This window comes from Neisseria sp. P0007.S010 (genome assembly GCF_051962875.1).
Lineage (GTDB): Bacteria > Pseudomonadota > Gammaproteobacteria > Burkholderiales > Neisseriaceae > Neisseria > Neisseria subflava_A.
Genome location: NZ_JBQCUX010000009.1, coordinates 1 through 55,905 on the forward strand (window position 1 = coordinate 1; position 55,905 = coordinate 55,905).

The window sequence follows — 55,905 nt, forward strand, 5'->3', positions numbered from 1 at the left end:
CTTCCCTGTTTTAACAGGGTTTTTATTTTATAAAAAATACAATCAAACTTCCTACACAATCCATACATACAAAAAAAACACAAAACAAAGGCCGTCTGAATTGCTCTTTCAGACGGCCTTTTTTATGTTTTCTATTTATCCAATACGTTGAAGGACAATTTCTAGGACAAATTTACTGCCCACATAGGCAAAAATCAGACTGACAAATCCGACAATAGTCCAAACGGCGGCTTTTTTGCCGCGCCATGCGGTCATGCTGTGTTTCAACAATAATGCGCCATAAATCAGCCACGACATAATACTGAAGATGGTTTTATGCGTGAAGGTCATCGGCTTGCCGAAAATAGTTTCTGCAAAAAACGTACCGCTGATTACAGAATAGGTCAATAAAACGAAACCTGCCCACATACCTTGAAACATAAGTTTTTCCAAACTCAATAATGGCGGCAAGAAGCTAACCAATGCGGAAAAACGGCGTTTGTGCAGATTGCGGTCGAGCAAAAGGATCAGGATGGCAAATAAGGTAACGATGCCAAATAGTCCGTATGCTAGCAATGATGATGCGATGTGCGACAGCGGCAATAAGTCTACGATTTGACGACCTGAAAAATCCCCTGGGAAGAGGAAACCCAATAATAAGGTCAATGCGGCGCAGGGATACAATAAGAGTTGCACTCCGCGCAGACAATAAAAGAAGCTGCCCAAGCAGTACATCATCAGCATCAGCCAGACTATCAGACTGAGCGAATAGCCGAAACCGGTAATCAATACCCTATCCTGCAATACTGGGAACATCAATGCTGCGCCATGTACCAATAATGCGCCGCTCAAAATCAGCAGCTCGGTTTTCAGCGGGTAAGACTTATTATTGTGCTTTTTATGTTGCAACCAGGAAAATGCGCCCAATCCGGCATACACCAGCATAAGGCAGATTAAGACAATCGGCATAAATATCTTTCTCAATAGACATGTGAACACTAGACGGACAGCCGGCAGGGTTTCAGACGGCCTTGGTGTGCGTGTTTGTGTTCTTGAAGCATAACTTCGGACTATCGTGTAAAATAATCCGAATTTTATTTTAACAAAGAATGCCCTGTATTGGGCAGCTATTCTCATTATCAAGGATAAGTATGTTAGACAACCTGACCAACCGCTTCAGCAAGGTACTTAAAAATATTCGCGGCCAATCAACGCTGACCGAAGACAATATTAAAGAAGCCTTGCGCGAGGTTCGTCTTGCCCTGCTGGAAGCCGACGTTGCATTGCCCGTCGTTAAAGAATTCGTCAACACAGTCAAAGAACAGGCCCTTGGCCAAGAAGTCGTCGGCAGCCTAACGCCTGACCAAGCCTTTATCGGCGTGGTCAACCAAGCCTTAGTCGAACTGATGGGCAAGGAAAACAAAACACTGGATTTGTCGGTTTCACCGCCTGCCATCGTTTTAATGGCCGGTTTGCAGGGTGCCGGTAAGACAACAACCGTCGGCAAACTCGCCCGCCTGCTGAAAAACGATCAGAAGAAAAAAGTTTTGGTGGTATCCGCCGACGTTTACCGCCCTGCCGCGATTGAACAGCTGCGCCTGTTGGCCGAACAGGTCGGCGTGGACTTTTTCCCATCCGATACCAACCAAAAACCGGTTGAGATTGCAACTGCCGCCGTCGATTACGCCAAAAAACATTTTTACGATGTCTTGATGGTCGATACCGCCGGCCGTTTGGCAATCGATGAAGAGATGATGAACGAAATCAAAGCGCTTCATACGGCGGTCAACCCGGTTGAAACTTTGTTCGTTATCGATGCCATGTTGGGTCAGGATGCGGTGAACACTGCTCAGGCATTTAATGAAGCCCTGCCGCTGACCGGTGTCGTATTGACCAAGATGGACGGCGACTCGCGCGGCGGTGCGGCATTGTCCGTACGCCATGTAACCGGCAAACCGATTAAATTTATCGGTGTCGGCGAAAAAATCAACGGCCTCGAACCTTTCCACCCCGACCGTCTTGCCAGCCGTATCCTCGGCATGGGCGACGTATTGACCCTGATTGAAGACGTTCAAAAAGGTATTGATGAAGAAGCCGCCGCCAAAATGGCGAAAAAGCTGCAAAAAGGCAAAGGCTTCGACCTCAACGACTTTAAAGAGCAAATCCAACAGATGCGCAATATGGGCGGCTTGGAAAACCTAATGTCAAAAATGCCTGGCGAACTGGGTCAAATATCGAAACAAATCCCCGAAGGCACGGCTGAAAAAGCGATGGGCAAAGTAGAAGCCATCATCAACTCGATGACTCCAAAAGAACGCGCCAACCCTGCCCTGCTCAAAGCCAGCCGCAAACGCCGTATTGCAATGGGCGCGGGTACGACCGTGCAGGAAGTGAATAAATTGCTCAAACAGTTTGAACAAATGCAACAAATGATGAAGATGTTCAGTGGCAACGGTTTGGGCAAACTGATGCGTTTGGCCAAAGGCATGAAGGGAATGAAAGGCATGTTCCCAGGTTTGTAAGCTAATTTTACAGAAAACGCCGTCTGAAAAGTTTCAGACGGCGTTTTTATTTTTACTCTAGCAAGAATTACTATTCACATATAACTATGAAATCTATTCCTTTTAAGGATTTTCATAGCGTACCGATGCCTCTTCCAACATTTCCCATTGGCCACCACTACCATGGTAGGTTTCGGCACCAAGACTGAAAACGGCATTGCAGTGCGTACATTGAAAATAATGTACCACGAAATCGTTCCAACCATATATGTCACGATTACCCTGAGAATCAGTATGGGTAATGTAACCGCTATTGGCAATGGTTTTAGCAAAATCAAGGCTGGGACCATAAACTTTGGCGTAGGCTGGGGTAATGTCGATGAGCGTGCCGTCTGCTAAACGATCAGAGGCTCGCAGTAACATTTGCGATAATTCTTTCGGAACCCTGATACGAACGGTAGGTCGCAGGTCAGAACAGTAATCACACATTGTTTGGATCTTTCAGCATAGTAAAGGAAAACGAAGTGGAAGGAGCGCGAAATCCTTGCTTATTCAATCCTCAACTTATTGCGGCTTTTTCTGCTCTTCGCGTACTTTGTCCACTAACTGGTCAATCGTGGTCATGCCGGACTGCCAGTCTTTAAATTCAACTTGGTATTTGCCGCCGACGATAACGGTTGGTGTACCGCTGATTTGGAATTTATTGGTCAACTCTTCCATTTGAGCCGCACGCGCTTGGCTTTCGGGCGCTTCAAATGCAGCCAATACTTTTTTACCGTCAAACGCGGTTTGCTCGGACAACCATTTTTTCAGGGTATCGGTATCGGCCAAGTTAATTTTTTGGTTAACCATCGCATCGAAAATATGGCTGTTGGCTTTATCTGATTCACCGGCCATTTCCACTGCGGCCGCCAAACGTGCCAAAGGTTTCATTTCATCACCCCACACGACATGCTCCCGGCGCATATAGGTATCGTCTTTAAACGTTTTGATGTGCTCGCTCAAAACCGGCTCAAGATGGGCGCAATGCGGGCAGAAGTAGCCGAAGAATTCCAATACTTCGATTTTGCCGGCCTGCTGTTGCGGAATCGGATTGGACAATACGGTGTAATTGACACCTTCGGTCAATGCGGCAGGGGCTGCCGGAGCGGATGTGTTGCTTTGGGCGCTGTCTGCCGGAACGCTGGTTTCCGCCTGTTTGCCGCAAGCGGCCAATGCCAACAGGGTCAATGAAGTCAAAGCTAAGGTTTTCAGTTTCATAGGTATCTCTTTACATTCAAATCAATGGGCGGATTTTATGGCATTTTGTTGGAGGTGTGTTCGATTTGAGTGAAAAAATGTGTTTAGTTTTATTTCAACCTTTATAAAAGGCCGTCTGAAATATGGCTTAGATCATAGCCTTATTTTCAGACGGCCTTTGCCTGATTTCATCAGAAACGGTAATTTACCCGGGAAGTATAGCCGCGCGGATTACCCGGCATGGCATCCGAACGCCAATATTTTTGATTGAACAGATTGCCGACGGCGAAAGTGAGGTTCAGGTTTTTGCGGTTCCAGCCGAGCATGGCGTCGGTTCGGACGAAGCCGGGAAGCGTGGTGACTTCTTTGTTTCTTGAATCGTAGCCGTAGCGTTTGCCCGTACCGGTTACGCCGATTTCGCCGTAGAGGTTTTCGGTCGGCGTGTAACGGAAGAACAGGTTGCCAGTAACGTTGCTGGTGTTGTCCAAATGGATGCCCAAGCGGTCGGGATTTTCTTTGTCTTCAACGACTTTCGCCTGCATCACGCCCAACGAACCGCGCAGGTAGAGTTTTTTGGGGATGATTTGTCCGATGGCGGACAGTTCCACACCGCGCGAACGGTGTTTGCCGCCGACAGCCCAAGTGTAGGGATCATTTTGCGCGTCGGGACGGTAGCGGATATTGAAGCGTTCGATTTGGTAGGCGGACAATGTGGTGCTGAGGCGGTCGTCCAGCCAACTGCTTTTCACGCCGGTTTCGTATTGGCGGGTGTATTCGGGATCGGCGTTGAACACGGCGGAAGACGAAGTGTCGATGCTCAAATAGCCGTCGCGTCCGCCATAAGGTGCGAAGCCTTTGTTATACGAGGCGTAGAGCGTGTGGGCAGGCGTTACGTTCCACACTGCGCCGATGTTGGGGCTGAACGAATGGCCGCTGTATTGACGGCTGCTGCCGGTGAGTTTGTTTTCGGAATTAAAGGTGTATTTGTCGTAACGGCCGCCGAGGACGAATTTCAAGTCGGGCGTGGCGGAGAAGATGTTTTGCACAAAGATGCCGTAGGAGTCGGCTTTGTGGCGGTTTTGGGTGAGGACGGGTTGCAGCCTGCCCGAAGCCGGCCAGCTTGCGCGGTCGTAGGGGTTGATGGAGGCTGTAAAGGCGCGGCTGAAACCCAATGTCGGGTTGCGGTGTTCGCGGCTGTAGTCCATGCCTACGGTCAGGTGGTTTTCAAAACGCCCAATGTGGTAGTCGCCATTGAGCGTGAAGTTGGACGACAGGGTTTTGTTTCGGTCTGCTGCCAGGCGTAGTTGCGCTTGATGCGGATGCCGTTTTCGCTGCCTGCATAGAAATGGTCGAAATCCTGCGCCGCCGTACGGTGGGCGAGCTGCCATTGGGCACGCCATTTGTCGTTGAAGGCGTATTCAAGATCGGAACGCCAGACTTGCAGCTTGTCTTTGACAAAATCGTTCGGGTGAGCAAAACCCATGCGATAAGGCAGTCCGAAGCGGTCGTACACGGACTTGGTCGGGCTGCGGTCGGGTGTGCGCTCCACATTGTCATAGGTGTATTGCCCCGTCCATTTCAAGCCGTTGTCGAGTTTGACGGTAATGCTGGGCGAAACCATGACGTTTTTGCTGTCTATGCCGCTGCGGAACGAATTGGCGCGCCCGACTTCGCCGGTGAGGCGGATGGCGACGTTTTTGTTCAGCACTTCGTTGATGTCCATATTCAAGCTGCGGTTTGCCCACGAGCCGTAAACCGCTCCGATGTTGCGGCTTTGTTTGAAGTTGGCGTATTTGCTGACCATGTTGATGACACCGCCGCCGTTGGTACGCCCGTAAAGCACGGAGGACGGGCCTTTCAGGATTTCCACGCGCTCGATGTTGGCGGTGCTGCGGCGCACTTGTCCGCTTTCGCGCACGCCGTCGCGGTAAATATCGGATGCATCGGCTTGGAAGCCGCGCAGGAAAATGCTTTCGCCGCGCATATCGTAGGCAGCGTCAATACCGGCGTTGCCTTCGAGGATGGAACTCAAATCGTTCGTGCCGTAATTTTTGTTTTTCTGGATATTGAGCGTATCAACGGTTTGCGGCGTTTCTTTGATGAGCTGTCCGTTGCGGGTAACGGCGGCTTCGTCGTAATTGATGTAGCCTTTGAGTACGCTGGTGTCGGACTATCCGACCACGGTAACGGTGGGTAGGGTGGCGGTGTAATGTTCACCATTGTCCTGCGTATCGGCGGCAGCGACAGGGAAGGAAGCAATAATCAACGTGGGTAATAAAGCTAAATGAAATGGTATTTGCATTTTTATACTCAATTTAACGAAACAACCGAATTATATTGCCTCATAAAAGAAATGAGAATAGTTTCTTTTAATTATATTTAACATGATATTTGCAAACAAAGGCCGTCTGAAATACATATAGGTTTCAGACGGCCTTCGTTTATTAATATTAATAGATACTGCTACACTACTTACTCAACAACATTTCCTGCATCAGCTTCATGCCCCATTGCCAGCCGCCGAGTGCGCCGTTTAACTGGCCGGAATGCGGCGATTGAAGCAGACGAGCGTTCCACCGGTCGGCCTGCTCTTGCGCCCAATCGCGTGGCGTGCCGTTTGTTTCGGCGATAACCAACGCTGTGCGGCAAGGGCAGCGGACACGTTGGAACGTATGGATTTCGTCCTCGGGAAAAGCTTCTGGGCACGGCGAGACCAAAATAATATTGGTCAGGCGTTTTTGCGTCATGATGTCGGCTTGGTACAACCATGCCAAAAATGCGGACACGCCTGCACCATGAGCCACGACGGCAATATTTTTGCTGACGATATGGTTGAAGGCCGTCTGAATGGCGTGTTGCCATTCGGAAATGGTTTGCTGACTATCGGCTTCGGCGGTTTGAACAATCGGATAGCTGACCGCCCAGCGGTCTATCCACATTTCCGCTTCATCCGCATCACGTATCAGAAATAGTGCCATTTCTTCGAGTTCGAAGCTCTGCATTTCAGACGGCCTATTTGAGCAAGTCGTTAAGTGTAAATGCAATCAGCAATGCAGCAGGCACGCTGAGGATGGCACAAGTTGCCAGGCAAAGTACGATGTTAGCCACCAGCCGCCAGCCCTTCCAAGCAAAGCATTTGGCCGCAATCAGCAGGCAAGGCAGGGAAAACAGCAGCCATACCAACGCCCAAGTCGGATTGGCCTTGGTCGGGGCAACCCAGCCGGACATCCGCGCCAACATAAACACCGCCCACACCAGCATAGGCAATACAAATGCCGCCACGACCCACGCCGCGCCTACGCCGGTTTTGCCGTTTATATTCCAATCATATTTACCAAAAACCTTATTCGGCAACATAGTCATACTCCACAACTAAAGGGGCGTGATCCGAGAATTTCTCGTCTTTATAAACATGTGCGGAAACGGCTTTGGCGGCCAACTCCGGCGTCACCATCTGATAATCGATACGCCACCCGACATCTTTCGCATACGCTTGTCCGCGGTTGCTCCACCAGGTATAGCCCGGAACATCCGGATAAAGTGTGCGCCACATATCCGTCCAACCGAGCTTGTGGATGACTTTGCCTATCCATTCGCGTTCTTCAGGCAAGAAGCCCGAATTTTTCTGATTGCCCTTCCAGTTTTTCAAGTCGATGTTTTGGTGGGCAATGTTCCAGTCGCCGCAGACGACGATGTCGCGTCCTTCGTTTTTCATGGCTTCGAGCATGGGATAGAACGCGTCCAAAAAGCGGTATTTCACTTGTTGGCGCTCTTCCGCGCTGCTGCCGCTGGGCAGATACAGCGAAATCACCGATAACTTGCCGAAATCGCAACGGACAAAACGGCCTTCTCTGTCAAATTCTTCAATGCCCATGCCGATTTGCACATTGTCGGGTTTGCGTTTGCTGTATACCGCCACGCCGCTGTAACCGCGCTTTTCGGCGCAATGCCAGTAGCCGTACATACCGTGCGGATTTTTCATATCGTCTGACAGATCAGCCTCTTGTGCTTTCAGTTCCTGCACGCAGACGATGTCGGCACCGGAAGCGGCGATGTATTCATAAAAACCTTTTTTATAGGCGGAGCGGATGCCGTTAACATTGGCAGAGATGATTTTCAACATAAGATTTGAGTAATTTTTAAAAACGGATAATAGGATTGAAGTTTTTCAGACGGCCTGCAAGTCATAAACGAATACTTTGGAATTGCGGCCGTTGGCATTGTATTCCTGCCGGCGTTCGGCAGGCAGGTCATCGGCTGAGGCCGTCTGAAAGCCCCGTTCGACAAACCATTCGCCCGTGTGCGTGGATAAGGCAAAAAGCGTTTTGATATTTAAGGCGCGCGCTTTTTGGAACAGATGTTCCAACAGCAATTCACCGTAGCCGCCATCGCGCGCTTCGGGCGACACCACCAGACAGGCCAATTCGCCGCAGTCTGGTTCGGAAAAGGTTTTCAACGCCACGCAGCCGTAAATGTTTTGATCGTGTTCCAATACGGAAAAGCTGGAAATATGGTTTTCCAAATACTCGCGGCTGCGGTGTAACAAGATGCCTTGTTCCGCCAAAGGACGGATTAAGGCGATGATGTGCGGAATGTCGTCGCTGCGTGCCTGACGGATGGAAACAAACGGCTCACGGGCAATAGATGTACCACTGCCCTCGCGGGTAAACAGCTCGCGCAACAGGCTGCCGTCTTCACGGCCGTTGAGAATCTGCACCCGTGATACGCCGTTTTCCAACGCGCCTACCGCCGCATGCAGCAAATCGGCCGGCGCATCGGGATTGTCGTGTATCAATTCCTGCACTTCGCCGACAGACAACGTATTGGCCAACGAACCATCGGCACGGCGGATACCGGCTTCTTCGGTCAAGAAAACCAGCTTCTCTGCCTGCAAAGCCATGGCCACTTCCTGCGCGGTTTCACACATGCTCAGATTGAAGGTTTTGCCGCTGTACGAATGTCCCAAAGGACTGATAAGCACCACCGCGCCACTGTCCAAGCGCAAACGGATTTCTTCCGCGTCGATTTTGCGGACGGTACCGGTATAGCCCATGTCCACGCCGTCGATAACGCCCAACGGACGGGCGGTAATAAAGTTGCCACACGCGATAACCGGCGGCTTGCTCCGTTGTTGTGCAGATACGCTGCTGAACAAGGCGGCTTCGATATCGCTGCGGATAATTCCCGCCACCTGCTTCACTTCCATCAGGGTCGCTTCATCGGTAATCCGTCGGCTGCCGCTGTATTTCGGAACAAAATTCCGACCCGAAGCCAATTTGTCGAGCAAATGCCGCGAACCGTGTACCAAGACCAAACGCAAGCCCAAGCTGGCCAACAGATTCAAATCTGCGGCCAAACGAATCAAGGTTTCGCCTTCCAACAGGCTGTCGGTTACGCCGACCACCATGGTTTTGCCGCGCAAATATTGGATATAGGGCGCGGCTTCACGAAAGCTGGCGACAAAATGGGCGATGGCACTCATAGCAGGGCAAGATAAAAGAGTTGCATAATCAAAACCGTCAGCGCAATCAGCGATGCCAACGTCCAGTTGAAACCGTCCTTGCGCGTTTTGACCGCCGCCTGCTCTTCCGCCTTAGGCTCTTCCTTGATCGCGCTGTTGAGCAAATTGGAAATTTCTTTGCGCGAGAGTTTGGAATGCTTGAGGATTTGCGCGCCGATGTTATGCACGAGGCGCACATCCGTTACCGCCACAGGCAGATGAGCCGGATCGGCCGGCAGGTTGCCCGACAGATAATCCTTGGCCTTAAACATCCCCGAACAACGCGTGCAGACCACAAAACCCTGCGCTACATTCAACTGGGCATCTTTCACCCAATGCGGTGTTTTACAATGAGGACAAGAACAAGCAGGCATGAGTATTTCCGTAAGTGTATTGAATCAAAAATATATATTTTAGCTAATGTTTCAGGCCGTCTGAAACAGTTTTCAGACGACCTGAGCATAATGTTATGGTTTAAACCGCGCCGTAACGTTCGCGATAGGCTTTGACCGGCTCGAAGAAGCTGCCAAATTCGGCATTATTTTGCAAGAGCGTGAACAAGTCGTTCAGGTTGGCAATCGAAACCACCGGCAGGCCGTATTGTTTTTCGACTTCCTGCACCGCCGACAATTCGCCCGTGCCTTTTTCCATGCGGTCGAGCGCAATGGCCACTGCGGCAGGCGTTGCGCCTTCGGCCTCAATCAGTTTGACCGACTCGCGCACGGATGTACCGGCGGAAATCACATCATCGATAATCAGCACGCGGCCTTTCAAAGGCGCGCCCACCAACACACCGCCCTCGCCGTGGTCTTTGGCTTCTTTGCGGTTGTAGGCAAACGGTACGTTTACGCCTTTTTCTGCCAACATCATCGCTGTTGCCGCCGCCAAAATAATGCCTTTATAGGCTGGGCCGAACAGCATATCGAACTTCACGCCGCTGGCAATAATGGCTTCGGCGTAAAACTTCGCCAGTTGCAAAGTCGATGCGCCGTCATTGAACAAACCGGCATTGAAAAAATAAGGCGACTGACGGCCGGCCTTGGTCGTAAATTCGCCGAATTTCAACACGTTTTGTGCCAAAGCGAATTTGAGGAAGTCTTGACGGAAATCGGACATTTGGGTTCTCCCGAAAGATGTTGATTTATCAAAGAAACGATTATAAAGGATTCATGCGGAAAAATCAGGCCGTCTGAAAACAGGTTCAACCCCGCTTTTAACCGACTTGCCCTATTCCCTTTCAAACCGACAAGACGGCATTGCCTTCTTATCCCTGCACTCAAAGCGGATTATTCCCGATGATACGGATGGTTGTGCAAAATCGAAACGGCACGATAAAGCTGTTCGGTCAATAAAACGCGCACCATGCCGTGCGGCAAGGTCAGGCTGGAAAGGCGTATCATCATGTTTGCCTGCTGTTTCAAACGGTCGGTCATGCCGTCTGCGCCGCCAATAATAAAGCAGACGTGTTCGCCGTTTTGCTGCCAGCTTTTCAAGTGTTGCGCCAATTCGACCGAAGTCGGCGCTTTGCCGCGCTCGTCCAATACCACCAAAAACGCGCCTTGCGGGATGGCTTCCAGCAGGCGTTTTTCTTCAGCCGCCATGCCCTGAGCCGCATTCACACCCGCACCGCGTTTTTCCGGCTTGATTTCTTTCAGCGCATAATTGACATCGCGCCCGAAGCGTTTGGCGTACTCGCCGACGGCTTCATCGACCCAACGCGGCATTTTCGTGCCGACAGCCAAGACGGTGATATTCATGGGGTATCCTTTTGTATCGTTGTCGGTTGGATATTATGGTCAAGCAAGCCCTTAACCTGTTCAAGCGATGGGAACTGCCCACGCAACCAACTGAAAATAAAAGGCCGTCTGAAAGCCGAATGTATCCCGTTCGGCTGTTTCAGACGGCCTTTCAATGATTAGCAGTGAACCAGTGTGCCTTCGTTTTCACCGGTTACTACGCGTTTGAGCGAGCCTTCTTTAGCAATGCCGAATACCACGATATTGAGTTTGCGTTCACGGCAGAGGGCGAAAGCGGTGGCATCCATCACTTTGAGGTTTTTCAACAAGGCTTCGTCAAAAGTAATGGTTTCGTAGCGTGTTGCAGATGGGTCTTTTTTCGGGTCTGCGGTGTACACGCCGTCAACGTTGGTCGCTTTGAGCATCACGTCGCAGTTCATTTCCGCACCGCGCAATGCGGCGGCAGTGTCGGTCGTGAAGAATGGGTTACCGGTACCGGCGGCGAAAATCACGACTTTGCCTTCTTCCAAATATTGAATGGCTTTAGGACGGGCGTAAGTTTCAGCGATTTGCTGCATAGACAGTGCGGATTGTACGCGCGCTTTGATGCCCAAGGTTTCAAATGCATCTTTGAGTGCCAACGCGTTCATGACGGTTGCCATCATGCCCATGTAGTCGGCAGTGGCGCGGTCCATGCTACCCGCTTGTGCAGATACGCCGCGGAAAATGTTACCGCCGCCGACAACGATACCGACTTGCACGCCCATTCTCACGATTTCGGCAATTTCGCCGACGGTTTGAACGATGGTATCGTGATTGATGCCGAATGGATCAGAGCCCATCAGGGATTCGCCGGAGAGTTTCAGTAATACGCGTTTGTATTTGATTTGCTGTGTCATGGGATACCTTGCTTTCTTGAATGTCGTCGGTCGGAGTTCGGGCCGTCTGAATTTTCAAACGGTCGGAATATTAATGATAGGGTGTGTCGGTTTATTATTGTTTTGTTTTCAGACGGCCTTTATATTCGGTCGTCTTAAAATAGGTACCGTAAACGGTTTTCTCAAAAAAAAGCACCCTGATTCGTTTGGAATCTAGGTGCTTTCTTTTTCATAAGTGCCTTACACTTTAGCAGCGGCAGCAACTTCGGCTGCGTAGTCAACAACGGCTTTCTCGATACCGTCGCCTACTTTGTAGCGTACGAAGCTAACCACTTCAGTGCCGTTTTCTTTAGCGAATTGGGCAACAGTTTGGTCAGGGTTCATCACGAACGCTTGGCCGTTCAGAGTGATTTCAGCCAAGAATTTGCGGATACGGCCTTCAACCATTTTAGCGGCGATGTCGGCAGGTTTGCCGGAAGCGATAGCTTGTTCAGTGTAGATGTGGCGTTCTTTTTCAACGGTTTCAGCATCTACTTCGGCTTCGCTTACGCATTGTGGTTTAGCGGCAACGATGTGCATACCGATTTTGCGTGCTACGTCTTCAGAGCCTTTGTACTCAACCAATACGCCTTCAGTAGCCAAAGCACCGTGGATGTAGGCAACCAGTTGGTTGGCAGTGTCGATCACTTGGAAGCGGCGAACAGACATGTTCTCGCCCAATTTAGCGATGATGGCTTTGCGTTCTGCTTCAACCAATTCACTCAGTTCTTCAACAGAAGCCGGTTTTTTCTCGGCAGCAGTTTTAGCAACGAAGTTGGCAAATTCTACGAAGCCGGCGTCTTTAGCAACGAAGTCGGTTTCGCAGTTTACTTCAACCAATGCGCCGACATTGCCGTTGATCGCATAAGCCAATACGCCTTCGGCAGCAGTACGGCCAGCCAGTTTACCGGCTTTCGCACCAGATTTAATACGCAGGATTTCTTCGGCTTTGTCGAAGTTGCCTTCAGCTTCAACCAAGGCTTTTTTGCATTCCATCATGCCCAGGCCGGTAGCGGCGCGCAGGTCGGCAACCATTTTTGCAGTAATTTCTGCCATTTTGAATCTCCTAGATTTTTGGGAACACGGCCATTGCCGTGTTTGGAAATAGTGGCCGTCTGAAACGGATTTCAGAACGGGATTTGAGAAAAGGGGCATAACGCCCCTCTTCCGTGTACCGAATTACTCGGCAGCAGCTTCTTGGGCAGCGGCTACAGTTTCTTGCAGCGCTTGGTTTTTGCCTTCCAAAACTGCGTCAGCGATGCCGCGGCAGTACAGGCGGATAGCTTTAGCGGAGTCATCGTTACCAGGGATAACGTATTTCACGCCATCAGGGCTGTTGTTGGTATCGACTACGGCGATAACAGGGATGCCCAATTTTTCAGCTTCAACCAGAGTACCTTTTTGGTAGCCGGTATCAATAACGAAAATCGCGTCAGGCAGGCCTTTCATGTTTTTGATACCGCCCAAAGAACGTTCCAGTTTTTCAACGTCGCGTTGCATTTCCAGAATTTCTTTTTTGTTGAAACCGCCTTCAGCAGCGTTTTCCAGGGCAGCAGTTTTTTCTTCCAGGCGTTTGATGGATTGCTTAACGGTTTTGTAGTTAGTCAGCATACCACCCAACCAGCGGTAATCAACGAAAGGCATACCGGCACGGGTAGCTTCTTCGCGGATGATATCGCGGGCTTGGCGTTTGGTACCTACGAACAATACTGTACCTTTGTTGGCAACCAGACGACGTACGGCTTCTTGCGCCTCTTGGAACATCGGCAGGGTTTTTTCCAAGTTTACGATATGGATTTTGTTGCGCGCACCGAAAATGTATTGAGCCATTTTCGGGTTCCAGAAACGGGTTTGGTGACCGAAGTGAACACCGGCTTCAATCATCTGACGCATAGTAATTTGAGACATGTTATTTCCTTGAAAGGGTTAAAGAGCACACATTCAATCGCATAGAACTTGATAGGCAGAGCCTATTGTCAAGCACCCTTCGGCGAAAGTGGGCATAAGTTTTAAAAAATAAAAGAGTGTTTCCGAAATCGGAAACTGACGGATTATAGCGGATAAGGGGCCGTCTGAAAAGGGATTTTATACCTTTCCGTCCTGTTTTTCATCCGTCTGTACCGCCTTTTGGCGGGCCGCTTCAAACTCCGCCTGCTCCTGCCGTTTCATCAGACGGTTACGGCGGCGGATGGTCACGACGAAGACCGTAAACACAGTGGGCAACACTGCCCAAAAAACCAAATAAATCAACGCGCGCGCAATACTCGGCTGCGCGGCGGAAAACATCACGGCAACAAAAAGATAGCCGATGGCGACAATGTGCCACATCGTGTGCGTCCTGTTTGAATGTTAACAAAATCGTTATAATCGCAACATTCTACCGCAATCCCGAAAGGCCGTCTGAAAATGAGGAATCCCGAAAAATCGGCATTACGCAAACAGTTCCGCCGCGCACGCGCCCAAATGAGCGCCGACGAGCGGAACGCCGCCACCGAAACCATCAACTGCCTGCTCAAGCCCTACATCAAAAAAGGACGGAAAATCGGCGTGTATTGGCCGATGGGCAAGGAATTGCGATTGGACGGCTTTGTCCGTGCCGCACAAAAACGCGGCGCAAAACTCTACCTGCCCTATATCGAACCGAACACGCGGCGGATGTGGTTCACTCCCTACCCTGCCGACGGCGCCAAACAAGAACGCAAACGCGGCCGCGCCAAATTGCATGTCCCCCAATTCACCGGCAAAAAAATCCGCGTCCACCAACTCAACCTATTGCTGGTCCCCATCGTCGGCATCGACAAACGCGGCTACCGCCTCGGACAGGCCGGTGGCTATTACGACGCCACCCTCTCCGCCATGAAATACCGCCTGCAAACCCAAACCCTGGGCGTAGGCTTCGGCTGCCAACTGACCGACACCCTGCCGACCGAACCCCACGACATCCCCCTCAACGGCTTTGTCTCCGAGCTTGGTATATTGAAATTCAGACGGCCTCGATAGGACAATTATCGGTTTATTAAAATGATAAAAGGCCGTCTGAAAACTTGGTATTGGGTTTTCAGACGACCTTTGCGTTTATTGGGGCGTTTGTTCAAGGCTGAGAACTCGGAAGGTATCTTTTAGAATAGTAAGAATTCCATCCATTCCATGCGGATAAATTTCGTCATGCTCGAGAAAATTTTTATTTATACGCTCTTGCCATGATCTTCTATCATAAAGGGTACTAACGTCAAAATGTATATTTGCAGCGCCATGTAGAATGAGCATCATAGCAATTACATTTGTATTTGTATAAACCACACCAAAACTATTTTCTGGAATATTCTCCAAAGACTGAATATTAAACAATCGAGCAAAATCTTTGCTATCAGTACGATTCTTATTAATATCGTCCATTAAACTCGGATAGAAGCAGAAGATAAATACACCTGTAATGCGAAGCAAGGCATATTGCCAGATTACCTCATTAAGTCCACCACCACTTAAAGAATGATATATCTCTAAAAATCGGACTAATCGTTCCGTTTCTCTAAGCGATATATTGTTCCGTTCTATCATATCGCTGATAAAACCTATTATTGTTGGGGAACGTTCATCAATTAAAGCCTGAAGTTCACTAGCCATACGACTTTTTCGTATCAACTGTTTGAAATGTTCAACTGCAACCAAAGCCCGTTCTTCCTCAAACCGAGCCACAACTTTATCTGGTAAGGCAAAGCTATACTTCAAGAACTTATCCAAATATTTGTGCGCATCCACTTCCATCCCATACCGATGATTAATTGCTGCGCGCAGTTGTTTGGTGTTCGTCACCAGCACGACTTTGACGTTTTCGACATCAAAGACATGCTTGATAACCTCCAGCATATCGACGGCGTAATCTGGGCGGCAGCGGTCGAGTTCGTCGATAAACAGAATAATCGGTTTTTCCTCTGCAAATTCTTTTAGGCAGGCTTTGAGCGTTTCCAGATTTTTTTCTGCTTCAATTTGCTCTTTCAATAAGGCTTCGACGGTTGCATCGATAGTGTAGTCAGTAATTTTGGCAGCAACATCGGTTACGGTTTCTGCTACATTTTTTGCTTCTTGTTCATCACTTGTAATCTGTTGAAATTCTTCTGCCAAATCATCCACACTTTGTTTTAGAAAATAGTGGGATAGCGCATTAGCCCCTGTTTTTATTCCGAATTTTACTAATTTCGATATTTCTCTTGTGAGACGTTTGCGTTCAGACTGCTGTCCATCAGTATCTTCAAGCGTACAGGATTTAATGATTTCGGCAAGCAATGCCAGTAAAGGCTCTCCGCTGTGGTCCGAAAGGAAGGCGTCGATATAGATAGGCAGGTAATCGGGATGTTGCTGCTGCATGAGCCGAATCAGCTTTTGGCAAAATTCAGTTTTGCCTGTTCCCCAGCCGCCATCGATGACCATAGGAGAAAGGTCGATGGGCGATATCAACAGCCTGATGATGTTCTCGGCTATCGGCTTACGGTTAAATTCATCATGTGTAGCAAAAGTTTTTTCTAAAGATTGAGTTTCCATATTATCCCTTTGTCTGTCATAGGTTTTGTGTAACGTATTTTACTCTGTCATCAGTTTTTATGTTTTTGTTCTTTTAAATTCAAAAAGGCCGTCTAAAACTTTCAGACGGCCTTTATTCAAATTAAACCTTACTTGGCATCTTTAAACCCGCGTTTCAAATGCACCATCAACAATGCGACGGCGGCAGGCGTGACGCCGGAAATACGGCTGGCTTGGCCGACGGTTTCAGGCTTGTGCTGATTCAGTTTTTGCTGTACTTCGGCGGACAAACCTTTAACTTTACTGTAATCGATATCCTCAGGCAGCTTTAAGGTTTCGATATCGCGGCGGCTGTCGATTTCTTCGTTTTGGCGGTCGATATAGCCTTGGTATTTGACTTGAATTTCTACTTGTTCGACCACGCTGTCGGCAAGTGCGGTTTCAGGTTGTGCGTCGGGCAGGGTCATCAGCGCGGCATAGTCGAGGTTCGGGCGGCGCAGGAGGTCGTGCAGGTTGGCTTCGCGGCTGAGTTTTTGGCCGAATACGCGCAGCTGCTCTTCTTCGGCGAGTTTTTGCGGCGTGTACCACGTTGTTTTCAAACGTTGGATTTCGCGTTCGATGGCTTCGCGTTTTTCGTTGAACATGCGCCATTGTTCTTCACCCACCAAGCCGATTTTGTAGCCGTCTTCGGTCAGGCGCATATCGGCGTTGTCTTCCCTGAGTTGCAGGCGGTATTCGGCGCGGCTGGTGAACATGCGGTAGGGCTCGTTCACGCCTTTGGTGATGAGGTCGTCCACCAATACGCCGAGATAGGCTTGTTCGCGGCGCAGCAGGAGCGGGTCTTGTTCACGGACGTATTGCACGGCGTTTGCGCCTGCGAGCAGGCCTTGCGCGGCGGCTTCTTCGTAGCCGGTTGTGCCGTTGATTTGTCCGGCGAAAAAGAGGCCTTGGATGGTTTTGGTTTCGAGGCTGGCTTTGAGGTTGCGCGGATCGAAATAGTCGTATTCGATGGCGTAGCCGGGGCGCAGGATATGGGCGTTTTCGAGGCCTTTCATGCTGCGTACGAGGGCGATTTGAATGTCAAACGGCAGGCTGGTGGAGATACCGTTAGGGTAGTATTCGTGCGTGGTCAAGCCTTCAGGTTCAAGGAAAATCTGGTGGCTGTCTTTGTCGGCGAAGCGGTTGATTTTGTCTTCGATAGACGGACAATAACGCGGACCGACGCCTTCGATTTTGCCGGTAAACATCGGGCTGCGGTCGAAGCCTGAACGGATGATGTCGTGGGTTTGCGTGTTGGTATGCGTAATCCAGCAGGACACTTGGCGTGGGTGCATATCGGCGTTGCCGCGTACGGACATTACGGGAACGGGTGTGTCGCCGGGCTGTTCGGTCAGTTGGGAAAAATCAATCGTGCGTCCGTCAATACGCGGTGGCGTGCCGGTTTTCAGACGGCCTTGCGGCAGGTTCAATTCGCGCAAACGGCCGCCTAATGATTTGGCGGCGGGGTCGCCGGCGCGGCCGCCTTCGTAGTTTTCCAAACCAATGTGAATTTTGCCGGACAAAAACGTGCCGGCAGTTAACACGACGGCGCGTGCTTTAAACTCCACACCCATCGCGGTAACCACGCCGCTGATGCGTTCTCCGTCAAGTGTGACGTCTTCGACGGCTTGTTGGAAAAGGTCGAGGTTTTCTTGGTTTTCCAACATTTCGCGGATGGCGGCTTTATATAGGATACGGTCAGCCTGTGCGCGCGTGGCTCGCACTGCCGCACCTTTGCTGGCATTCAATCGGCGGAACTGGATACCGGATTTGTCGGTGGCCAACGCCATTGCGCCGCCCAATGCGTCGAGTTCGCGTACAAGGTGGCCTTTGCCGATACCGCCGATGGAGGGGTTGCACGACATTTGGCCGAGGGTTTCGATGTTGTGTGAGAGCAGCAGGGTTTGCGCACCCATGCGTGCGGCGGCAAGTGCGGCTTCGGTACCGGCATGGCCGCCACCGACGACAATCACGTCGTAGGTTTTGGGGTAAATCATGTAAGTCATGTTTATGTGTTCTGTAAAGGTTTCAGACGGCCTTTTGTTGATCAGGCCGTCTGAAAAGTGGAATCAAATCTTAAAAAACCAAGCTTAGAAGGTATAGCCTGTTTCCAATTCGTCATCGCCGACCAATTCGACAAGCAACGCATAGAGCGGCGCCAAATCGTTGTAACGGCGCGATACGCGGCGCAAATAGTTCAAGAAGCGCGGGATTTCAGGACGGTATTTGTCTTTGCCGTCGCGGTAGTACAGGCGGGCAAAAATACCGGCCACTTTCAAATGGCGTTGTACGCCCATCCATTCAAACCAGCGGTAGAACTCGTCAAACTCGGCAGGCACAGGCAGCTGGGCAGCGCGTGCTTTTTCCCAGTAACGGATGACCAAGTCCAATACAAATTCTTCTTCCCATTCGATAAACGCATCGCGCAACAGCGACACCAAATCATAAGAAATTGGGCCGTAAAGCGCGTCTTGGAAGTCCAACACGCCCGGGCGGCCTTTTGCCAGCATCAGATTGCGGACGATAAAGTCGCGGTGGACATACACTTTGGGCTGCGCCAACAGGGGCGGCAGCAAAGTATCAACGGTTTGTTGCCACAGCTGACGTTGCTTGAAGGTCAGCTCGCGGCCCAATTCTTTAGCTACAAACCATTCGGGGAACAAGTTAATCTCGCGCAGCATGACTTCGCGGTCGTATTCCGGCAGTTTGCCGGGTTGGCTGGCTTTTTGCAGTTCGATCAGTTCGTCGATGGCTTCGAGCAGCAGGGCTTTGTGGGCGGTTTCACTGTTTTCCTGATTCATGGCGGTCAGGAATGTGGTATTGCCCAAATCGTTCAACACCATAAAGCCCAACGCTTCATCCACATGAAGCACTTGCGGCACATTGACCATGTTAAACAGTTTTTGCACTTTCAAATACGGCGCAACACTCATCTTCTCAGGAGGCGCGTCCATACAGATGACGGTCTGGCCGTCTGAAAACGTCGCACGGAAATAACGGCGGAAGTCGGCATCGGCTGCCGCAAAACTCAATTCGAACGGCTGGTTCGGGTAGACAGACTCCAGCCAGTTTTGTAATTCGGTTTGTCGTTGCATAGCGGTATCGCAGAATTTCAGGTTACAATAACCGCTATTCTAACTGGCAAACCGATTTAAGGGGCGATTTTGGCTCGTTTATTTTCACTCAAACCCTTGGTACTCGCCTTAATTATGGGCTTTGGCGCAACAGCCGTGCGCGCGGAAGATGCTTCTGTTCCGCAGGCGGAAGACTATACCCCTGCCCACACCGCCGCGTCCAAACCGGCACAAACCAGCCAAAGCGAAGCCGATCCGCTTTCCTTAGGCAGCACTTGCCTGTTTTGCGACCACGAAGATGCCAAGCCTGCCGAAACCGCCGAAATCAAACGCAGCGGCGAGCCTGCCCTGCCTGCCGATTACACCCGCGTCAACGCCGATAAAATAGAAGGTCAGACCCAAGTCGGCGTCCGTGCCGAAGGCGATGTCATTGTCGAGCGCAATGCCGATGTTCTTAACGCCGATTGGGCGCAATACGACCAAGCCACCGATACCGTTACCGCCGGCGACCGCTTCACCCTGTATCAAAACGGTTCGACCGTATCCGGCGATCAATTGGTTTACAACCTCAAAGATCAAACCGGTTCCGGCACCGCCGTGCGCCTCAATACCGAACAAGGCGGCCGCCGCCTTCAAAGTGTCAGTGAAAAAGCCGAACTCAAAGGCAAAGGCCTCTACAAGCTCATCAATACCAAATTCAACACCTGTTCGCCCGGCGACGCCAGCTGGTATATCCAAGCGCAAAGCATTGAAGCCGATGAGTCGACAGGTATCGGCGTGGCCAAACACGCTTCGCTCGTATTCGGCGGCGTCCCCGTCCTCTACACGCCTTGGGCGGACTTTCCCATCAACGGCAACCGCAAAAGCGGCCTGCTCGTTCCGACCATTGCTACAGGTTCAGACGGCCTTGAGCTGAGCCTGCCCTACTACTTCAACCTTGCGCCGAATTTGGATGCCACCATCCGTCCGGGCATCATCAGCAAACGAGGTGTGCAACTGGGCGGCCAAGTCCGTTATCTGCAACCGAATTACAGCGGCGAAGTCGATGGCGACTGGATGCCGAACGACCAAAAAAGCGTCCACAACAACCGCTACCAGTTCAAATGGAAACACCAGCAGCAGCTGAACAGCAAAATCAGCGGCGGCATCAACTACAACCAAGTCTCCGACGACGATTACTACCGCGACTTCTACGGCCGCGAAGACATCGCGCGCAACGTCAATCTCGACCGTCAGGCATGGCTCAATTACAGCGACAAACTGCTAGGCGGCAGCTTCGACGGCTCGTTGCGCGTACAAAAATATCAAACGCTGGCCAACCAAGACGGCTATAAAGACGAGCCTTATGCCATCATGCCCCGTCTGACCGGCCGTTGGCAAAGCCATCTCGGCAAAGCGCAACTCAACGTGTTCGGCCAATTCACCCGTTTTGATCACGATACCAAGCAAGACGGCAGCCGCGTGGTACTCTACCCGAGCGTCAAATGGGACTTCCACAACCAATGGGGCTACATCCGACCTAAAGTCGGCGTACATGCCACTTATTACAGCCTCAACAGCTTCAACGGTCAAAGCGGTCGCAATGTCAGCCGCATCCTGCCGATTATCAACGTCGACAGCGGCCTGACTTTCGAGCGCAGGGCCCGGCTCTTCGGCGGAGAATACCTGCAAACGCTTGAACCGCGCCTGTTTTACAACTACATTCCGACCAAGTCCCAAAACGACCTGCCTAATTTCGACAGTTCCGAAAATAGCTTTACCTATTCGCAGCTGTTCCGCGAAAACCTGTATTCAGGCAACGACCGCATCAATTCGGCCAACAGCCTGACGCTGGCCACACAAAGCCGTATCCTCAACCCCAACACCGGTGCGGAACTCTTCCGTGCAGGTATCGGCCAGAAATTTTATTTCAAAAAAGACAACGTCCTGCCTGACGGCAACGTCAGCAATTATCCGCGCAGCCAATCCGACTGGGTAGCCTTTGCACACGGCAACATTACCCCGAGCATCCGCATCGACTTGGACATCCACTACAACCAAAACCAAAGCCGTGCCGAAAGCTACGCCGCAGGGATTGCCTACAACCCCGAACCCGGCAAAGTCTTAAGCGCGCGCTACAAATACGGACGAAACGAGCGCATCTATCTGCAAGCTAACGGCGACTATTTCTACGACAGGCTCAGCCAAGTCGACCTTGCCGCCCAATGGCCGTTGAGTAAAAACCTGTACGCCGTTGCCCGTTACAACTACGAAATCGAAGCCAAAAAACCGCTGGAAATGCTCATCGGTGCAGAATACAAAAGCAACTGCGGCTGCTGGAGCGCGAGCTTGGTCGGCCAACGCTATATTACCGGCGAAAACAGCCACAAAAACGCCGTATTCTTCAACCTCCAACTCAAAGACTTGAGCAATATCAGCAACAACCCATTCGAAAAACTCCGCTTAGCCATCCCCGGTTACAGCAAAACCAACGAGGTAGTCAAACAATGAACTTCAAACCCCTGATTCTCGTCGCCGCACTCACTCTCGCAGCAGGCGTACACGCCGCTCCTAAAGCCAAAGCGACCAAAGCGCGTGCCAATAAAACTCCAGTCGTCAGCGCCACCACCATGCCTGCCGTACAAAGCGGCGTACATCTTTCAGACGGCATTGCCGCGGTTGTCGACAACGAAGTCATTACCCACCGTCAAGTAGAACAAGCCGTGGCACAAGCGCGTCAAACCATGCCGAAAGGCACACAAATGGACGCCAACGAACTGCGCCAACAGGTTTTGGCACAAATGATCAACCAGTCCCTGATCCTCCAAGCAGGCAAACGCCGCAACATCCAAGCGACCGATAGCGAAATCGAAGCCGTTATCGCGCACAACCCCAACATCAAAAACCCGTCTGCCGCCGTCCGCCAAGACATCGCCGACAGCATTATTGTTGAAAAAGTGCGCCAACAGGCCATCATGCAAAACAGCCGTGTCAGCGACTCCGAAGTGGCACGCTACATCGAGCAGGCCAAACAACAAGGCGTAACCCTGCCTGAAGCAGACCCTGTGCGCCAATACCATGCCCAACACATCCTCATTAAAGCCGACAACGACAATGCCGCCGTCGGCGCAGAAAGCACCATCCGCAAAATCTACTCACAGGCCCGCAGCGGCGCAGATTTCGGCGGTTTGGCACGCCAATACTCGCAAGACAGCAGCGCCGGCAATGGCGGCGATTTGGGCTGGTTTGCCGACGGCATGATGGTTGCCCCATTTGAAGAAGCCGTCCACAAACTCAAACCCGGCCAAATCAGCGCCCCTGTCCGCACCCAATTCGGCTGGCACATCATCAAGCTGAACGACGTCCGCGAAGCAGGTACGCCTGAAGAGCGCCAACAAAACGCCGTCCGCCAATATCTGTCCCAACAAAAAGCACAACAGGCGACCACCAACCTCCTGCGCGAACTGCACAGCAGCTCATACGTTGACGTACGCTAATCGCGCGTATTGTTAAAAAGGCAGAAATCCGTACAATAAGGCCGTCTGAAATCCATTGTTCAGACGGCCTTCTCTCCTTTTACTTAAGCAACCCATTGATTAAAGCACCCCATCATGCCCATCCGTCCCAACTGGCAAACCGCCACCCTGCTGCAAGCCGAAGAAACCTCCATTACCTCCACCCACACCGGCCGCACCTACCGCATTCAAGCCGCGGCACTCGGCGAGCGTCCGGCAGACGGCTATCCCGTACTGTATATCCTTGACGGAGATGCCTTTTTCCCCGCCATCCTCAATATGGCGCAATCCCTGCTCATCAACCCCATCACCAAAAGCCATGCCGCCTGTCTGATTGTCGGTATTGGCTACACCGGCGGCACCATCCGCGACTTAAGCCAACGCGCCCTCGACTACACGCCGCCGCTGCCCGACAGCGCGCCTGAATCCGAACGCAAACAATACGGCCAAGCCGACCGCTTCAGCCGCTTTATTGATGACGAACTCTCCGCCCTGCTCAACAGCAAATACCGCATCGATACCCAAAACCAAGCCATCTTCGGCCATTCGTTCGGCGCACTGTACGGCCTCTATTCCCTATTCACCCGCCCCGAACGATTCCGCCATTATTTGCTGGTTTCGCCGTCTATCTGGTGGCAAGACCGCCGCGTGCTCGATTGGCTGCCCGACACTTTGCCGCAAAGAATCGGCATCCGCCTCGGCGCAGGCGAACATGAAGGCAGAAACAACCGTCCCGACCAAACCAGCCGCGGCATGGTCGCACAAGCCAAAATCCTTGCCGGCACTTTGCACCACCTCGGCGCGGATGTCCGCTTTACCCTCTACCCCAACGCCAATCACGGCAACGCCCCGTTTTACGCCCTGACCGACTGCATCGAATATTTGCGCGGCGCATGGCAGCGTTGAAGCAGGTTTGCCAAACATTGAGGCCGTCTGAAACGCAAACACCAAAGCGTATTGAACCTATTGGATCAATCTAAAATCCAATTATAAAAAGGCCGAGACCTTTGCAATAACATAGGTTGAGACCTTTGCAAAGGCCTCGGGGCATGAAAAAGGGAGAGGCTACCTGAAAAATAGATTTTCAGGTAGCCTCAAACTGGTTTGGCATGCATCCGAAACGGAAAATTTGAGCGGTTACATACCTTGGGTTGGTGGCAGTGTTATTTCAACTTGGCTGCCAATTTGTCGAATTTTTGTTTGATGTCGGCCTTGAAGGCTTCCACTTTCCCTTGGCGTTCGGCTTTGCGTTCGGCTTTGCGCTGTTTTTTCCACGCTTCGTGTGCCTGACGTGCCACTTCTTTCTCCGCTTCTATTGCTGCCAATACCTCCTCTTGGGCAACGGCTGCATCTTGCCGGAGAATAACGGTTTTGAAACGGTGGAAGAAAGCATCCAATATAGCTTCGTTGAGTTCTTGCGCCAAAATAATGATTGCAGTACTGCCGTTATCCAGTTTTTTGGCTGCATTTTCCAGCAACGCCCCCTCTCCCAATGTTTGGGCAGTGCCTACATCACTGCCGATGAGTGCGCCAGTAGCTCCACCCAACAGAACACCGATAGGACCGCCGAGGATGCCGACCAGTGAACCAATGAGGCCGCCCGTCCATGCGCTTTCGGCCGTATTGGCGGTAAAGTCGGTGCTTTCTGCTGGGATAATCAGACCATTTTCCTTTTTAATCAAAACGGCTTGTGCCACCAAAGCATCTGTTGTCTGCGAGTAAGCTTTCAATTCAGAAAAGGCTTGATAAGCTTCGCTGGAGATGTCGAATAAGGCAACGATGATATTTTGTTTCATAAGTCCACTCCCGTAGATTGAAAGATTTAAGAACATACTAGTTGTATGCAGTGTCATTGTAAATTACAAGGGGGGGGGGAGCAATGCGGCAAACAGAACTTTACCTATATAAAGCCTGTAGAACCGGCAAACGGATAACGAACAATACCCAGTTTTGCCTGTAGGAAATCGTCGCATCGTTCACACCACAGGTTGAGAAAAATAAGCCTGCAAGACCTCAAGCGTCGTCTGAAATCCGTTTCCACTCCAACGCTAAATCATACAGCGCCTTTTTATTCTCGCCGGTAATCTTGGCGGCAAGCTCGGCAGCTTGTTTGGTCGGCAACTCGGCCGCAAGGATTTTCATGGTATTTTGCGCCGCCTCGGGCAAATCGCTGTGTTTCTCTTTCACCGAAGGGTGCAACACCAGCACCATCTCGCCGCGCGTTTGGTTGCTGTCGTTTTTGAGGGCGGCTTGGATTTCGGCAACCGTGCCGCTGAGGAAGGTTTCAAACGTTTTGGTGATTTCGCGCGCCAAAGTCAAACGGCGTTCGGGGAACTGCGCGGCCATATCCGCAAGGCTTGCCTCAATGCGATGCGGCGTTTCAAACATCACAATCGGAAAATCGGCTTCCGCCCATTTGGCCAACAGCTTTTGGCGTTCGCCGGCCTTAGGCGGCAGGAAACCGTTGAAGTAAAAATCGGATTCCGTCACACCGGCCACGCTCAACGCCCCCATGACCGCGCTGGCTCCGACCACAGGCACCACTTTAAATCCGGCTTCGCGCACGCGGGTGGCAAGTTTCGCACCGGGATCGCAAACCGCAGGCGTACCCGCATCCGAAACTTGAGCGACGCTCAGGCCGTCTGAAAGATGAGCGATGATTTTATCGGCCATTTGCTGCTCATTGTGTTCGCGCACGCTCACAAGTTTGCCCTGAATGCCGTACGCACTCAAAAGCTGGGCGGTAACACGGGTGTCTTCGGCGCAGATCATGTCGGCCTTTTGCAGCACGGCCAGTGCGCGCAACGTTATGTCGGCTAAATTGCCGATGGGTGTGGCGACAACGTATAATGTCTGTTTTTCGATGCTGTCGACGGCTTTTTGCAGGTGTTTTGTGTACATAGATTCAAGGCCGTCTGAAACGGCGTCTCTTTAAAAACAATGATTATATAACGGGTAAACTTTTCATGCGTTTAAACCACAAACAGGGGGCGGTGGCCGAAGATGCGGCGCTGGTATTCCTGCTGGGCAAAGGCTGCTCGCTGCTGGCACGGAACTGGCATTGTGCCTACGGCGAAATCGATTTAATCGTCAAAAACGGCGGTACGATTGTGTTTGTTGAAGTAAAATACCGCAAAAACCGAGGTTTCGGTGGTGCAGCATACAGCATCTCGCCGTCCAAATTATTGAAATTGCAACGAAGTGTAGAGTATTATCTGCAAAAGCACGGGTTAAACCATGCGCCCTGCCGCTTGGATGCGGTACTGATCGAGGGCGACGGCCCGCCCGAATGGATTCAAAATATTACAGGTTAACCTCATGACAACATTACAAGAACGCGTTTCCGCGCATTTTGCCGAGAGCATCCGCGCCAAGCAGGAAGCTGAAAAAGTACTGGTCGAGCCGACCGCACAGGCTGCCGAGCTGATGCTGCAATGTCTGATGAACGACGGCAAAATCCTAGCCTGCGGCAACGGCGGTTCGGCTGCCGACGCGCAACACTTCGCTGCAGAAATGACCGGCCGTTTTGAAAAAGAGCGCATGGAATTGGCCGCTGTCGCGCTGACGACGGACACTTCCGCCCTGACCGCCATCGGCAACGACTACGGTTTCGACCATGTATTCAGCAAACAAGTGCGCGCGCTCGGACGTGCCGGCGACGTATTGGTCGGCATCTCCACCTCCGGCAATTCCGCCAACATCATCGAAGCCATCAAAGCGGCACACGAGCGCGACATGCACGTCATTGCCATGACCGGCCGCGACGGCGGAAAAATCGCCGCCATGCTCAAAGATACCGACGTTTTACTCAACGTCCCTTATCCGCGCACTGCCCGCATTCAAGAAAACCATATTTTGCTGATTCACGCCATGTGCGACTGCATCGACTCCGTCCTGCTTGAAGGCATGTAACCCTTTCTTTTCAGACGGCCCATCCCTTAAAGGCCGTCTGAACGCCCACCCGTCCATACCCAAGGAAAAGGATATGAAGAATATCAAACGCTACGCCCTCCCCGTTCTGACCGCGACCCTCTTGAGCCTGAGTCTGAGCGGCTGCGTCGGCGCACTGATCGGCGGTGCAGCCGTCGGCACCAAATCCGCCGTTGACCGCCGCACCACCGGTGCGCAAACCGACGACAACGTTATGGCCCTGCGCGTCGAAACCACCGCACGCTCCTACCTGCGCCAAAACAACCAAGTCCAAGGCTACAAGCCCAAACTGAACGTTGTCGGCTACAACCGCCACCTGCTCCTGCTCGGCCAAGTGGCTACCGAAGGCGAAAAACAATTTGTTGAACGCATTGCCCGTTCCGAACAAGCCGCAGAAGGCGTGTACAACTACATCACCGTTGCCTCGCAAGCGCGTTCGCTCGGCGATGTGACCAACGATACCTGGGGTACATCCAAAGTCCGCGCCACCCTGTTGGGCCTCAGCCCGGCCACCCAAGCACGCGTCAAAATCGTGACTTACGGCAACGTGACCTATGTAATGGGCATCCTCACGCCTGACGAACAAGCCCGCGTAACCCAAAAAGTCAGCACGACCGTTGGTGTACAAAAAGTCGTGACCCTCTATCAAAACTACGTTGCCAACTGAATTCATAGGCAACTTAGGCCGTCTGAACATTCAGACGGCCATTCCTCCAACGATTACCTGCCCCATCATGTCCAAGAATAATAAAACCCCTTTCCAACTTAAGCCCAAACACCTAATCCGCGCTTTATTCCTTGTCAGCTTTATCGCCGTCGCAGCCCTTGTTGCCGGCATATTCAGCACCCTAAACTCCAGTAAAACCGACGTACCCGAAAAAAGCCCTGCCGAACAAACCGACACACGCATTGAAGTTTGGCGCCCCAACGGCACTATCGAACTTGAAACCGTCCAACCCGCCCAAGAAGGCGACGCAAAAACCGCCTCCGGAAACCCTGTCGTCCCACAAGACGAAAAAGGCGAAAAAGCGGAAGAAGGTATAAAAAACGACCGCTCCACTGTACACCGCAGCAAACGCACTGAAAACAAACGCGCTGAAGCCGACAAATCAGAAAACACACAATCCGACAACAGCAGCCCTGCCGCTCAAAACATACCTCAAGCAGACAGCCAGCCGGTAGCAAACAAAGCCGCAGACAGCAAACCTGCCGCACAAGCGGTAGAAAACAAACCGGCAAAAGCCAAAGTCCCCGAGTCCAAACCGACTCCGAAAGCCGAGCCTGAGGCCAAACCACAAGCCAAACCGCGCAATAAAGACAATCTCGACAACCTGTTTTAAACAGACGGCACACCCGTCCCGTTCAGACGGCCTCTATGCCGTCTGAAACAAGAAGGAAACCTCATGGACAAAGTCATCATCAAAACCCCCGAAGAAATCGAAAAAATGCGCGAACTCGGCCGCTTGGTCGCCGAAGCCCTCGATTACATCGGCCAATTCGTCAAACCCGGCGTAACCACCAACGAAATCGACAAACTCGTTTACGACTACCACGTCAACGTTCAAGGTGGTTATCCAGCCCCCCTCAACTACGGCAACCCGCCTTACCCGAAATCCTGCTGCACCTCCGTCAACCACGTCATCTGCCACGGCATTCCCGATGACAAGCCGCTGAAAGAAGGCGACATCGTCAACATCGACCTGACCATTAAAAAAGACGGTTTCCACGGCGACTCCAGCCGTATGTTTACCGTCGGCAAAGTCTCCCCGATTGCCCAACGCCTGATCGACGTGACCCACGCCTCCATGATGGCGGGTATCGAAGCGGTCAAACCTGGCGCCACCCTCGGCGACGTCGGCTATGCCTGCCAACAGGTTGCCGAAAATGCCGGCTATTCCGTCGTACAGGAATTCTGCGGACACGGCATCGGCCGCGGTTTCCACGAAGCGCCGCAAGTGGTCCACTACGGCCGCAAAGGTGAGGGCCTCGTCCTCAAACCGGGCATGATTTTCACCATCGAGCCGATGATCAACCAAGGCAAACGCCATCTGCGCATCCTGAACGACGGTTGGACAGTGGTCACCAAAGACCGCTCCCTCTCCGCCCAATGGGAACACGAAGTTTTGGTTACCGAAACCGGCTACGAAATCCTCACCGTCAGCCCTGCCAGCGGTAAGCCTTAACCTTGAAAAAACCTTCAGGCCGTCTGAAAACATAGATTCAGACGGCCTAAAATTTATTCGCATTCTCAATCCAGAAAACCGAATAAAAACTCGAAATTAAGTTTTTACCCATATTGAATTGTTTAATTATGTAAAAATTTGCTTATGCCATATCTAAGATAAACGCATAATTTAATGATTTATATAACAAAATTTTACTGAAATAATGAATTAAGAAATATTTACACAAATTATGGCAGACAGCAGAAAACTTCTTTCGAATATACTGTCTAATTATCTAGATCAGCCATTTGCAATACGCCCACATATCACCCCAAAAAACAATAGGGAAAAGGATGCCGGCATTCTTGCAGACCTTTTTTATGCCTAATGGCATACACTAAATACCACAATAAGGAAGATTCATGAAATCGTTCGAAAAAATTGAAAATATCCGCGATATCCGTAAAAAACTCGGCCTGAACCAAATGGACTTCTGGAGTCGCATTGGTGTGACTCAATCCGGTGGTTCCCGTTACGAGTCCGGCCGCAATATGCCTAAACCTGTACGCGAATTGCTGCGTTTGGTACACATCGAGCGCGTAGATTTGGCTAAAGTAAACCGTGATGACTTGGCCGTTGCGTCCTTACTGAAAAACCGCGACCCTGAGTTGTACGCTTCTCTGAAAAAAGAAGCCAAAGCCGACAAAGGCAAATAATCAAGCTATTCAAAAGGCCGTCTGAAACTCGTTTTCAGACGGCCTTTTTACTTTCTTCACTCTAAGGGCATGTCACATACATGCCCTTTTTCATTTACGGCTGATACTGTTTGAAATAGTCCAACACCGTTTGCGGCAGCCATTGCAGATTCAGACGGCCTTGATCGCGGCTGACAAAGCCGACATGACCGCCGTATGCCGGTTGCAGCAGCGTAACGGCTGAGGACACGTCCCGCCCGGTCGGCAAGGCTTCTGGCGGCAGGAAGGGGTCGTTGACGGCATTGAGCAGCAGCAACGGCGTATCTACGCCTTTCAGAAACGGTTTGCAGGAATTGCGGCGGTAGTAATCATGACGGTCGGCAAAACCGTGTAACGGCGCGGTAAAGCGGTCGTCAAAATCGCCAAGCGTTTTGCAGTTTTGCTGGCTTAAGGCCGTCTGAAACTGAGGAATCGCCTGGGCTTTCGGCAACAGCGAATTTAAAAAATAGCGCGTGTAAATCAAGCGCGTCATGCCCTGATCAAAACGTGTACCGGCGGCCACGGCATCAACCGGCGCGGAAACGACGGCAGATGCGCGCGGAACGGCATTACTGCCCTGCTCGCCCAAATATTTGGCCAGGGCATTCCCCCCCAAAGAAACGCCGACAGCGTAGATGGTTGAATAGCGTTGTGCCAGCGTGTTGAGCATAAAAGCGATTTCGGGCGTATCGCCGAGATGGTAGAACACGGGCGCGGTGTTTTCTATGCCGCCGCAACTGCGGAAATGGGCAACCACGCCGTTCCAACCGCGCTGCTGTACGGCTTTCATCAACTCGACCGCGTAATGGCTCTCGCTGCTGCCTTCCAGTCCGTGGAACAAAACCACCAACGGCGCATCGGGGTCGGCGCTGTCGACAAAATCGTAGGCAACTTGGGTTTTGCCGGTGCTGTCGGGCAGAAGCTCGCGGCGGTAGTCAGGCGCTTTGCCTTGCAGCAGCTTGGCAAACAGGGTGTCGGCATGGCCGTTTCTGAGCCAATAAGGCGTGTTGGGTGAACGTGTATTCATGATTCGTTTCTTCTATTTTTCAGACGGCCTGAAGATGAGCATATACACCAGCAAGGCAGTCAGCGTGCCGTTTGTCCAGCCTGCCCAAACGTCGGTGGGATAATGCACGCCCAAATAAATGCGTGAAAACCCGGTCAGCAGGGCAAAGGAAATACCGCCTATCCAAGCGGCGCGGCGGTAGCGCGTGCGGCGGCAAAGCAATATCAGCATGACGGCAATGGCGGCGGAAAACGTACTGTGGCCGCTGGGAAAGGAAAAATTGCTCTCTTCAATCAGGCGCGGCCAAAGCAGCGGACGTTCGCGGGCAAACCAAACCTTCACAATCAGCATGTTCAAAGTCGGCATCAATGCCGCCAACACGCAAAACAGTGCTTCGCGCTTCTTATCGGCAAAATACAGGGCTGCGGCGACTGCGCCGATCAGCGGCACGGCAATCTCGGTTTTGCCCAGATAGTGCAACACGGTGGCAATCGGGTCAAACCATGTGCCCGCATGGGCATGGACGGCGTGCATCAGCGGCGGTTCAAAAGCGAAGCCGCCATATTGCGCCAGCCAAATGCCGATGATGAGGGTCGGCGGCAAAAACAGCAAAGAGGCAAAAATCAGTGCGCGTCTGGATTGGGCCGGGGATAAGTGCATTATTCCACCGTTTCTTTCAAAGTCGCGCCAATCGCCTGCAAACCCTGCAACGCATCTTCCCACGCCGTATCCAACAAGCGGCAGGCCTCACCTTCCGCTTTGATGCCGAACTCGATATGCGGCGGAGTGTAACGGCCGTCTGAATCGGTACGGCCCACGGTGGGCAGGCTGTAAGAACGGACACCGGCGTAGGTACGCTCAAGATGTTCCATAATCGGCGTAATGCGCGACTCGGGTTGGTCGAACACATACACGCTGCGGCTGCCGCGTTCGGTTTGGTTGAAGCGGTCGGCGTAATAAGTTTCCAATACCCATTCCGCCATCGGGTGCGCCATCACGGGAAAGCCAGGGAAGAAATAATGTTCGCGGATGGAAAATCCGGCGATGTTGTTAAACGGATTGGGCACCAATTCCGCGCCTTCGGGAAAATCCGCCATTTTCAGGCGTTGGGCGTGCTCCGGCGAATCGAGTGGCTCGCCGCGTTTCCGGGTTACGCCTTCGATAAACTTGGCGGCTTCGGGATGGCGGACGACAGGCAAATCCAAAGCAGCCGCCGCGGCTTGGCGCGTGTGGTCGTCAGGCGTAGAACCGATACCGCCGGTCACAAAAGTCGGCAGGCCGTCTGAAAAACTGCGGCGCAGTTGTTTGACCAGCAATTCGGGTTCATCGGGCAGATATTGCACCTGATTGAGTTTCAGCCCGCGCGATTCCAATAAAGATTTGAAAAAGGCGAAATGCTTGTCTTGGCGGCTGCCGTGCAGGATTTCATCGCCGATGATGATGAGGTTGAACAAATGCTGTCGGTCTTTCATAATCTTTCCTTCTGCCTAAAGGCTATTCATGATTTCCCATGATTACTGTTCCAATATTGCTTATTAGGTAAATCAAATGGGAAATACGTTGTTATTGTTGTTGCAAAAGATGGGCCGTATAAGGATAAAGTCATTGCAAGCTTTATACCAGATAATAATCAATTAAACCTAATTAGTGGTAACTAAATGAAAATAATAGATTTTTTAAAAAATTGTGGTACTGACCAGTTTTCTATATTGTGTTATGGTATTTTTTTAAAAGAAGACAGAAATCATGAAAATATAAAGCAATGGGAATCTAGATCACGTTGCATTAAATCTGAAAAATATATTCTTGAAAATAATGAGTGGAAATATGATATTTTTTTAACAGAATCTTATTTTTTATATTCCAAAAATATTGATTTATTTAATGTAATTAAAGATGAAATACTAAATATCAATCAGCTTAATCCAATAGCTATAATATGCATGTTTGATGGTGCTTTCTCAGATTTTAATTATCTGAAGAATATAGATATAATTCAACAAACTTATGCATTCTGGTCAAAAGATATTGGTTTGTATATTGCTGAAGATACAGATACCCTACAATCAAATGAATGGAGTGAAAAAATTATATATCTATATAACCATATAGATATATAACAAGCATAGCCAGCGTAGCCAGTCTGTCTGATAGCAAGACTCACGCGTTCTCTTTTTCGCTGTTAATCCGCTTTCAGGCAGCCTTAAAACCACTTACACTTACCTTTTTTGTTTTACCCCCCCTCTAAACTATGCCCACCATCACAACCCTAAACATCATCTCCCCTAAACTCTACCCCAATGAACAATGGAACGAAAGCGAAGCACTCGGTGCCATCACTTGGCTATGGTATAGGTGCAACGGATAGGAGAGACTCATGTTTGCAATCGGCATTGTTGCGTTTTTCATGTTCATTATCAGCCTTTTTGTGTGTGCGTTTGTACTGATTGTTCAGTATTTGATTATTCGCCGTAAAATTCATCAAGACAAACGTGCAGTCAATTTTCGCGCCAAATATGCTACGCTTTCCACATTTTTTATACAATGGGTTGTTCTGAACGCATTCAGCTTCTTACCTGCAAACCGTATGATTTTTTCACTGGCAGTCTCTACGGATATTTTTCTTGGTTTTTTGTGGTTGTTTTTTGTTGCAACCAATGCAGATGAAATGTGGCGTTTGACTGGGCAAAAAGGCTACTTGTTGTGGCCTTTGGCAGCTGCTTCGGTTTGGGCAGCATGCTTCATTGTATTCAGCTACGGATAGCGTCTCAATAATTGCGGACAAATGCCGTCTGAAAACCTGAATGCTTTTTCAGGCGGCATCAAACTAGATTATCTCATCTATTTATAAGATAATGATTTCAACTTTTCAAGTCTGGAGGAATCCCAATGAGCCAAAACCATACCATTTTACAAAATCTCCCCATCGGTCAAAAAGTCGGCATCGCATTCTCCGGCGGTCTCGATACCTCTGCCGCACTACTGTGGATGAAACTCAAAGGCGCGCTGCCTTACGCCTACACCGCCAACCTCGGCCAACCTGACGAAGACGATTACAACGCCATTCCTAAAAAAGCGATGGAATACGGCGCAGAAAATGCCCGCCTGATCGACTGCCGCGCGCAGTTGGCACACGAAGGCATCGCCGCCATCCAATGCGGCGCGTTCCACGTTTCCACCGGCGGCATCGCCTACTTCAACACCACGCCTTTGGGCCGCGCTGTGACCGGCACCATGCTCGTTTCCGCCATGAAAGAAGACGATGTTAACATCTGGGGCGACGGCAGCACCTACAAAGGCAACGACATCGAGCGTTTCTACCGCTACGGCCTCTTGACCAATCCCGCGCTGAAAATCTACAAACCTTGGCTCGACCAACAATTTATCGACGAACTCGGCGGCCGTCACGAAATGAGCGAATTTCTGATTGCCAACGGCTTCAACTACAAAATGTCGGTGGAGAAAGCCTATTCCACCGATTCCAATATGCTCGGCGCGACGCATGAAGCCAAAGATTTGGAATTCCTCAACAGCGGCATCAAAATCGTTAAGCCCATCATGGGCGTTGCCTTCTGGGATGAAAACGTCGAAGTCAAACCCGAAGAAGTCAGCGTGCGCTTTGAAGAAGGCGTGCCGGTTGCATTGAACGGCAAAGAATACGCCGACCCCGTCGAACTCTTCCTCGAAGCCAACCGCATCGGCGGCCGCCACGGCTTGGGCATGAGCGACCAAATCGAAAACCGCATCATCGAAGCCAAATCACGCGGCATCTACGAAGCCCCGGGCATGGCATTGTTCCACATCGCCTACGAACGTTTGGTTACCGGCATCCACAACGAAGACACCATCGAACAATACCGCATCAACGGCCTGCGCCTCGGCCGTTTGCTCTACCAAGGCCGCTGGTTCGACAGCCAAGCGCTTATGTTGCGCGAAACCGCCCAACGCTGGGTTGCCAAAGCCATTACCGGCGAAGTCACCCTCGAACTGCGCCGCGGCAACGACTACTCAATTCTGAACACCGAATCGCCCAACCTGACCTACCAACCCGAACGCCTGAGCATGGAAAAAGTCGAAGACGCAGCGTTCACACCGCTCGACCGCATCGGCCAACTGACCATGCGCAACCTCGACATTACCGACACCCGCGCCAAACTGGGTATTTACTCGCAAAGCGGTTTGTTGGCATTGGGCGAAGGCTCTGTATTACCGCAGTTGAATAATAAGGAGTAGAATCAGGGGGCTTTAAAGCCCCCTTATTTTTTAAAGGAATAAAATGAAAGAATATAAAGCCGTCATTTATCAAGAGAACCTGCTTTCCAGTTTGGTTTTCGGCAGCGCCAAAATCAATCCGGTCAAATTCAGCGATTTCCTCAACAGCCACGCTTCGCAAGGATGGAAGGTCGTTACCATGGAAAAAGACCAGCGCCGCATGCTGCTGTTTTTCGTGCGTGAAGCCTACGTCGTCATTTTGGAAAAAGAACGTGTTTAAACTCGGCGTCTATGCCTGTCTCGGATTATTCGGAAGATTGGAGCCATGACAATCAACGATTTTTGGAACATCATTGATCAAGCACGTCCTGAATCTCGCAATATTGGGGAATTCAACCAAAACTTGAATCGGTTATTGGAATCTTTACCAGATGAGGATTTATTATATTTCGATTATTTCTTTAAGATGTACGAATGCACAATTATTGCCAGTCCCAATAGATTAATTTGGTCTGCGCTATCTTTGGTGTACGGTGGTAAGCATAAATACAATACTTATGGCTTTGCAGCTTGGCTGATTTTGCAAGGTAAAAGCCACTATCTTGCTGTTTTACATGATGCCGATCGGCTGGCTGATACTGAAGCTACTCAAAACTATTGCAGTGGTAACTTGAAGGGGCATGAGCATGAGTTTCCTGAACAACGTTACTTGGCAGGCAGAATATACAGCAAGAGAAACCGCATCGGTATTCGCGCATTCGAAAAAACTACTAAAGAATTCGCCCCAAAAGCCAACACAGAGTGGCAAAAAATCGAACAGCAAGAATTAAACTCTCCCACCTTTCAGTCCAATAGAAATTGGACACTGGAAGATCTTGCCGTGATACTACCCAATACCTATCAAAAATATATATGTGTATGAATGTACAATTAAATACATATCCGAAAAGAAAATGAAAGACGACAGATTTATCAACTGATACCGCTTTAAAAACACCCTATTTTGAAAACTTGACGCAACATCCTTGTTTAATAGACAAGGCCGTCTGAAATGTAAGTTTCAGACGGCCTTATTACCCTTCCCAAATTTATCAAATACCATGAAATTCTTTTCTCACTTTTATCTTGAAAATCATATGTATTTCCACGACTACTTGAAATATATCCTGATTTTCGCCGCCCTCGTCGTCCTCCTGCTCGCCGTATCGCAATACCTGCGCCACCGCATGGACACCAAATACCGCGACCTGAGCATTATTGCGCTGTTGTTGCTCATCCTCATCTGCGGCACGCAATATCTTTCATACAGCGAGCGTCAAAACTTTGCCGCCGATACTTCGCGCATGGTGGGTTTTCTCAATGCCTTGATTGAAAACCAAAAAGTTGAAAAACAAGACATCATCGTCAACAGCACGCGCCTGTTCAACGGCATGATTATCGGCATCAAAAGCCAATATTACGAAGTCCATTTCAATCAAGACTTCTCCGCCTACACGCTGACGCCCATCAATTTGGTCAACAACAATATCGAACTCATCGATAAAGAATAACAGGATACACACACATGGAAGCATACTCCCTGCTCGCCCTCAAACTACTGATGGGTATTTTAGGTTTGATTTTGCAAATCAACCTCTTAGGTAAAGGCAACCTCGCGCCGACCTCCGCCATGGACCAAGTGCAAAACTATGTACTCGGCGGCATCATCGGCGGCGTGATTTACAGCGACAGCGTCGGCCTGTTGCAATTTTTCCTCGTGCTGATTTTGTGGACGCTGTTGGTCTTGAGCCTGAAATTCATCAAAAACCACAACCGCTGGGTCAAATCCATCATTGACGGCAAATCCGTCTGGGTTATCGTCAACGGCAAAATCCAAACCGATGAATGCATGAAAAACGGCATCAGCGCACACGACCTCATGTTCAAACTCCGCGCCGCCGGCATCTACGAAATCTCTGCTGTCAAACGTGCCGTGATGGAACAAAACGGCCAGCTCGCCGTCATTAAGTACGGCGACGAAAGCCTGCGCTATCCGCTGATTACAGACGGCCAAGTTGACCCCGACATCCTCGAAATCATTAAGCGTGATGAAGAATGGCTGCAACAGGAACTCGACCGCCTCCACCTTGAAGCCTCGCAAGTCTATATCGGCGAATACATAGACGGAAAATTGGTGGCACACCGTTATCCTTCTTGATTTGAAAATAGCAGGCCGTCTGAAACCTTGATTTCAGACGGCCTTTTTGTATTCAGCCCAAACACTGATTTTTTAATCGCGATATTCAAACGTTGTGCCTAAAAATTGAGCCAGTGCGGAGACGTGGGAATGTCGGGGGTCTTTGACGGCGGTCAGCAATAAAATATTGCCGTGCTGTTTTTCCAAATCCAGCAGCCGTTTGATGGCTGCCTGCTCGGTATCGCCTTGCAGCTCTTCATGATAACGGCTGACAAAACCGTCGAAATTTTGAGCCGGATTTTCGTGATACCAGCGGCGCAGGTTTGCACTGGGCGTAATGTCTTTCAGCCAGAGCGCAGTGGCAAAAACCTCTTTGCGGACGCCGCGCGGATAGAGGCGGTCGATAAAGACGGCGGTTTGTTTAGAATCGGGTTGATAGGCGTAAATGCGCTGTACGGTAAACATTTTTTCTCGTCTCCAATGGATTCAGGCCGTCTGAAAATTCAGACGGCCTGATGCTTTTTAGGGTTTAGAACAGTTTTTTGACTTCGGCTTCGATATCGTCGGCTCGCATAAAGGTTTCGCCGATCAGGAAAGTATGCACGCCATGGCTGCGCATGAAATCGACGTCTTCTTTGTTGCGGATGCCGCTTTCGGTTACAACGGTTTTGCCGTTCAATTCAGGCAAGAGGTCGAGGGTTTGTTGCAGGGTCACTTCAAACGTACGCAGGTTGCGGTTGTTGACGCCCCACAGCGGCGTGGTCATGTTGCGGCATTTTTCCAGCTCGGACGCATCGTGCAATTCCAACAAGACAGTCATGCCCAATTCGTGGGCAACGGCTTCAAAACGCTCAAGCTGCCCGGCTTCCAATACGGCGGCAATCAGAAGAACCGCATCCGCACCCCACGCACGCGCCTGATAGATTTGGTATTCGTCGATGATGAAATCTTTACGCAAGACCGGCAGCGCCACGGCCGCACGCGCCTGTTTCAAATACTCGGGCGAGCCTTGGAAGTAAGGTTCGTCCGTCAACACGGACAAACAGGCCGCGCCGGCTTTTTCATAGGCAACGGCGATTTCGGCAGGATGAAAATCAGGACGGATCAGGCCTTTGCTCGGGCTGGCTTTTTTGACTTCGGCAATAATGGCTGGCAGATTCTGCGCGTGTTTTTCACGGATCGAGCCGATAAAGTTGCGAACCGGCGCGGCTGCCTGCGCTTGGGCTTTGATGTCTTCCAAAGAAACGGCGGCTTTTTGGGCGGCCACTTCTTCTGCTTTGGTGGCAAGGATTTTGTTGAGAATATCGGTCATGGCGTTTTTCTATTGGGGCTGATTTTCGGGTTTGAGTCGTGCAACATGCTGCTGCAGATTAGATTTCAGACGGCCTGAATGCCGCTATTTTAATGGTTTGAAAAAAGGCGGGCAAGAATGCCCGCCTTTGTGTCTGCTTCAACTTAGTGATGAATGCCCAAAACGGACGCGTTGTGGCTGATGATTTCGTCCGCCAAAGTCGGATTGTCGTTCAGCTTGATACCGTAGCCGGGCACCAATTCTTTCAGACGGCCTGACCATGATTCGGCATGATCTGGGAAGCATTGGTTGATCAGCTTAATCATCAAAGGTACGGCGGTTGATGCACCTGGGGACGCGCCCAGCAATGCGGCCAGCGAGCCGTCGGCATGGGCGACGATTTCGGTACCGAATTGGAGTACGCCGCCTTTTTTTGGGTCTTTTTTGATGATTTGCACACGCTGACCGGCGGTAATCAGTTCCCAATCGTCAGGATTGGCTTCCGGATAATACTCTAAGAGCGAAGTGAAGCGTTCTTCTTTGGTTTTACGCAATTCGCCCAAGAGGTATTTTGTCAACGGCATATTAGCCCAACCGGCACGGAGCATAGGATAGAGGTTGTCCATGTGGATGGACATCGGCAAATCCATAAGCGAGCCTTGTTTGAGGAAGTTGGGGCGGAAGCCTGCATACGGGCCGAACATCAAATGGCGTTGGCCGTCCACGTTGCGGGTATCCAAATGCGGAACGGACATAGGGGGCGCGCCGACGGAGGCTTGGCCGTACACTTTGGCGTTGTGTTGCGCGGCCGTTTCGGGATTGCTGTTGCGGAAGAAGAGGCCGGAAACCGGAAAGCCGCCGTAGCCTTTGCCTTCGGGGATACCGGATTTTTGCAGCAGGGTCAGTGCGCCGCCGCCTGCGCCGAGGAAGACGAAACGGGTGCGGAGTGTCAACGGGTCGTCATCGTCTTTGGTGCTGCTGGTTTTCAGCACCCATGCGCCGTCCGATTCGCGGTTGAGGTCGTCGACATGGCGGTTGAATTTGATTTTTACGCCTTTGTCGCTCAAGTATTTGACCATCTGGCGGGTCAGGCTGCCGAAATCGACGTCTGTGCCTTCGGCGGAGTAGTTGGCAGCGATGGATTGGTTTTCATCACGGCCGTTGACAACCAGCGGCGCCCATTCGGCAATTTTGGCACGGTCAGTAGAAAACTCCATTTTTTCAAAGAGTTTTTGGTTTTTGAACACGTCGAAACGTTTTTGCAGATAACTGCAATGGTCGGCGTTCATCACCAGCGACATATGGGGGACGGAATTGATGAAAGTGCGGTCGGTCAGTTTGCCTTCTTCGACCAAAGTCGCCCAAAATTGGCGGCTGATATGGAATTGTTCGGCAATATTGAGGGCACGGGTCGGATCGATCGTACCGTCGGCAGTCAGGGGCGCATAGTTCAATTCACACAGCGCAGAGTGTCCCGTACCGGCATTGTTCCATGCATTTGATGATTCCAACGCTACATCTTCCAAGCGTTCGATCAGGGTGATTTCCCAAGATGGTTCGAGTTCTTTGAGCAATACGCCCAAAGTGGCGCTCATAATGCCGCCGCCTACTAATACGACATCGGTTGCTTCAGCCATGGTTTTACTCCTACTAAAGTCAGGCATGGTTTGCCTTGTGGTTATCTATCATTATAAACAACTGATTTCATAGGAATTATTTTGTATTTTTGTTGTGTGTGAAACTTTGTTGCCTGCTGAGTTTCCGAGCGTAAATGGCGGAAGGCAGTTTCGGTTTGGGTTCCAGATTTCAGGTCTTTATAATATGTTATTGAGAATTTAGTAGATTTTACGGAGAAATGCAAAGATTTTCTGTTCGGTTCATATAAAAATAAGAGATTAGGCCGTCTGAAAACGTTTTCTTAACCTTTATCTGCCAACGTTTGCCAAGAAAAAAGAATTTTTCATTTCTTTTTTAATTGACCGTTTTTGTCAGCAATTTCAGCGCTAACAAACGTGAATCAACCGCCAATCTGCTATCATTTCGACTTATCCTGCAACAAGGCAAACCGCCATGTATCTGACACAAGAAAAGCCCTACCGCCCCCTATTGGTCGCACTGATGTTCCTCACCCTGCCGCTGGCGATGATATTGCACAATATCGTGCAAATCGCCTTTTCAGACGGCCAAGGCCTGCTGATAACGGTCAAAGACGGCGCGTGGGCATGGCAAAGCGGCTGGCAGGATTCCGTCGCATGGTTTGTCTGCGGCATGTTTGCCTTCCTCAACCTGCCGATTGCCGGCGGACTGACCAAGCTGGCGTATAAAAAAATGATGCGCCGGCATTCGCGTTACGCCATCTTCCTTGCCGGTGTCGCAGCGTGTGCCTCGGCGGCGGCAGGCTTGATTTTTGAAGCCATCTTAGGCAATGCCGCATTGGCCGGTATGCGCGGGCAAGGCGTGTTCTACTACACACTCTCCGTGTGGATCATCGCCATGCTGACCCTGCCCAAACAGCTCACGCGCGCGCCGGAGCAGCCCATCGTCTTTCACAAGATGAAACGTTGATTCAACAAGCACAAACATTTTCAGACGGCATGCTTTCCGTTACCATTATATCCAACGCGTTTTAACCAATAAGGAATAACAAATGAATCAGGCGCAACAGCTCCGCGACGGCATACAGGCACTGGGTTTGGACATCGACGAAGCCAAACAGGCCAAACTCCTAGACTATGCCGCCCTGCTGCAAAAGTGGAACAAAACCTACAACCTGACCGCCCTGCGCGATCCCGCCCAAACCGTCAGCCACCACCTGCTCGACAGCCTGACCCTCCTGCCCTATATTGAACACGCACAAACCATGCTCGACGTCGGCTCCGGCGGCGGACAGCCCGGCATACCCACCGCCATCTGCCGCCCCGACCTCGACATCACCCTCCTCGATGCCAACACCAAAAAAACCGCCTTTCTGCAACAAGCCGTCATCGAACTCGGCCTTAAAAACGTCCGCATCATCAGCGGCCGCGTAGAAGCCGCCGCCGACTGCCGCGCCGACGTCATCACCAGCCGCGCCTTTGCCGAACTCGCCGACTTCGTCAACTGGACCGAGCACCTCCTCAAAGACGGCGGCTACTGGGCGGCCATGAAAGGCGTATATCCGCAAGAAGAAATCGACAAACTATCCGAAAGCGTCGCCGTCGAAAAAGTCGAAGCATTGCACGTCCCCCAACTCAATGCCGAACGCCATATCGTCATCATCCGCAAAAAGGCCGTCTGAAAACAACCCAAGCATACCGAATAACGGTACAATCCAGCCATCCACACTTAACACGACAGCAAAGCACATGAGCGCACAAATCCTCGCCGTCGCCAACCAAAAAGGCGGAGTCGGCAAAACCACCACCACCGTCAACCTAGCCGCCTCCCTGGCCTCCAAAGGCCGCCGCGTCCTCGTCGTCGACCTCGACCCCCAAGGCAACGCCACTACAGGCAGCGGCATCAACAAAGCCACCATCGAAAACGGCGTTTACCAAGTTGTCCTCGGCGAAACCGACATCCCCAACGCCGTCGTCCGCAGCAAAGAAGGCGGCTACGACGTATTGGGCGCCAACCGCACACTGGCCGGCGCAGAAGTCGAACTCGTCCAAGAAATCGCACGCGAAATCCGCCTCAAAAACGCCCTGCAGCTCGTTGCCAACAACTACGACTACGTCCTCATCGACTGCCCCCCGTCCCTGACCCTGCTCACCCTCAACGGCTTAGTCGCCGCCAACGGCGTCATCGTCCCAATGCTTTGCGAATACTACGCCCTCGAAGGCATTTCCGACCTCGTGGCCACCGTCCGCAAAATCCGCCAAGCCATCAACCCCGACCTCGACGTAACCGGCATCGTCCGCACCATGTACGACAGCCGCAGCCGCCTCGTCGTCGAAGTCAGCGAACAGCTCAAACAACACTTCGGCAACCTGCTCTTCGATACCGTCATCCCCCGCAACATCCGCCTCGCCGAAGCCCCCAGCCACGGCCTCCCCGCCCTCGCCTACGACGCCCACGCCAAAGGCACCCAGGCTTATCTGGACTTGGCCGATGAACTGATTGCACGGTTGGAAAAATAAATAGGGATATGAATATAAAAAGGCCGTCTGAAAGTACTTCAGACGGCCTTTGGTTTATTTTAAATAACCGTTATATGATATTTCTATCGTATTTTGTTTATATAAATCAAAATATTTTTCTGTTTGAACAAAACCAAAATAATTAAAAATCTTCTCAAATTCAGAAAGTTTTTGTTCACTTACAGAAAGTAAAGGCTTCTCCGTCCCTAACTCAGCAAAAGATCTTTGGAACAACTTTATACCAATCCCTTTATTTTGGAATTCAGGCATGATCCTTAAACAGCATAATTTCTTTTCTTCAATCTCATTTTTTAGAATTGCCAAACCAGCAATCTTCCCATCACGCCATTCAAGTAAGATTGAGCGAGTTTTGTTATAGAGACCAGTAAATACTTTTTGCTCTAACCAATTCTCAAAATCTGGATATTGCTGAGACAACTGGTTCAAATTAGCAAATACATGATTAATTAAAGGTAAAGCAATATTCTCTTGTTCTATAATAAGATTAGAGTCAATAAGAGGTGTTCCTACTATCTCTTGGCGCTGAATTTGATTTTCATTATTAAATAAAGATAAGGAAGCGTAAGGAGACAGAGCATTGGGGGCAAAAATAAAGTGATACGTCATCTTATACTCCTTGTTTTAGGTAGTAGAAATTTTGTGGAGGATGTTTCTTTCCACAGAATTCTTCTATTTGCAGAGGATGAGGAAGCAATCTAAAGTTTACTATTTCTATAGCATAACCATTATTGTGTTCTCCAAAATATTGGAAGAACCTTTCTTTCGTTATACCTGAATTATAATTGGTTTTTTCCCATAAAGAAATTAAATTATCAGAAATTACTCGTTTTACCTCAAACTTTGCAACAACCCTTGAGAGAGGGCTCGTACCATAAATATAAACTGTATTTACACTTAATTTGGGTAATGTCTTTCTATATTCGAACTTCTTTAGTCCCAAATTAATTTGTGTAATAAACTCAGGATGCATTGATATTAGGATATCCATTTTAAATTTCATCGAGGGAGTGATTGAAGATAATTGTGTACAAATTTAGTAATTTTTTTTTAAAAACTAATGAGCATATTAATATAATGGAGAAAGATAATATATAAAAGTTAGGATTACGTATTATACTACCATGCTCTGTAAAAAAAATAATTATTAAATTTACCAAAGAACTTGAAACTAATCCTATGAGTAATATAAATAACAAGAACATGAAAATTTTACACGTAGATGTCTCAATTCTAGAAAACCTACCTAAAAGACTAAAACTTTCTGTCGACTTATCACCATTATCCATTTTCCAGTGATAACCTAAACTATTTTGAACTATGTTATCTCCTTTATTCAGAAAAAGATATTTTTGCCAAATATCCTCTTGTGTTAGAGAGCGGCTAGTATTATAGTTTTTACTGTGATCCCCAAGTTCATACTCTTGATTAATTATCAAGAAAAAGTGAATTTTTTTAAATTTTACAAATTCTAAATGGCAATTATCCATTAAAAATGATGGCAACCATCTACTTTCATTAATCCTTACATCTAATATTTTAGATTTTATAGTCGAGCTTAAAACTCCTTCATCTTCTGGTGTAAATGATTTTATAAAGTTAGTCTTAGATGCTGTTTTAACTCTAAACCTAATGTAGGCATGCTTTGACTCTATTGAATTTAAATTATTATCTTTAACGATTTGTGCTATTTTTTTTAAATCAATAATAATTTCGGTACAGAGAATATCTTCCCTATAGGAGAATTTAAATGTTTTATGTATTAAAAATGGAATTATAATAATATTTTTCTTATTTCTTGTTATTGCGGTAAATGTTTGGTTTTTTGTTGTCGATATAGTAGGCTCGTTAAAAATAGCAGTAACCATATCTAAATTAGAGGATAGTTCCTTTCCTAGGTCTAGGAAATCTGCAAACTCATACTTTCCAGGTATACTAATAAATAATTCTTTTTTATCTAATTTTTCCAGAGAAGTTATATCAATTAATAAGCCTAAATCTAGATATGTACATTTATTATCAAAATCCCATAAATTGAGGTGTAATTCATCTAGAAAAATATTTGCTTCCAAGTCGACTTCAGAAGGTTCTTTATGCGTCCTAAAAAGCAAACATGAAATTTTTTGTGTAGTCACGATTTCCTCATTTCACAAATAGATCTATGTTGTAATGATAATATAATAAATAATTATATTTATTTCAATCTCTCCCATTCCCTCAACAACCTCTTCACCGACACCGGATACGGCGTCTTCAATTCCTGCGCAAACAGCGATACCCTCAATTCTTCAATCATCCACTTAAACCCTGCAAGGCCGTCTGAAATGGGGAGGCCTTGTTTGATCAGGCTATCTGTTTTTTCCTGCCACATTTGTTCCAGTTCTTGAATATCGGCTTCGCGAGCTGCGTCTCGGGCGGGGTTGCTACTGTATTTTTCGAGGCGTAGGGTCATGGCTTTGAGGTAGATGGGGAGGCGTGGCCATTGTGCCCACGGGGTGCGGGTGGCGAAGCCGGCGGCGAGCAGGGTTTGCAGGCGTAGTCTTAGGAGGTGGGTCAATGGATGTTTGCCGAGTTTGCCGTTGAGTTCGGCGTAGGCGGCTGCGGTTTCCTGCAAGTAGCGGCTGAGGGCTTCTTTGACGGCGGGCAGGCGGCTGCGGGCGCGTTTGATTTGCTCTTTGAAGGCTTTTTCGTTGCGCGGCAGCTCGTCTTCGCCGATAAAGGCGCGGTCGCAGACGGCTTGGGTGAGGTCGTCGCGCAGGGTGTCGGCGTTGATATGTTTGAGCAGCATGGCGGCTTGGGTAAAGCCTTGGATGCCTTTGTTCAAATCTTTTACCTGCTCTTTTAATTGCAGCTTCATCAATTCGATGACGCCTTGACGGTGTGCCTGTTCGGCGGCTTCGGTGGTGTCGAACAGGCGCAGGGCGATGCGGCCGTCTTTTTCTTTTTGCAGGCCGAGGTAGCCGGTGAGCTGTTGTTTGCCGCGTGCGAATTTGATGGATTCGGGCAGGGTGCCGATGTCCCATGCGGTAACGTTGTCGCGCTCGAATTCTTGGGTGTTGTCGCGGAAGGTGACGGCGGCGGCTTGGCCGAGTTGTTGTTGCAATTCGTGCAGTTTGCGGCCGCCGGCGAGCTCTTGTCCGCCGTCGTCGATAATGCGCAGATTCAGATAGCAGTGTTCGGGCAATTCTTGCGCCGCCCATGCGTCTTGGTCGATTTGCTCGAGAATCCGCATATCGCCGGCGCTTTTGGCGATAAAGTGCGCCAACTGGGGAATGATGGCCGCTTGGCGGTCGGGATTGCTTTCGAGAAATTTGGTGATGAAATCGGGTACGGGCACGCAAATGCGGCGGATTTGCTTCGGCAGGGCTTTAATCAGCAGCTGGATTTTTTCGCGCAACATACCGGGCACCAGCCATTCGAGCGACGGCGCATGCAGGCGGTTGAGGACGGTCAGCGGTACGGTCATGGTCACGCCGTCGAGTGGATGGTGCGGCTCGAAGCGGTAGGAAAGTTTGAACTTGCCGTCTGCGGTTTGCCAAAATTTGGGGAACTGCTCTTCGGTAATGTGCGCGGCGGCGTGTTGCATCAAATCGTCGCGACTGAGAAACAGCAGACGCGGATTGTCGCGCTCGGCGGTTTTGAGCCAGGCTTCAAAGGTGCGGATATCGGCAAGGGGCAAAGGTTTCAGACGGCCTTTTTGAGATGCTGGCCGCTTTTGGGGTTTGGGGTCGTCTGAAACATTTTGCCGGGTATGTGAACTCGGTTCACGCTCGCGCTTGTCCGTATCGTTGGAATCCGCGTGCGTGGCTTGCGCCACACGCCCTGCGTTGCGCTGGTTTGCTTGTCCGTTTTGATCGGCTGTCTTGTCCGACTGGGTTTGTCCGCCCTCTTCGCTTCCCCAAACGCCGCCTTTCGCGTCTTTCCACACCAGCTTGGGCAGTCGTTCGTTATAAAACGCAAACAGGGCTTCGTCATCGACCAATACGTCTTGCTTGCGCGATTTATGTTCGAGTTCGGTAATTTCTTTAATCAGCTTTTTATTGTGGGCAAAAAAGGCCGTCTGAAGATTGCTTTCCTGCGCCACCAATGCGCCGCGGATAAAGATTTCGCGCGCTTCTTCAGGTGCAACTTTGCCGTAAGACACGGGGCGGCGCGGCAATACGGTCAGGCCGTAAAGCGTCACGCGTTCGCTGGCGACGACTTCGCCGCGTTTTTGTTCCCAGTGCGGCTCGAAATAATGGTAGCGGACGAGGTGCGGCGCTTCCTGCTCTATCCATTCGGGCTGAATAACGGCGACGTCGCGCGCGTAAAGGCGCGTGGTTTCAACCAATTCTGCCGCCATTACCCATTTGGGCTTGGCTTTGAACAGGGCTGATGCAGGAAAAAGGTGGAAACGGCTGCCGCGCGCGCCGGTATAGTCGTTGCCGTCGGGCGATTTCATGCCGACGTTGGCGATAAGGCCGGTGAGCAGGGCGCGGTGGATTTGTTCGTAGCCGGCTTCTTTGGCGGCACGGATTTGGGCGCGGTGTTGTTTCTTGTCCAGTTGTTTTTGTTTGAGTTTGGCCGCCAAATCTTGATCGCCTTGGCTTTCAGACGGCCTTAATTGTTCTTGGGTAGGAGGTTGTCGAAACGCGGCTTCTTTGGTGGTCAAACCCATTTCAATCGCGGTTTGGGCAAGCTGGTGGTGCAGCTCGCGCCACTCGCGCATCCGCAGGTGCGACAGAAAATATTGGCGGCACCATTGCACCAGCTGCTTGTTGGACAAACCTTTGTCGCGCTCGCGCTGGAAGCTGTCCCAAATATTCAGGTAGGCAAGAAAGTCGGATTGCTTGTCGGTAAAGCGTTCATGCGCCTTAGCCGCAGTATCGCGCGCTTCCAACGGCCGCTCGCGCGGGTCTTGAATCGACAGCGCGGACGCAATCACCAATATTTCCGCCATGCAGTCGTGTTTCTTCGCCGCAAGCAAAATGCGCGCGATTTTCGGGTCGATGGGCAGGCGCGCCATTTGTTCGCCGAGCTTGGTCAGACGGTAGCGCGTGTTGGCACCAATATGGCCCGAACTGTTTTGCAGGCCGTCTGAAACATTGGCTGGGTTGGATCGGGCATCCATGCCTGATCCGCGTACTTGGTTTTTCATATTTTGCATAGTCTTGTCGGTCGGGCATCTTCCCCGACATCATCTAAATTTGTCTTTATTGGTTTTCACGCCGCTTATTGCGGATAAACATATTCCGCTTTGCCGTCGCGAATGTTCAAGCTGCCTGCATCGCCTGTAATCAGATTGCCCGTTACCGAGCCTTCACTACAACCTGAAACCGGCATATCGTAGCCCAGCGTGTGAATCAGGAACGTTGAAAGCTGCTGATGGAAGGCAATCTCGCAAGGCGCAAAAGCTTGGTTGGCAGCCTGTTGCACGGCCTTATCCGGGCTGTACAACACCAGCGGCACGAGATAGCTGTCGGGCTGCACCGTGCCTTGATTGTAGGTATCTTGGCGCACATACTGGCCATGATCGGAGGTATAGGCAAACAGCCAGTTGCCGTCAGGCTGCTTTTGCAACTGATCGAATACGGTTTGAATCATTTGGTCGGTTTTGTGGATGGTGTTGTCGTACTTATCCACAATATTGGCTTCGCCGAATACTTTATCTTGAGGCTGCAACAATGCGCCGTATGGGACGTGCGAACCGCGTTGGTGCAACACGATAAAATGCTTGCCCTGCTGCAAATTGATTTTGTCGAACAGCGGCAGCAGCTTCTCATCAGGCATATTGTCGCCGTTGCCGTAGCCAAGCTGCGTCGGCTGAATCAAATGGTCTATCCATTTCTTACCGATTAAGTTCAAAATCGCCATCTCGTTTTCCGCCTGCGCGCTATAAAAATACGTTTCATAGCCCTGCTCTTTGGCGAGGCGGAACATATTGGTATCGCCGCTGCTGATTTGCTCATAGCCGTTGGCATGCGGTATCGCATTGAAAAAGCTGGGCAGGGACACAGCCGTCATCAAAGCGGCAGAATAGCTTTGCTTCACAATCGGCTTAAAGTCGGCTTGCGACAGCTGGGTTAAAAACGGCGAAGTTTCGCGTCCGTAGCCAAACAATTTCAAATGCGCCGCACTTTCGCTTTCGCCCATAATCAGGACGATATTTTGAATACCGCCCTGCCCGGTTTTGCTTGGCGCAGGCTGTTTGAACACAGGAATCTTGCTTAAATCAAACAACTGATACGGCAACACGCGCCCGACAAAATAGCCGAAGCTGAAATAATTGGCTTTGATGCGGCTGTATGTCGGTTTGGGCGAAATACCGTGTTCCTGTGTTGTACTGAATGAACGTCCAAAAATCAGCAACATCGCCGCAATAAACAAAATATCGGCGGCAAAATGCGTCTTACGGCGGAACTTGGCAAGGCTGCAAAACAACACGACTTCCGCCACGCCCCACAACGCAGGCAGCCACAACTTATCCAACATCGACGCGCCCGCGCTGCCAACTTCGGTAACCTCTTTCAGCATCAGCCAATAATTAATGCCCGTCATCCAACTTTGATAAACCGCGTAATGCACATTGTTGGCAATAATGCTGAGCGCAAAAAACACCGCAATCAGCAAACGCGTCACCTTATAACGCGCAAACAGATACAGCGCAACAATCACAAATGTCAGCGCAAACGTTTCCGCCATTTTCGCAGCCGGCAGAGTTTCAATCCCAAATACAAAGCGATAGGCAATTTCGCTGGCGGTAAGGAGAGATGAATACAGAAAGAGAACGAAAAGGGATTTTTTCATAATGGGAAGTTCACAATAAAAGTTGCTTGACTTCGGAAGATCGTCTGAAAGTCACTTCCTTGGTGGTTAAACCCATTTCAATCGCACGCCACTCACGCATCTGCAGGTGCGACAGGAAATATTGGGGCAGCATTGCACCAGCTGCTTATTGGACAAACCTTTGTCGCGCTCGCGCTGGAAGCTGTCCCAAATGTTCAGGTAGGCAAGGAAATCAGACTGCTTGTCGGTAGCTTTGGCTACCACATCGCGCGCCTCCAGCGGCCGCTCGCGTGAGTCTTGAATCGACAGCGCGTACGCAATCACCAATATTTCTGCCATGCAGTCATTTTGTTGTGCAGCAATCAGTATTCGGCTGACTTTGGTGTCAATTAGTAGTTGACCTATTTGTTTGCCAATAGGAGTTAATTGATAGTGCGGTTTTGGGGCTTTTAGGCTGCCTGAAAAATAACAGATAATGTTGTCTTAAAGCAATATTTAAGACGGTATTTGTTCTATCCTAAGTTATAATTCTGCTTTTTCAGGCCACCTGAAATCTTATTTTTGAAAATATGATGAATAACACACACCAACCTACTGTTTTAGATTTATTTTGCGGCTGTGGCGGCTTATCGCTTGGTTTTATTCAAGCTGGTTTTGATGTCAAATTGGGCATAGATTATTGGCAAGACGCGATTACCACCTACACCGCCACACACAAAGGCACACAAGGCATTGTCGCTGATTTATTCAACATCACACCCGAACAAATCTCCCAACAAACTCAAATTAAACAAATAGATGTGATTATTGGTGGGCCACCATGTCAAGGTTTCTCTATCGCCGGTAAACGCATGATTGATGATGAACGCAATCAACTTTATAAAGCGTTTGTGGATTTTGTCCGTTTTTATCAGCCCAAAGCATTTCTAATGGAAAATGTCCCTAATATAATGTCAATGGGAAAAGGAGCGATTAAACAACAAATTACTCAAGATTTTGAGCAGCTAGGCTATATCGTCAAAAGTCAAATTTTAATGGCTTCTGATTATGGGGTACCGCAAAATCGTAAACGCGCATTTTTTGTGGGATTTAAAAACGGCACAACATTTGAATTTCCGAAACAAACGGTTAATCAATATGTTACTACCAAACAAGCCATTTCTGATTTACCTGATTATTCGGTTGATGATGGCGCGGCTTATCCACTTTTAGGCAGCAGCGAATATCAACACATGATGCGCCAAAATGCAACTGGCTTGTTTAATCATCAAATCACTCAACATAATGACAAAACAAAAGAAATTATCGCTCTCGTACCTGATGGCGGCAATTACAAAAGCCTACCTGAACATTTGCGCCAGACGAGAAACGTCAATATTGCATGGACACGCTTAAACAGCCAAAAGCCAAGTTTTACAATTGATACGGGACACAATCATCATTTTCACTATCAATTTAACCGTGTACCAACAGTTCGAGAAAGTGCGCGTATTCAATCATTTCCCGATGATTTTATTTTTTTAGGAACAAAAACCAGTCAATTACGCCAAGTTGGCAATGCTGTTCCGCCTATGCTTGCAAAAGCGATTGCCGAAAAAATGAAATTGTTTTTATAAGGATATAACATTATGTTTAACCCCGATATTCAATATCGTTGCGACATTATTCGCGGTAAAGCACAAAAAGAATTAGATGATTTATTGCCAACTTATTCCACGATTGTGGCGGATATTTGTCCAGCCGATGAAAACATTTTTAATCAACAATTTAACAATAAATTATCGCAATCTTTTTATCAGAAAAATTACAATGAATTAGGCAAAAATCAACAGAAAACTATTAGAAATCATATTACTGAAATTGCAGGTAAATTATTTGGTTTGTACTTCAAAAAAAATGGTTTGGTATATGAAAGCCCAAGTAATAGTAAATTAGTAAACGACCAAGACCAACCTGCATTTTTTAAAAATTTATGCTTAAATTTTCAATTCCCAAACGGTACACAAAAAATTCAAACCATCACAGAACGTATTAACAAGAAGATTAAATTCAAACCGTTTCATTTTATTTTGGCGTTATTGGCAGAAGCGGAACAGGTAAAATTTACCATAACTACTTACCATATTGGCTATTATGTGTTGAATGCGTTGGAAGTGCTGCAAGGCAAAGTTACACCAAAAGAAGTATTGGATACGATTATTTCTAATAGTCAAAAGAATTCATTAAAACGTGTTCCTGTAACATCTCATGATTTTCAACATATTAGAGAATTGTTGAATTTATTGGTATTGGCGAATTTGATTGTGATTGATGAAAATCGAAACAGTAAAGCCGTACAATTAAATCATCATGAAAATGAGTTAATTCAATTATTTATCAAAGAATACAATACGCCACTTCAATTTGATATTTACCAATTTGATTTAAATGAAGAATACATTGGCAAACGCATTGAAATGGAATGGGCAGAATATTTTGCTCAAATTGCTCTAAAAAATGCTCAAGTTTTGAATACAGTTTTGCCATATCAACATCAAGTAAGTAAAAAAATAGACAAAAATGAATTAGGTAAAATGGGCGAGGAATTGGTATTTCAGTTAGAGCAAGAACGTGTGAAAAAATACAATCAACGCTTAGTCAATCAAGTTCAGCTTGTGGGTGAAATTCGTGGTTTGGGCTACGATGTAAAATCAGTTGCCGCTGATGAAAACCCAAATAATCCTGATTTTGATAGATTTATTGAAGTGAAATCAACCATTCGTGTTACTTCACCTGATTTAGATAATCACGATTGGATAGAAACTGTTAATTTAACACGCAAAGAATGGGTTGCTGCGGAGCAATTTCAGGCAGCCTACATGATTTATCGTGTGTATTTTACAGCTCATAAAATTTATATTCGCAAAATAATCAATCCTTTTGAGAAGAATGAACAGGGGATTATTTACGTTATGCCAACCATGTATCGCATGGATTTTTGGGCAAATAGCGTAGATGTTTCGGTTGAAGTGGATAATGTTTTATGAGTGAAAAATTAAAAGTTGTATCGTTGTTTTGTGGTTGTGGTGGTTCTGATTTGGGATTATTGGGCGGATTTGAATACTTGGGGCAAACTTATCCTAAATTGCCGTTTGAAATTGTTTACGCTTTGGATTTTGATAAATTTGCTGTGCAAACGTATAACGCTAATTTTGAACACCCTGCGATTTGTGATGATATTAAGAATTTAAATATTCAAGAGCTTGATGATTTTGATTTATTATTAGGCGGTTTCCCATGCCAATCTTTCAGCACGGTTAATCCCAGTAAAGACACCAATGACGCACGCGCTAATTTATATAAAGAATTGGTAAAAGTATTGCAAATCAAACAGCCTAAATATTTTGTTTTTGAAAATGTTAAGGGTTTAATGACTTTGCAAAAAGGGAAAATTTTACAAAAAGTATTAACCGAATTTAAACAAGCAGGATATGAAGTTCAATATAAATTATTGTTGGCAGCAAATTTCGGTATTCCGCAAAAACGTGAACGTGTATTTATGGTAGGTGTTCGCAAAGATATTCAGAAACACTATACATTCCCTATGGAAACTCATGCCGAACAGCCTAATTTATATCAAAAACCTTTTGTAAAATTAGAAAAAATCATTACTACCTTGGCGATTGATAATCCTAAATATTATTTTTCAGAAAAAGCTGTTTTAGGCATGAAAAATGCGAAAAATAACATGAAACGCGGTTTATATCAGGATTTGCAAGGACAATGCTTAACTATTACGGCACATTTGGCAAAAACCAGTTTAAACTCACGAGACCCAGTTTTATTGGTTGATAAAGACAAAGAATTATATCGCCGTTTTACACCGCGAGAAGCGGCTGGTATTCAATCATTCCCTGATACCTTTCAATTTCCTGTGAGTGATATTCAGGCATATCGGCAAATTGGCAATGCCATTCCGCCTGTATTGATGTGGCACGTTGCCAATGCGTTAGCGGAAATTGTGTAGTATTCAGACAGTCTGAAAATGCAAAATACCATCTGAAATTTATTTTCCAAACGGTATTTTTGTGTAATTTCTTTTTCTAGTTGTTTGAAATCACATTTCCTCCACCGCACCCAACTCCAGCAACACCTGAAAACCGTCATTGATATACCGCGAATCGGGCATTTCTAAAAATGGGAATGCTGCTACGTCGCCCAAGTTCAGTGATGCCATACGCAGGATGACGGCGGCGAGGTTGCTGCGGACGATTTCTGGGTCGGTAAATTCGGGGCGGCTGTTGAAATCTTCTTCTGAAAACAGTCGGATACATACGCCTGCGGAGACGCGGCCGCAGCGGCCGGAGCGTTGGCGTGCGGCAGCTTGGGAGATTTTTTCGACATGAAGCTGCTCCACTTTCGCCCGTGCGGAATAGCGTTTGACGCGCGCGAGGCCGGTGTCGATGACGTATTTGATGCCCGGCACGGTGAGCGAGGTTTCGGCGACGTTGGTTGCTAACACGACGCGGCGTTTCGCGCCTGAGGGGTGGAAGATTTTGTGCTGCTCGGCGTGCGACAGGCGTGCGAACAGGGGCAGGATTTCGTCGTTGCGGCGCAGCGTGGATTTGCGCAGGGCTTCGGTGGCTTCGCGGATTTCGCGTTCTCCCGGTAGGAACACCAAAATATCGCCTTCGCCGTGTCGCACCAATTCGTCCGCCGCATCGACAATCGCGTCGGTCAGCTCTACTTCCGCGTCGTCTTCGTCTTTGCTGGTCAGCGGTCGGTAGAGGATTTCAACGGGATAGGTACGCCCGCTTACTTCTAAAACGGGGGCGCCGTTGAAGTGTTGGGAGAAGCGTTCTGCGTCTATCGTTGCCGAGGTGATGATGACTTTCAAATCGGGGCGGCGCGGCAGCAGTTGTTTCAGGTAGCCCAAGAGGAAGTCGATGTTCAGGCTGCGTTCGTGCGCTTCGTCAATGATAATCGTGTCGTAGGCGGCGAGATAACGGTCGGTCTGGGTTTCTGCCAACAGGATGCCGTCAGTCATCAGCTTGACGCAGGCATCACGCGAGGTGTGGTCGGTAAAACGCACTTTATAGCCGACCGCGCTGCCGATTTCGGATTTCAGCTCTTCGGCAATCCGCTCTGCTACGGAACGCGCGGCCAAACGGCGCGGCTGGGTATGCCCGATCAAACCTGCCGCCCCACGCCCGAGTTCCAAACAAATCTTGGGCAGCTGCGTGGTTTTGCCCGAACCGGTTTCGCCGCAAATAATCGTTACCTGATTTTCGGCAATGGCTTTTTTGATTTCGTCGAGTTTTTCGTGAACAGGCAGCGTGTTGTCGAATTCGGGCTTGGGCAGTTTGGACAGGCGTTGCAGATAGAGGTCGTGCGATTTTTTGTATTTTTCCTCAACTTTGGCCAAGCCGCCGTATTTATTGGGGTTTTTAAAGGCAGATCGCAGAAAATGGCGGTCTTTGGAGAGGGTTTGGGCGAAATCGGGTTGCGGCATGATGGTGCAATGAATCAAATAATGTGAAAAGAATGGAATTATAGCAAAAGGCCGTCTGAAACTTGCTTGCTTTCAAGTTTCAGACGGCCTTTGTATGGGTGTTTTAGTCGGCGGCGTGCCAAGGTTTTTGCATACCGGCGTGGAAACTCGGTTTTTCTCCGCCCCACAAGGTGTCGATGTCGTAGAAGTCGCGCACGGCAGGGAGCATGACGTGGACAACGAGGTCGCCTGCGTCGACGAGCGTCCATTCGCCGCTGTCGCCTTCGGTGCTGAGGATTTCGAAACCGGCTTCTTTCAAATCGACGGCAACGTTGTTGGCCAGTGCTTTAACTTGGCGTGTGCTGTCGCCGCTGGCGATAATCATGCGGGCGAACAGGGAGGTTTTGTCTTGGGTTTCCAAAACGGAGATGTCTTTGGCTTTGATGTCTTCGAGGGCGTTTACGGCCACTTCGACCATTTTTTGCAGGTCTTGCAATTCTTGTTCGTTCATTGTTTTCCTAGTTGAAATGTTTTCAGACGGCATTATAGCTTATCTGCCTGAATAAACGCTATTTTTCATAGAGTTTGTGTTGGCGGATGTATTGGGCGACGGGTTGTGGCAGGCCGTCTGAATGGTGCGTTTTGGCGAGATTGGCACGGATTTGGGTGGAGCTGGTGTTGTGCAGCGGCGCGTTGAGGATGCGAACGCTGCCGTTTTGCAGGGCTTCGCCGAGCCATGCGTGCAATTCGCGCGGGGTTTTGTTGAGGTTGTCGCCTTGGCGCATGGCAATGGCGATATGGGTCTGGCGCACGAGGGTTTGCCATTTTTTCCATGTGTGCAGCTGCATCAGGCTGTCGCTGCCCATCAGCCACCACAGTTGCGCGCCGGGAAACTGCTGGCGGAAGATCTGGACGGTGTCAAACGTATAAGTCGCGCCGTCGCGGACGATGTCGCAGTCGCTGGCGGCGAATTTCGGCTCGTCGGCGATGGCGAGTTCGACCATATTGAGGCGCTCTTGCGCCGGC

General features: G+C 49.5%; 57 protein-coding genes and 3 pseudogenes (1 of these 60 only partly in view). 25 read left to right on the top strand and 35 right to left on the bottom strand.

The features are described from left to right. Window positions 1–135: 135 nt before the first annotated feature. Window positions 136–948 (bottom strand): cytochrome C assembly family protein, encoded by an 813-nt coding sequence (locus ACTHR7_RS07510; RefSeq protein WP_070461213.1) that lies wholly within the window; start codon window positions 946–948, stop codon window positions 136–138. A gap of 182 nt (window positions 949–1,130) precedes the next feature. On the opposite strand from ACTHR7_RS07510, the gene ffh reads away from it, so the two are divergent. Beyond that, complete coding sequence (gene ffh / locus ACTHR7_RS07515; RefSeq protein ID WP_070645238.1) at window positions 1,131–2,501, top strand: signal recognition particle protein; 1,371 nt, start codon at window positions 1,131–1,133, stop codon at window positions 2,499–2,501. Window positions 2,502–2,603: 102 nt separating this feature from the next. Here ffh and ACTHR7_RS07520 read toward each other — a convergent pair whose 3' ends face one another. The 14 genes and pseudogenes from ACTHR7_RS07520 to ACTHR7_RS07585 form a co-directional block, all read right to left on the bottom strand. Next, window positions 2,604–2,903 carry a hypothetical protein gene (locus ACTHR7_RS07520; protein ID WP_079453970.1) on the bottom strand — a complete coding sequence of 100 codons (300 nt, stop codon included), beginning with the start codon at window positions 2,901–2,903 and terminating at the stop codon, window positions 2,604–2,606. A 141-nt stretch (window positions 2,904–3,044) separates the two neighbouring features. Beyond that, entirely contained in the window at window positions 3,045–3,740 is a 696-nt protein-coding gene (locus ACTHR7_RS07525; protein WP_003749428.1) for a thiol:disulfide interchange protein DsbA/DsbL, read from the bottom strand. Window positions 3,741–3,910: 170 nt separating this feature from the next. Then, window positions 3,911–6,021: pseudogene (locus tag ACTHR7_RS07530) on the bottom strand (TonB-dependent receptor). A gap of 166 nt (window positions 6,022–6,187) precedes the next feature. Continuing rightward, window positions 6,188–6,721, bottom strand: coding sequence for an alpha/beta hydrolase (locus tag ACTHR7_RS07535; RefSeq protein ID WP_070645239.1), 534 nt, complete (start codon window positions 6,719–6,721; stop codon window positions 6,188–6,190). Between the two features lie 10 nt (window positions 6,722–6,731). Then, window positions 6,732–7,076 (bottom strand): hypothetical protein, encoded by a 345-nt coding sequence (locus ACTHR7_RS07540; RefSeq protein ID WP_070608462.1) that lies wholly within the window; start codon window positions 7,074–7,076, stop codon window positions 6,732–6,734. Further along, window positions 7,063–7,842 carry an exodeoxyribonuclease III gene (locus ACTHR7_RS07545; protein ID WP_250581015.1) on the bottom strand — a complete coding sequence of 260 codons (780 nt, stop codon included), beginning with the start codon at window positions 7,840–7,842 and terminating at the stop codon, window positions 7,063–7,065. Before ACTHR7_RS07545 ends, ACTHR7_RS07540 begins: the two co-directional genes overlap by 14 nt. A gap of 45 nt (window positions 7,843–7,887) precedes the next feature. Continuing rightward, on the bottom strand, window positions 7,888–9,201 hold the full coding sequence (gene argA, locus ACTHR7_RS07550; RefSeq protein WP_293204885.1) for an amino-acid N-acetyltransferase: 1,314 nt from the start codon (window positions 9,199–9,201) through the stop codon (window positions 7,888–7,890). Further along, window positions 9,198–9,593, bottom strand: coding sequence for an MJ0042-type zinc finger domain-containing protein (locus ACTHR7_RS07555; RefSeq protein WP_150540693.1), 396 nt, complete (start codon window positions 9,591–9,593; stop codon window positions 9,198–9,200). The genes argA and ACTHR7_RS07555 overlap by 4 nt, the downstream gene beginning before the upstream one ends. Window positions 9,594–9,693: 100 nt before the next feature. Next, a complete protein-coding gene (gene pyrE, locus ACTHR7_RS07560; RefSeq protein ID WP_293204882.1) occupies window positions 9,694–10,335 on the bottom strand; it encodes an orotate phosphoribosyltransferase in 642 nt (213 codons plus the stop codon). A 170-nt stretch (window positions 10,336–10,505) separates the two neighbouring features. Further along, the gene (gene rlmH, locus ACTHR7_RS07565; protein ID WP_150538023.1) at window positions 10,506–10,976 is read right to left on the bottom strand and encodes a 23S rRNA (pseudouridine(1915)-N(3))-methyltransferase RlmH; all 471 of its coding nucleotides are present in this window, start codon (window positions 10,974–10,976) and stop codon (window positions 10,506–10,508) included. 158 nt (window positions 10,977–11,134) lie between these two features. Next, on the bottom strand, window positions 11,135–11,854 hold the full coding sequence (gene pyrH, locus ACTHR7_RS07570; RefSeq protein ID WP_003708812.1) for a UMP kinase: 720 nt from the start codon (window positions 11,852–11,854) through the stop codon (window positions 11,135–11,137). A 219-nt stretch (window positions 11,855–12,073) separates the two neighbouring features. Beyond that, entirely contained in the window at window positions 12,074–12,928 is an 855-nt protein-coding gene (tsf, locus tag ACTHR7_RS07575) for a translation elongation factor Ts (protein WP_002215087.1), read from the bottom strand. A 123-nt stretch (window positions 12,929–13,051) separates the two neighbouring features. Continuing rightward, window positions 13,052–13,780 carry a 30S ribosomal protein S2 gene (gene rpsB, locus ACTHR7_RS07580; protein ID WP_002230071.1) on the bottom strand — a complete coding sequence of 243 codons (729 nt, stop codon included), beginning with the start codon at window positions 13,778–13,780 and terminating at the stop codon, window positions 13,052–13,054. Window positions 13,781–13,957: 177 nt separating this feature from the next. Next, the gene (locus ACTHR7_RS07585; protein ID WP_004520263.1) at window positions 13,958–14,200 is read right to left on the bottom strand and encodes a hypothetical protein; all 243 of its coding nucleotides are present in this window, start codon (window positions 14,198–14,200) and stop codon (window positions 13,958–13,960) included. A gap of 78 nt (window positions 14,201–14,278) precedes the next feature. On the opposite strand from ACTHR7_RS07585, the gene ACTHR7_RS07590 reads away from it, so the two are divergent. Continuing rightward, window positions 14,279–14,872: a 5-formyltetrahydrofolate cyclo-ligase gene (locus ACTHR7_RS07590; protein ID WP_440370603.1), complete on the top strand. Its 594-nt coding sequence runs from the start codon at window positions 14,279–14,281 to the stop codon at window positions 14,870–14,872. A gap of 75 nt (window positions 14,873–14,947) precedes the next feature. Here the strand turns inward: ACTHR7_RS07590 and ACTHR7_RS07595 are convergent, their stop codons facing one another. The 3 genes from ACTHR7_RS07595 to amgK form a co-directional block, all read right to left on the bottom strand. Continuing rightward, a complete protein-coding gene (locus ACTHR7_RS07595) occupies window positions 14,948–16,411 on the bottom strand; it encodes a KAP family P-loop NTPase fold protein (RefSeq protein ID WP_440370604.1) in 1,464 nt (487 codons plus the stop codon). Between the two features lie 128 nt (window positions 16,412–16,539). Beyond that, a complete protein-coding gene (gene mnmG, locus ACTHR7_RS07600) occupies window positions 16,540–18,435 on the bottom strand; it encodes a tRNA uridine-5-carboxymethylaminomethyl(34) synthesis enzyme MnmG (protein ID WP_440370605.1) in 1,896 nt (631 codons plus the stop codon). 84 nt (window positions 18,436–18,519) lie between these two features. Next, on the bottom strand, window positions 18,520–19,524 hold the full coding sequence (gene amgK, locus ACTHR7_RS07605) for an N-acetylmuramate/N-acetylglucosamine kinase AmgK (protein WP_004520257.1): 1,005 nt from the start codon (window positions 19,522–19,524) through the stop codon (window positions 18,520–18,522). Window positions 19,525–19,593: 69 nt separating this feature from the next. Here amgK and ACTHR7_RS07610 point away from each other — a divergent pair, with 69 nt between their 5' ends. From ACTHR7_RS07610 to ACTHR7_RS07620, 3 genes are all read left to right on the top strand, one after another. Next, window positions 19,594–21,993, top strand: a complete 2,400-nt coding sequence (locus tag ACTHR7_RS07610; protein WP_440370606.1) for an LPS-assembly protein LptD — start codon at window positions 19,594–19,596, stop codon at window positions 21,991–21,993. Next, window positions 21,990–22,979: a peptidylprolyl isomerase gene (locus ACTHR7_RS07615; protein ID WP_070649301.1), complete on the top strand. Its 990-nt coding sequence runs from the start codon at window positions 21,990–21,992 to the stop codon at window positions 22,977–22,979. Before ACTHR7_RS07610 ends, ACTHR7_RS07615 begins: the two co-directional genes overlap by 4 nt. A 114-nt stretch (window positions 22,980–23,093) precedes the next feature. Further along, on the top strand, window positions 23,094–23,903 hold the full coding sequence (locus ACTHR7_RS07620) for an alpha/beta hydrolase (protein ID WP_250581027.1): 810 nt from the start codon (window positions 23,094–23,096) through the stop codon (window positions 23,901–23,903). A 257-nt stretch (window positions 23,904–24,160) separates the two neighbouring features. Here the strand turns inward: ACTHR7_RS07620 and ACTHR7_RS07625 are convergent, their stop codons facing one another. Next, window positions 24,161–24,793: a DUF1269 domain-containing protein gene (locus ACTHR7_RS07625; protein WP_049343748.1), complete on the bottom strand. Its 633-nt coding sequence runs from the start codon at window positions 24,791–24,793 to the stop codon at window positions 24,161–24,163. Between the two features lie 217 nt (window positions 24,794–25,010). Further along, window positions 25,011–25,898 (bottom strand): 16S rRNA (cytidine(1402)-2'-O)-methyltransferase, encoded by an 888-nt coding sequence (gene rsmI / locus ACTHR7_RS07630; protein ID WP_440370607.1) that lies wholly within the window; start codon window positions 25,896–25,898, stop codon window positions 25,011–25,013. Window positions 25,899–25,963: 65 nt separating this feature from the next. On the opposite strand from rsmI, the gene ACTHR7_RS07635 reads away from it, so the two are divergent. The 6 genes and pseudogenes from ACTHR7_RS07635 (at window position 25,964) to ACTHR7_RS07660 (ending at window position 29,808) form a co-directional block, all read left to right on the top strand. Further along, a complete protein-coding gene (locus ACTHR7_RS07635; RefSeq protein WP_440370608.1) occupies window positions 25,964–26,311 on the top strand; it encodes a YraN family protein in 348 nt (115 codons plus the stop codon). 4 nt (window positions 26,312–26,315) lie between these two features. Beyond that, window positions 26,316–26,909: a phosphoheptose isomerase gene (locus ACTHR7_RS07640; RefSeq protein WP_049343741.1), complete on the top strand. Its 594-nt coding sequence runs from the start codon at window positions 26,316–26,318 to the stop codon at window positions 26,907–26,909. 73 nt (window positions 26,910–26,982) lie between these two features. Further along, window positions 26,983–27,594 (top strand): BON domain-containing protein, encoded by a 612-nt coding sequence (locus tag ACTHR7_RS07645; RefSeq protein ID WP_039862284.1) that lies wholly within the window; start codon window positions 26,983–26,985, stop codon window positions 27,592–27,594. Window positions 27,595–27,661: 67 nt separating this feature from the next. Further along, on the top strand, window positions 27,662–28,267 hold the full coding sequence (locus ACTHR7_RS07650; protein WP_440370609.1) for a hypothetical protein: 606 nt from the start codon (window positions 27,662–27,664) through the stop codon (window positions 28,265–28,267). 39 nt (window positions 28,268–28,306) lie between these two features. Then, window positions 28,307–29,110, top strand: a pseudogene (map, locus tag ACTHR7_RS07655) (type I methionyl aminopeptidase); the annotation flags it as partial. Between the two features lie 404 nt (window positions 29,111–29,514). Further along, window positions 29,515–29,808 carry a helix-turn-helix domain-containing protein gene (locus tag ACTHR7_RS07660; RefSeq protein WP_003684039.1) on the top strand — a complete coding sequence of 98 codons (294 nt, stop codon included), beginning with the start codon at window positions 29,515–29,517 and terminating at the stop codon, window positions 29,806–29,808. Window positions 29,809–29,902: 94 nt separating this feature from the next. Here the strand turns inward: ACTHR7_RS07660 and ACTHR7_RS07665 are convergent, their stop codons facing one another. Genes ACTHR7_RS07665 through ACTHR7_RS07675 form a run of 3 tightly spaced genes read right to left on the bottom strand, consistent with a single transcriptional unit; the run spans window position 29,903 to window position 32,304 of the window. Further along, window positions 29,903–30,853 carry a YheT family hydrolase gene (locus ACTHR7_RS07665; RefSeq protein ID WP_063076203.1) on the bottom strand — a complete coding sequence of 317 codons (951 nt, stop codon included), beginning with the start codon at window positions 30,851–30,853 and terminating at the stop codon, window positions 29,903–29,905. 12 nt (window positions 30,854–30,865) lie between these two features. Next, window positions 30,866–31,492 (bottom strand): phosphatase PAP2 family protein, encoded by a 627-nt coding sequence (locus ACTHR7_RS07670; protein WP_070461243.1) that lies wholly within the window; start codon window positions 31,490–31,492, stop codon window positions 30,866–30,868. Further along, window positions 31,492–32,304, bottom strand: a complete 813-nt coding sequence (locus tag ACTHR7_RS07675; protein ID WP_440370610.1) for a competence/damage-inducible protein A — start codon at window positions 32,302–32,304, stop codon at window positions 31,492–31,494. Before ACTHR7_RS07675 ends, ACTHR7_RS07670 begins: the two co-directional genes overlap by 1 nt. Window positions 32,305–32,490: 186 nt before the next feature. Between ACTHR7_RS07675 and ACTHR7_RS07680 the strand changes: the two genes are divergently transcribed. From ACTHR7_RS07680 to ACTHR7_RS07715, 8 genes are all read left to right on the top strand, one after another. Then, entirely contained in the window at window positions 32,491–32,952 is a 462-nt protein-coding gene (locus ACTHR7_RS07680) for a hypothetical protein (RefSeq protein ID WP_004467569.1), read from the top strand. 131 nt (window positions 32,953–33,083) lie between these two features. Continuing rightward, complete coding sequence (locus ACTHR7_RS07685; protein ID WP_083290052.1) at window positions 33,084–33,200, top strand: hemolysin D; 117 nt, start codon at window positions 33,084–33,086, stop codon at window positions 33,198–33,200. 9 nt (window positions 33,201–33,209) lie between these two features. Then, window positions 33,210–33,596 carry a hypothetical protein gene (locus tag ACTHR7_RS07690; RefSeq protein ID WP_440370611.1) on the top strand — a complete coding sequence of 129 codons (387 nt, stop codon included), beginning with the start codon at window positions 33,210–33,212 and terminating at the stop codon, window positions 33,594–33,596. A 125-nt stretch (window positions 33,597–33,721) separates the two neighbouring features. Beyond that, window positions 33,722–35,065 carry an argininosuccinate synthase gene (gene argG / locus ACTHR7_RS07695; protein ID WP_049322465.1) on the top strand — a complete coding sequence of 448 codons (1,344 nt, stop codon included), beginning with the start codon at window positions 33,722–33,724 and terminating at the stop codon, window positions 35,063–35,065. Between the two features lie 43 nt (window positions 35,066–35,108). Next, window positions 35,109–35,324, top strand: a complete 216-nt coding sequence (locus tag ACTHR7_RS07700; RefSeq protein WP_003749376.1) for a DUF4177 domain-containing protein — start codon at window positions 35,109–35,111, stop codon at window positions 35,322–35,324. 45 nt (window positions 35,325–35,369) lie between these two features. Continuing rightward, on the top strand, window positions 35,370–35,966 hold the full coding sequence (locus ACTHR7_RS07705; RefSeq protein WP_003749374.1) for a DUF4240 domain-containing protein: 597 nt from the start codon (window positions 35,370–35,372) through the stop codon (window positions 35,964–35,966). A gap of 178 nt (window positions 35,967–36,144) precedes the next feature. Continuing rightward, on the top strand, window positions 36,145–36,594 hold the full coding sequence (locus ACTHR7_RS07710; protein WP_440370612.1) for a DUF3290 family protein: 450 nt from the start codon (window positions 36,145–36,147) through the stop codon (window positions 36,592–36,594). 14 nt (window positions 36,595–36,608) lie between these two features. Continuing rightward, window positions 36,609–37,241 carry a DUF421 domain-containing protein gene (locus ACTHR7_RS07715; protein ID WP_049336846.1) on the top strand — a complete coding sequence of 211 codons (633 nt, stop codon included), beginning with the start codon at window positions 36,609–36,611 and terminating at the stop codon, window positions 37,239–37,241. A 72-nt stretch (window positions 37,242–37,313) separates the two neighbouring features. Here the strand turns inward: ACTHR7_RS07715 and ACTHR7_RS07720 are convergent, their stop codons facing one another. The 3 genes from ACTHR7_RS07720 to ACTHR7_RS07730 all read right to left on the bottom strand — a co-directional run bounded on the left by ACTHR7_RS07720 (window position 37,314) and on the right by ACTHR7_RS07730 (window position 40,148). Beyond that, the gene (locus tag ACTHR7_RS07720; RefSeq protein WP_296185075.1) at window positions 37,314–37,685 is read right to left on the bottom strand and encodes a DUF488 domain-containing protein; all 372 of its coding nucleotides are present in this window, start codon (window positions 37,683–37,685) and stop codon (window positions 37,314–37,316) included. A 64-nt stretch (window positions 37,686–37,749) separates the two neighbouring features. After that, window positions 37,750–38,532 carry an indole-3-glycerol phosphate synthase TrpC gene (gene trpC, locus ACTHR7_RS07725; protein ID WP_440370613.1) on the bottom strand — a complete coding sequence of 261 codons (783 nt, stop codon included), beginning with the start codon at window positions 38,530–38,532 and terminating at the stop codon, window positions 37,750–37,752. A 143-nt stretch (window positions 38,533–38,675) separates the two neighbouring features. Continuing rightward, window positions 38,676–40,148 carry a malate:quinone oxidoreductase gene (locus tag ACTHR7_RS07730; RefSeq protein WP_070814109.1) on the bottom strand — a complete coding sequence of 491 codons (1,473 nt, stop codon included), beginning with the start codon at window positions 40,146–40,148 and terminating at the stop codon, window positions 38,676–38,678. A 433-nt stretch (window positions 40,149–40,581) separates the two neighbouring features. On the opposite strand from ACTHR7_RS07730, the gene ACTHR7_RS07735 reads away from it, so the two are divergent. From ACTHR7_RS07735 to ACTHR7_RS07745, 3 genes are all read left to right on the top strand, one after another. Further along, window positions 40,582–41,076, top strand: coding sequence for a hypothetical protein (locus tag ACTHR7_RS07735; RefSeq protein ID WP_070712209.1), 495 nt, complete (start codon window positions 40,582–40,584; stop codon window positions 41,074–41,076). A gap of 82 nt (window positions 41,077–41,158) precedes the next feature. After that, window positions 41,159–41,788, top strand: a complete 630-nt coding sequence (gene rsmG / locus ACTHR7_RS07740; RefSeq protein ID WP_440370614.1) for a 16S rRNA (guanine(527)-N(7))-methyltransferase RsmG — start codon at window positions 41,159–41,161, stop codon at window positions 41,786–41,788. Between the two features lie 67 nt (window positions 41,789–41,855). Further along, window positions 41,856–42,626 carry a ParA family protein gene (locus tag ACTHR7_RS07745; RefSeq protein ID WP_440370615.1) on the top strand — a complete coding sequence of 257 codons (771 nt, stop codon included), beginning with the start codon at window positions 41,856–41,858 and terminating at the stop codon, window positions 42,624–42,626. 54 nt (window positions 42,627–42,680) lie between these two features. Here ACTHR7_RS07745 and ACTHR7_RS07750 read toward each other — a convergent pair whose 3' ends face one another. The 6 genes and pseudogenes from ACTHR7_RS07750 to ACTHR7_RS07775 form a co-directional block, all read right to left on the bottom strand. Continuing rightward, a complete protein-coding gene (locus ACTHR7_RS07750; protein WP_440370616.1) occupies window positions 42,681–43,253 on the bottom strand; it encodes a GNAT family N-acetyltransferase in 573 nt (190 codons plus the stop codon). 1 nt (window position 43,254) lies between these two features. Continuing rightward, complete coding sequence (locus ACTHR7_RS07755) at window positions 43,255–43,635, bottom strand: ASCH domain-containing protein (RefSeq protein ID WP_070823085.1); 381 nt, start codon at window positions 43,633–43,635, stop codon at window positions 43,255–43,257. Between the two features lies 1 nt (window position 43,636). Continuing rightward, complete coding sequence (locus ACTHR7_RS07760; protein ID WP_440370617.1) at window positions 43,637–44,779, bottom strand: hypothetical protein; 1,143 nt, start codon at window positions 44,777–44,779, stop codon at window positions 43,637–43,639. A gap of 59 nt (window positions 44,780–44,838) precedes the next feature. After that, window positions 44,839–47,790: a DUF3418 domain-containing protein gene (locus ACTHR7_RS07765; protein WP_440370618.1), complete on the bottom strand. Its 2,952-nt coding sequence runs from the start codon at window positions 47,788–47,790 to the stop codon at window positions 44,839–44,841. Between the two features lie 65 nt (window positions 47,791–47,855). Then, on the bottom strand, window positions 47,856–49,433 hold the full coding sequence (locus tag ACTHR7_RS07770) for a phosphoethanolamine transferase (RefSeq protein ID WP_440370631.1): 1,578 nt from the start codon (window positions 49,431–49,433) through the stop codon (window positions 47,856–47,858). A 16-nt stretch (window positions 49,434–49,449) separates the two neighbouring features. Further along, window positions 49,450–49,886 (bottom strand): annotated as a pseudogene (locus tag ACTHR7_RS07775) (hypothetical protein); the annotation flags it as partial. Window positions 49,887–49,981: 95 nt separating this feature from the next. Between ACTHR7_RS07775 and ACTHR7_RS07780 the strand changes: the two are divergent. The 3 genes from ACTHR7_RS07780 to ACTHR7_RS07790 are packed head-to-tail and all read left to right on the top strand — an operon-like array spanning window position 49,982 to window position 53,415. After that, entirely contained in the window at window positions 49,982–51,025 is a 1,044-nt protein-coding gene (locus ACTHR7_RS07780; protein ID WP_440370619.1) for a DNA cytosine methyltransferase, read from the top strand. 12 nt (window positions 51,026–51,037) lie between these two features. Next, on the top strand, window positions 51,038–52,435 hold the full coding sequence (locus ACTHR7_RS07785; RefSeq protein ID WP_440370620.1) for a protein NO VEIN domain-containing protein: 1,398 nt from the start codon (window positions 51,038–51,040) through the stop codon (window positions 52,433–52,435). Next, a complete protein-coding gene (locus ACTHR7_RS07790) occupies window positions 52,432–53,415 on the top strand; it encodes a DNA cytosine methyltransferase (protein ID WP_440370621.1) in 984 nt (327 codons plus the stop codon). The genes ACTHR7_RS07785 and ACTHR7_RS07790 overlap by 4 nt, the downstream gene beginning before the upstream one ends. 90 nt (window positions 53,416–53,505) lie before the next feature. Here the strand turns inward: ACTHR7_RS07790 and hrpA are convergent, their stop codons facing one another. The 3 genes from hrpA to nadD all read right to left on the bottom strand — a co-directional run. Beyond that, window positions 53,506–54,900 (bottom strand): ATP-dependent RNA helicase HrpA, encoded by a 1,395-nt coding sequence (hrpA, locus tag ACTHR7_RS07795; RefSeq protein WP_440370622.1) that lies wholly within the window; start codon window positions 54,898–54,900, stop codon window positions 53,506–53,508. 103 nt (window positions 54,901–55,003) lie between these two features. Then, on the bottom strand, window positions 55,004–55,390 hold the full coding sequence (rsfS, locus tag ACTHR7_RS07800) for a ribosome silencing factor (protein ID WP_002246503.1): 387 nt from the start codon (window positions 55,388–55,390) through the stop codon (window positions 55,004–55,006). A gap of 58 nt (window positions 55,391–55,448) precedes the next feature. Continuing rightward, window positions 55,449–55,905, bottom strand: the 3' portion of a protein-coding gene (nadD, locus tag ACTHR7_RS07805) for a nicotinate-nucleotide adenylyltransferase (protein WP_003749340.1). 149 nt of this gene lie beyond the right edge of the window; only the last 457 of its 606 coding nucleotides appear in the window; its start codon lies beyond the right edge, outside the window; its stop codon occupies window positions 55,449–55,451.

What these genes read in the sequence shown, in the direction of transcription:
- ACTHR7_RS07510 (WP_070461213.1), bottom strand. Translation starts at nt 948, where the DNA reads ATGCCGATTGTCTTAATCTGCCTTATGCTGGTGTATGCCGGATTGGGC.
- ffh (WP_070645238.1), top strand. Translation starts at nt 1,131, where the DNA reads ATGTTAGACAACCTGACCAACCGCTTCAGCAAGGTACTTAAAAATATT.
- ACTHR7_RS07520 (WP_079453970.1), bottom strand. Translation starts at nt 2,903, where the DNA reads ATGTTACTGCGAGCCTCTGATCGTTTAGCAGACGGCACGCTCATCGAC.
- ACTHR7_RS07525 (WP_003749428.1), bottom strand. Translation starts at nt 3,740, where the DNA reads ATGAAACTGAAAACCTTAGCTTTGACTTCATTGACCCTGTTGGCATTG.
- ACTHR7_RS07535 (WP_070645239.1), bottom strand. Translation starts at nt 6,721, where the DNA reads ATGCAGAGCTTCGAACTCGAAGAAATGGCACTATTTCTGATACGTGAT.
- ACTHR7_RS07540 (WP_070608462.1), bottom strand. Translation starts at nt 7,076, where the DNA reads ATGTTGCCGAATAAGGTTTTTGGTAAATATGATTGGAATATAAACGGC.
- ACTHR7_RS07545 (WP_250581015.1), bottom strand. Translation starts at nt 7,842, where the DNA reads ATGTTGAAAATCATCTCTGCCAATGTTAACGGCATCCGCTCCGCCTAT.
- argA (WP_293204885.1), bottom strand. Translation starts at nt 9,201, where the DNA reads ATGAGTGCCATCGCCCATTTTGTCGCCAGCTTTCGTGAAGCCGCGCCC.
- ACTHR7_RS07555 (WP_150540693.1), bottom strand. Translation starts at nt 9,593, where the DNA reads ATGCCTGCTTGTTCTTGTCCTCATTGTAAAACACCGCATTGGGTGAAA.
- pyrE (WP_293204882.1), bottom strand. Translation starts at nt 10,335, where the DNA reads ATGTCCGATTTCCGTCAAGACTTCCTCAAATTCGCTTTGGCACAAAAC.
- rlmH (WP_150538023.1), bottom strand. Translation starts at nt 10,976, where the DNA reads ATGAATATCACCGTCTTGGCTGTCGGCACGAAAATGCCGCGTTGGGTC.
- pyrH (WP_003708812.1), bottom strand. Translation starts at nt 11,854, where the DNA reads ATGACACAGCAAATCAAATACAAACGCGTATTACTGAAACTCTCCGGC.
- tsf (WP_002215087.1), bottom strand. Translation starts at nt 12,928, where the DNA reads ATGGCAGAAATTACTGCAAAAATGGTTGCCGACCTGCGCGCCGCTACC.
- rpsB (WP_002230071.1), bottom strand. Translation starts at nt 13,780, where the DNA reads ATGTCTCAAATTACTATGCGTCAGATGATTGAAGCCGGTGTTCACTTC.
- ACTHR7_RS07585 (WP_004520263.1), bottom strand. Translation starts at nt 14,200, where the DNA reads ATGTGGCACATTGTCGCCATCGGCTATCTTTTTGTTGCCGTGATGTTT.
- ACTHR7_RS07590 (WP_440370603.1), top strand. Translation starts at nt 14,279, where the DNA reads ATGAGGAATCCCGAAAAATCGGCATTACGCAAACAGTTCCGCCGCGCA.
- ACTHR7_RS07595 (WP_440370604.1), bottom strand. Translation starts at nt 16,411, where the DNA reads ATGGAAACTCAATCTTTAGAAAAAACTTTTGCTACACATGATGAATTT.
- mnmG (WP_440370605.1), bottom strand. Translation starts at nt 18,435, where the DNA reads ATGACTTACATGATTTACCCCAAAACCTACGACGTGATTGTCGTCGGT.
- amgK (WP_004520257.1), bottom strand. Translation starts at nt 19,524, where the DNA reads ATGCAACGACAAACCGAATTACAAAACTGGCTGGAGTCTGTCTACCCG.
- ACTHR7_RS07615 (WP_070649301.1), top strand. Translation starts at nt 21,990, where the DNA reads ATGAACTTCAAACCCCTGATTCTCGTCGCCGCACTCACTCTCGCAGCA.
- ACTHR7_RS07620 (WP_250581027.1), top strand. Translation starts at nt 23,094, where the DNA reads ATGCCCATCCGTCCCAACTGGCAAACCGCCACCCTGCTGCAAGCCGAA.
- ACTHR7_RS07625 (WP_049343748.1), bottom strand. Translation starts at nt 24,793, where the DNA reads ATGAAACAAAATATCATCGTTGCCTTATTCGACATCTCCAGCGAAGCT.
- rsmI (WP_440370607.1), bottom strand. Translation starts at nt 25,898, where the DNA reads ATGTACACAAAACACCTGCAAAAAGCCGTCGACAGCATCGAAAAACAG.
- ACTHR7_RS07635 (WP_440370608.1), top strand. Translation starts at nt 25,964, where the DNA reads ATGCGTTTAAACCACAAACAGGGGGCGGTGGCCGAAGATGCGGCGCTG.
- ACTHR7_RS07640 (WP_049343741.1), top strand. Translation starts at nt 26,316, where the DNA reads ATGACAACATTACAAGAACGCGTTTCCGCGCATTTTGCCGAGAGCATC.
- ACTHR7_RS07645 (WP_039862284.1), top strand. Translation starts at nt 26,983, where the DNA reads ATGAAGAATATCAAACGCTACGCCCTCCCCGTTCTGACCGCGACCCTC.
- ACTHR7_RS07650 (WP_440370609.1), top strand. Translation starts at nt 27,662, where the DNA reads ATGTCCAAGAATAATAAAACCCCTTTCCAACTTAAGCCCAAACACCTA.
- ACTHR7_RS07660 (WP_003684039.1), top strand. Translation starts at nt 29,515, where the DNA reads ATGAAATCGTTCGAAAAAATTGAAAATATCCGCGATATCCGTAAAAAA.
- ACTHR7_RS07665 (WP_063076203.1), bottom strand. Translation starts at nt 30,853, where the DNA reads ATGAATACACGTTCACCCAACACGCCTTATTGGCTCAGAAACGGCCAT.
- ACTHR7_RS07670 (WP_070461243.1), bottom strand. Translation starts at nt 31,492, where the DNA reads ATGCACTTATCCCCGGCCCAATCCAGACGCGCACTGATTTTTGCCTCT.
- ACTHR7_RS07675 (WP_440370610.1), bottom strand. Translation starts at nt 32,304, where the DNA reads ATGAAAGACCGACAGCATTTGTTCAACCTCATCATCATCGGCGATGAA.
- ACTHR7_RS07680 (WP_004467569.1), top strand. Translation starts at nt 32,491, where the DNA reads ATGAAAATAATAGATTTTTTAAAAAATTGTGGTACTGACCAGTTTTCT.
- ACTHR7_RS07685 (WP_083290052.1), top strand. Translation starts at nt 33,084, where the DNA reads ATGCCCACCATCACAACCCTAAACATCATCTCCCCTAAACTCTACCCC.
- ACTHR7_RS07690 (WP_440370611.1), top strand. Translation starts at nt 33,210, where the DNA reads ATGTTTGCAATCGGCATTGTTGCGTTTTTCATGTTCATTATCAGCCTT.
- argG (WP_049322465.1), top strand. Translation starts at nt 33,722, where the DNA reads ATGAGCCAAAACCATACCATTTTACAAAATCTCCCCATCGGTCAAAAA.
- ACTHR7_RS07700 (WP_003749376.1), top strand. Translation starts at nt 35,109, where the DNA reads ATGAAAGAATATAAAGCCGTCATTTATCAAGAGAACCTGCTTTCCAGT.
- ACTHR7_RS07705 (WP_003749374.1), top strand. Translation starts at nt 35,370, where the DNA reads ATGACAATCAACGATTTTTGGAACATCATTGATCAAGCACGTCCTGAA.
- ACTHR7_RS07710 (WP_440370612.1), top strand. Translation starts at nt 36,145, where the DNA reads ATGAAATTCTTTTCTCACTTTTATCTTGAAAATCATATGTATTTCCAC.
- ACTHR7_RS07715 (WP_049336846.1), top strand. Translation starts at nt 36,609, where the DNA reads ATGGAAGCATACTCCCTGCTCGCCCTCAAACTACTGATGGGTATTTTA.
- ACTHR7_RS07720 (WP_296185075.1), bottom strand. Translation starts at nt 37,685, where the DNA reads ATGTTTACCGTACAGCGCATTTACGCCTATCAACCCGATTCTAAACAA.
- trpC (WP_440370613.1), bottom strand. Translation starts at nt 38,532, where the DNA reads ATGACCGATATTCTCAACAAAATCCTTGCCACCAAAGCAGAAGAAGTG.
- ACTHR7_RS07730 (WP_070814109.1), bottom strand. Translation starts at nt 40,148, where the DNA reads ATGGCTGAAGCAACCGATGTCGTATTAGTAGGCGGCGGCATTATGAGC.
- ACTHR7_RS07735 (WP_070712209.1), top strand. Translation starts at nt 40,582, where the DNA reads ATGTATCTGACACAAGAAAAGCCCTACCGCCCCCTATTGGTCGCACTG.
- rsmG (WP_440370614.1), top strand. Translation starts at nt 41,159, where the DNA reads ATGAATCAGGCGCAACAGCTCCGCGACGGCATACAGGCACTGGGTTTG.
- ACTHR7_RS07745 (WP_440370615.1), top strand. Translation starts at nt 41,856, where the DNA reads ATGAGCGCACAAATCCTCGCCGTCGCCAACCAAAAAGGCGGAGTCGGC.
- ACTHR7_RS07750 (WP_440370616.1), bottom strand. Translation starts at nt 43,253, where the DNA reads ATGACGTATCACTTTATTTTTGCCCCCAATGCTCTGTCTCCTTACGCT.
- ACTHR7_RS07755 (WP_070823085.1), bottom strand. Translation starts at nt 43,635, where the DNA reads ATGGATATCCTAATATCAATGCATCCTGAGTTTATTACACAAATTAAT.
- ACTHR7_RS07765 (WP_440370618.1), bottom strand. Translation starts at nt 47,790, where the DNA reads ATGCAAAATATGAAAAACCAAGTACGCGGATCAGGCATGGATGCCCGA.
- ACTHR7_RS07780 (WP_440370619.1), top strand. Translation starts at nt 49,982, where the DNA reads ATGAATAACACACACCAACCTACTGTTTTAGATTTATTTTGCGGCTGT.
- ACTHR7_RS07785 (WP_440370620.1), top strand. Translation starts at nt 51,038, where the DNA reads ATGTTTAACCCCGATATTCAATATCGTTGCGACATTATTCGCGGTAAA.
- ACTHR7_RS07790 (WP_440370621.1), top strand. Translation starts at nt 52,432, where the DNA reads ATGAGTGAAAAATTAAAAGTTGTATCGTTGTTTTGTGGTTGTGGTGGT.
- hrpA (WP_440370622.1), bottom strand. Translation starts at nt 54,900, where the DNA reads ATGCCGCAACCCGATTTCGCCCAAACCCTCTCCAAAGACCGCCATTTT.
- rsfS (WP_002246503.1), bottom strand. Translation starts at nt 55,390, where the DNA reads ATGAACGAACAAGAATTGCAAGACCTGCAAAAAATGGTCGAAGTGGCC.